The sequence below is a fragment of the Bacillus sp. REN3 genome, from assembly GCF_017912555.1.
In the GTDB taxonomy this organism is placed as follows: domain Bacteria; phylum Bacillota; class Bacilli; order Bacillales; family Cytobacillaceae; genus Mesobacillus.
On the sequence record NZ_JAERSD010000027.1, the window covers coordinates 1 to 56481 of the forward strand.

General features: G+C 47.2%; 67 protein-coding genes, 1 pseudogene and 2 other annotated features. Of the genes and pseudogenes, 1 reads left to right on the forward strand and 67 read right to left on the reverse strand.

The window, feature by feature from the left end; genetic code table 11:
* Window positions 1–56 precede the first annotated feature (56 nt).
* A complete protein-coding gene (locus JJQ88_RS18215; protein WP_210367471.1) occupies window positions 57–1214 on the forward strand; it encodes a site-specific integrase in 1158 nt (385 codons plus the stop codon).
* Window positions 1215–1314: 100 nt separating this feature from the next.
* On the opposite strand, the gene rpsI is transcribed toward JJQ88_RS18215, so the two are convergent.
* From rpsI to JJQ88_RS18550, 67 genes and pseudogenes are all read right to left on the reverse strand, one after another.
* Complete coding sequence (gene rpsI, locus JJQ88_RS18220) at window positions 1315–1707, reverse strand: 30S ribosomal protein S9 (RefSeq protein ID WP_210367472.1); 393 nt, start codon at window positions 1705–1707, stop codon at window positions 1315–1317.
* 20 nt (window positions 1708–1727) lie between these two features.
* On the reverse strand, window positions 1728–2165 hold the full coding sequence (gene rplM / locus JJQ88_RS18225) for a 50S ribosomal protein L13 (RefSeq protein WP_210367473.1): 438 nt from the start codon (window positions 2163–2165) through the stop codon (window positions 1728–1730).
* A gap of 164 nt (window positions 2166–2329) precedes the next feature.
* Entirely contained in the window at window positions 2330–3091 is a 762-nt protein-coding gene (truA, locus tag JJQ88_RS18230) for a tRNA pseudouridine(38-40) synthase TruA (protein ID WP_210367474.1), read from the reverse strand.
* Between the two features lie 5 nt (window positions 3092–3096).
* A complete protein-coding gene (locus tag JJQ88_RS18235; protein ID WP_210367475.1) occupies window positions 3097–3894 on the reverse strand; it encodes an energy-coupling factor transporter transmembrane component T family protein in 798 nt (265 codons plus the stop codon).
* Window positions 3891–4760, reverse strand: a complete 870-nt coding sequence (locus JJQ88_RS18240) for an energy-coupling factor ABC transporter ATP-binding protein (protein ID WP_210367476.1) — start codon at window positions 4758–4760, stop codon at window positions 3891–3893. The genes JJQ88_RS18235 and JJQ88_RS18240 overlap by 4 nt, the downstream gene beginning before the upstream one ends.
* Entirely contained in the window at window positions 4736–5575 is an 840-nt protein-coding gene (locus tag JJQ88_RS18245) for an energy-coupling factor ABC transporter ATP-binding protein (RefSeq protein WP_210367477.1), read from the reverse strand. Before JJQ88_RS18245 ends, JJQ88_RS18240 begins: the two co-directional genes overlap by 25 nt.
* 418 nt (window positions 5576–5993) lie before the next feature.
* Window positions 5994–6356 (reverse strand): 50S ribosomal protein L17, encoded by a 363-nt coding sequence (gene rplQ / locus JJQ88_RS18250; protein WP_210367478.1) that lies wholly within the window; start codon window positions 6354–6356, stop codon window positions 5994–5996.
* A gap of 79 nt (window positions 6357–6435) precedes the next feature.
* Complete coding sequence (locus tag JJQ88_RS18255) at window positions 6436–7380, reverse strand: DNA-directed RNA polymerase subunit alpha (RefSeq protein ID WP_210367529.1); 945 nt, start codon at window positions 7378–7380, stop codon at window positions 6436–6438.
* Window positions 7381–7558: 178 nt separating this feature from the next.
* Window positions 7559–7948, reverse strand: a complete 390-nt coding sequence (gene rpsK, locus JJQ88_RS18260) for a 30S ribosomal protein S11 (protein WP_210367479.1) — start codon at window positions 7946–7948, stop codon at window positions 7559–7561.
* Window positions 7949–7972: 24 nt separating this feature from the next.
* A complete protein-coding gene (rpsM, locus tag JJQ88_RS18265; protein WP_210367480.1) occupies window positions 7973–8338 on the reverse strand; it encodes a 30S ribosomal protein S13 in 366 nt (121 codons plus the stop codon).
* A 24-nt stretch (window positions 8339–8362) separates the two neighbouring features.
* Entirely contained in the window at window positions 8363–8476 is a 114-nt protein-coding gene (rpmJ, locus tag JJQ88_RS18270) for a 50S ribosomal protein L36 (RefSeq protein ID WP_003156543.1), read from the reverse strand.
* A gap of 37 nt (window positions 8477–8513) precedes the next feature.
* The gene (gene infA / locus JJQ88_RS18275; protein WP_050613653.1) at window positions 8514–8732 is read right to left on the reverse strand and encodes a translation initiation factor IF-1; all 219 of its coding nucleotides are present in this window, start codon (window positions 8730–8732) and stop codon (window positions 8514–8516) included.
* A gap of 231 nt (window positions 8733–8963) precedes the next feature.
* The gene (gene map / locus JJQ88_RS18280) at window positions 8964–9710 is read right to left on the reverse strand and encodes a type I methionyl aminopeptidase (RefSeq protein ID WP_210367481.1); all 747 of its coding nucleotides are present in this window, start codon (window positions 9708–9710) and stop codon (window positions 8964–8966) included.
* Entirely contained in the window at window positions 9710–10360 is a 651-nt protein-coding gene (locus JJQ88_RS18285) for an adenylate kinase (RefSeq protein WP_210367482.1), read from the reverse strand. The genes map and JJQ88_RS18285 overlap by 1 nt, the downstream gene beginning before the upstream one ends.
* A gap of 56 nt (window positions 10361–10416) precedes the next feature.
* A complete protein-coding gene (gene secY, locus JJQ88_RS18290; protein WP_210367483.1) occupies window positions 10417–11712 on the reverse strand; it encodes a preprotein translocase subunit SecY in 1296 nt (431 codons plus the stop codon).
* Window positions 11712–12152 carry a 50S ribosomal protein L15 gene (gene rplO, locus JJQ88_RS18295; protein WP_210367484.1) on the reverse strand — a complete coding sequence of 147 codons (441 nt, stop codon included), beginning with the start codon at window positions 12150–12152 and terminating at the stop codon, window positions 11712–11714. The genes secY and rplO overlap by 1 nt, the downstream gene beginning before the upstream one ends.
* Before the next feature lie 33 nt (window positions 12153–12185).
* Window positions 12186–12368, reverse strand: coding sequence for a 50S ribosomal protein L30 (gene rpmD / locus JJQ88_RS18300; protein ID WP_210367485.1), 183 nt, complete (start codon window positions 12366–12368; stop codon window positions 12186–12188).
* A 13-nt stretch (window positions 12369–12381) separates the two neighbouring features.
* The gene (gene rpsE, locus JJQ88_RS18305) at window positions 12382–12882 is read right to left on the reverse strand and encodes a 30S ribosomal protein S5 (protein WP_210367486.1); all 501 of its coding nucleotides are present in this window, start codon (window positions 12880–12882) and stop codon (window positions 12382–12384) included.
* A gap of 24 nt (window positions 12883–12906) precedes the next feature.
* Window positions 12907–13266, reverse strand: a complete 360-nt coding sequence (gene rplR / locus JJQ88_RS18310) for a 50S ribosomal protein L18 (protein ID WP_210367487.1) — start codon at window positions 13264–13266, stop codon at window positions 12907–12909.
* 32 nt (window positions 13267–13298) lie between these two features.
* On the reverse strand, window positions 13299–13835 hold the full coding sequence (gene rplF / locus JJQ88_RS18315) for a 50S ribosomal protein L6 (RefSeq protein ID WP_210367488.1): 537 nt from the start codon (window positions 13833–13835) through the stop codon (window positions 13299–13301).
* A gap of 31 nt (window positions 13836–13866) precedes the next feature.
* A complete protein-coding gene (gene rpsH, locus JJQ88_RS18320; RefSeq protein ID WP_210367489.1) occupies window positions 13867–14265 on the reverse strand; it encodes a 30S ribosomal protein S8 in 399 nt (132 codons plus the stop codon).
* A gap of 30 nt (window positions 14266–14295) precedes the next feature.
* Entirely contained in the window at window positions 14296–14481 is a 186-nt protein-coding gene (locus JJQ88_RS18325) for a type Z 30S ribosomal protein S14 (RefSeq protein ID WP_071355930.1), read from the reverse strand.
* A 25-nt stretch (window positions 14482–14506) separates the two neighbouring features.
* Window positions 14507–15046 carry a 50S ribosomal protein L5 gene (rplE, locus tag JJQ88_RS18330; protein WP_210367490.1) on the reverse strand — a complete coding sequence of 180 codons (540 nt, stop codon included), beginning with the start codon at window positions 15044–15046 and terminating at the stop codon, window positions 14507–14509.
* A 26-nt stretch (window positions 15047–15072) separates the two neighbouring features.
* A complete protein-coding gene (rplX, locus tag JJQ88_RS18335) occupies window positions 15073–15384 on the reverse strand; it encodes a 50S ribosomal protein L24 (RefSeq protein WP_210367491.1) in 312 nt (103 codons plus the stop codon).
* Window positions 15385–15417: 33 nt separating this feature from the next.
* Entirely contained in the window at window positions 15418–15786 is a 369-nt protein-coding gene (gene rplN / locus JJQ88_RS18340; protein ID WP_210367492.1) for a 50S ribosomal protein L14, read from the reverse strand.
* A 40-nt stretch (window positions 15787–15826) separates the two neighbouring features.
* Window positions 15827–16090, reverse strand: a complete 264-nt coding sequence (gene rpsQ / locus JJQ88_RS18345) for a 30S ribosomal protein S17 (protein ID WP_210367493.1) — start codon at window positions 16088–16090, stop codon at window positions 15827–15829.
* Window positions 16091–16109: 19 nt separating this feature from the next.
* Window positions 16110–16310 (reverse strand): 50S ribosomal protein L29, encoded by a 201-nt coding sequence (gene rpmC, locus JJQ88_RS18350; RefSeq protein ID WP_079504261.1) that lies wholly within the window; start codon window positions 16308–16310, stop codon window positions 16110–16112.
* Window positions 16300–16734: a 50S ribosomal protein L16 gene (rplP, locus tag JJQ88_RS18355; protein ID WP_210367494.1), complete on the reverse strand. Its 435-nt coding sequence runs from the start codon at window positions 16732–16734 to the stop codon at window positions 16300–16302. Before rplP ends, rpmC begins: the two co-directional genes overlap by 11 nt.
* 1 nt (window position 16735) lies before the next feature.
* Window positions 16736–17392, reverse strand: a complete 657-nt coding sequence (gene rpsC / locus JJQ88_RS18360; RefSeq protein ID WP_210367495.1) for a 30S ribosomal protein S3 — start codon at window positions 17390–17392, stop codon at window positions 16736–16738.
* 3 nt (window positions 17393–17395) lie between these two features.
* The gene (gene rplV / locus JJQ88_RS18365) at window positions 17396–17737 is read right to left on the reverse strand and encodes a 50S ribosomal protein L22 (RefSeq protein WP_079504264.1); all 342 of its coding nucleotides are present in this window, start codon (window positions 17735–17737) and stop codon (window positions 17396–17398) included.
* An 18-nt stretch (window positions 17738–17755) separates the two neighbouring features.
* A complete protein-coding gene (gene rpsS / locus JJQ88_RS18370; RefSeq protein ID WP_210367496.1) occupies window positions 17756–18034 on the reverse strand; it encodes a 30S ribosomal protein S19 in 279 nt (92 codons plus the stop codon).
* Window positions 18035–18091: 57 nt separating this feature from the next.
* On the reverse strand, window positions 18092–18922 hold the full coding sequence (gene rplB / locus JJQ88_RS18375; protein ID WP_210367497.1) for a 50S ribosomal protein L2: 831 nt from the start codon (window positions 18920–18922) through the stop codon (window positions 18092–18094).
* Between the two features lie 29 nt (window positions 18923–18951).
* Window positions 18952–19239 carry a 50S ribosomal protein L23 gene (rplW, locus tag JJQ88_RS18380; RefSeq protein ID WP_210367530.1) on the reverse strand — a complete coding sequence of 96 codons (288 nt, stop codon included), beginning with the start codon at window positions 19237–19239 and terminating at the stop codon, window positions 18952–18954.
* Entirely contained in the window at window positions 19236–19859 is a 624-nt protein-coding gene (gene rplD / locus JJQ88_RS18385) for a 50S ribosomal protein L4 (RefSeq protein WP_210367498.1), read from the reverse strand. Before rplD ends, rplW begins: the two co-directional genes overlap by 4 nt.
* Window positions 19860–19885: 26 nt before the next feature.
* Complete coding sequence (gene rplC, locus JJQ88_RS18390; protein WP_210367531.1) at window positions 19886–20515, reverse strand: 50S ribosomal protein L3; 630 nt, start codon at window positions 20513–20515, stop codon at window positions 19886–19888.
* A 37-nt stretch (window positions 20516–20552) separates the two neighbouring features.
* Window positions 20553–20861 (reverse strand): 30S ribosomal protein S10, encoded by a 309-nt coding sequence (rpsJ, locus tag JJQ88_RS18395; RefSeq protein ID WP_210367499.1) that lies wholly within the window; start codon window positions 20859–20861, stop codon window positions 20553–20555.
* Window positions 20862–22098: 1237 nt separating this feature from the next.
* The gene (gene tuf / locus JJQ88_RS18400; RefSeq protein ID WP_210367500.1) at window positions 22099–23286 is read right to left on the reverse strand and encodes an elongation factor Tu; all 1188 of its coding nucleotides are present in this window, start codon (window positions 23284–23286) and stop codon (window positions 22099–22101) included.
* A 123-nt stretch (window positions 23287–23409) separates the two neighbouring features.
* Window positions 23410–25488 carry an elongation factor G gene (gene fusA, locus JJQ88_RS18405; protein ID WP_210367501.1) on the reverse strand — a complete coding sequence of 693 codons (2079 nt, stop codon included), beginning with the start codon at window positions 25486–25488 and terminating at the stop codon, window positions 23410–23412.
* A 48-nt stretch (window positions 25489–25536) separates the two neighbouring features.
* Window positions 25537–26007, reverse strand: a complete 471-nt coding sequence (gene rpsG / locus JJQ88_RS18410; RefSeq protein ID WP_210367502.1) for a 30S ribosomal protein S7 — start codon at window positions 26005–26007, stop codon at window positions 25537–25539.
* 38 nt (window positions 26008–26045) lie between these two features.
* Entirely contained in the window at window positions 26046–26468 is a 423-nt protein-coding gene (gene rpsL, locus JJQ88_RS18415; protein WP_210367503.1) for a 30S ribosomal protein S12, read from the reverse strand.
* 99 nt (window positions 26469–26567) lie between these two features.
* Window positions 26568–26816, reverse strand: coding sequence for a 50S ribosomal protein L7ae-like protein (locus tag JJQ88_RS18420; protein ID WP_210367504.1), 249 nt, complete (start codon window positions 26814–26816; stop codon window positions 26568–26570).
* Window positions 26817–27081: 265 nt separating this feature from the next.
* Window positions 27082–30681 carry a DNA-directed RNA polymerase subunit beta' gene (rpoC, locus tag JJQ88_RS18425; protein ID WP_210367505.1) on the reverse strand — a complete coding sequence of 1200 codons (3600 nt, stop codon included), beginning with the start codon at window positions 30679–30681 and terminating at the stop codon, window positions 27082–27084.
* Window positions 30682–30794: 113 nt separating this feature from the next.
* The gene (gene rpoB / locus JJQ88_RS18430) at window positions 30795–34352 is read right to left on the reverse strand and encodes a DNA-directed RNA polymerase subunit beta (RefSeq protein WP_210367506.1); all 3558 of its coding nucleotides are present in this window, start codon (window positions 34350–34352) and stop codon (window positions 30795–30797) included.
* A gap of 244 nt (window positions 34353–34596) precedes the next feature.
* The gene (locus JJQ88_RS18435) at window positions 34597–35199 is read right to left on the reverse strand and encodes a class I SAM-dependent methyltransferase (RefSeq protein ID WP_210367507.1); all 603 of its coding nucleotides are present in this window, start codon (window positions 35197–35199) and stop codon (window positions 34597–34599) included.
* 244 nt (window positions 35200–35443) lie between these two features.
* Window positions 35444–35809: a 50S ribosomal protein L7/L12 gene (gene rplL, locus JJQ88_RS18440; RefSeq protein ID WP_210367508.1), complete on the reverse strand. Its 366-nt coding sequence runs from the start codon at window positions 35807–35809 to the stop codon at window positions 35444–35446.
* Between the two features lie 128 nt (window positions 35810–35937).
* Entirely contained in the window at window positions 35938–36438 is a 501-nt protein-coding gene (gene rplJ / locus JJQ88_RS18445; protein WP_210367509.1) for a 50S ribosomal protein L10, read from the reverse strand.
* Window positions 36439–36470: 32 nt separating this feature from the next.
* Window positions 36471–36607, reverse strand: a sequence feature (ribosomal protein L10 leader region).
* 49 nt (window positions 36608–36656) lie between these two features.
* On the reverse strand, window positions 36657–37349 hold the full coding sequence (gene rplA, locus JJQ88_RS18450; RefSeq protein ID WP_210367510.1) for a 50S ribosomal protein L1: 693 nt from the start codon (window positions 37347–37349) through the stop codon (window positions 36657–36659).
* Between the two features lie 329 nt (window positions 37350–37678).
* Window positions 37679–38104 (reverse strand): 50S ribosomal protein L11, encoded by a 426-nt coding sequence (gene rplK / locus JJQ88_RS18455; protein ID WP_144481271.1) that lies wholly within the window; start codon window positions 38102–38104, stop codon window positions 37679–37681.
* Window positions 38105–38276: 172 nt separating this feature from the next.
* The gene (gene nusG / locus JJQ88_RS18460) at window positions 38277–38810 is read right to left on the reverse strand and encodes a transcription termination/antitermination protein NusG (RefSeq protein WP_210367511.1); all 534 of its coding nucleotides are present in this window, start codon (window positions 38808–38810) and stop codon (window positions 38277–38279) included.
* A 336-nt stretch (window positions 38811–39146) separates the two neighbouring features.
* Window positions 39147–39329 (reverse strand): preprotein translocase subunit SecE, encoded by a 183-nt coding sequence (gene secE / locus JJQ88_RS18465; protein WP_210367512.1) that lies wholly within the window; start codon window positions 39327–39329, stop codon window positions 39147–39149.
* A gap of 44 nt (window positions 39330–39373) precedes the next feature.
* Window positions 39374–39523, reverse strand: a complete 150-nt coding sequence (gene rpmG / locus JJQ88_RS18470; RefSeq protein ID WP_210367513.1) for a 50S ribosomal protein L33 — start codon at window positions 39521–39523, stop codon at window positions 39374–39376.
* 116 nt (window positions 39524–39639) lie between these two features.
* Complete coding sequence (gene sigH / locus JJQ88_RS18475) at window positions 39640–40317, reverse strand: RNA polymerase sporulation sigma factor SigH (RefSeq protein ID WP_481748318.1); 678 nt, start codon at window positions 40315–40317, stop codon at window positions 39640–39642.
* Window positions 40318–40363: 46 nt separating this feature from the next.
* The gene (locus JJQ88_RS18480) at window positions 40364–40873 is read right to left on the reverse strand and encodes an NYN domain-containing protein (RefSeq protein WP_210367515.1); all 510 of its coding nucleotides are present in this window, start codon (window positions 40871–40873) and stop codon (window positions 40364–40366) included.
* Window positions 40874–40876: 3 nt separating this feature from the next.
* Complete coding sequence (rlmB, locus tag JJQ88_RS18485) at window positions 40877–41620, reverse strand: 23S rRNA (guanosine(2251)-2'-O)-methyltransferase RlmB (protein WP_210367516.1); 744 nt, start codon at window positions 41618–41620, stop codon at window positions 40877–40879.
* Window positions 41617–42042, reverse strand: a complete 426-nt coding sequence (locus JJQ88_RS18490; protein WP_210367517.1) for a Mini-ribonuclease 3 — start codon at window positions 42040–42042, stop codon at window positions 41617–41619. The genes rlmB and JJQ88_RS18490 overlap by 4 nt, the downstream gene beginning before the upstream one ends.
* Window positions 42043–42045: 3 nt before the next feature.
* Window positions 42046–43443 carry a cysteine--tRNA ligase gene (gene cysS / locus JJQ88_RS18495; protein ID WP_210367518.1) on the reverse strand — a complete coding sequence of 466 codons (1398 nt, stop codon included), beginning with the start codon at window positions 43441–43443 and terminating at the stop codon, window positions 42046–42048.
* A complete protein-coding gene (gene cysE, locus JJQ88_RS18500; RefSeq protein WP_481748317.1) occupies window positions 43424–44119 on the reverse strand; it encodes a serine O-acetyltransferase in 696 nt (231 codons plus the stop codon). Before cysE ends, cysS begins: the two co-directional genes overlap by 20 nt.
* A gap of 374 nt (window positions 44120–44493) precedes the next feature.
* Window positions 44494–44738, reverse strand: a binding site (T-box leader).
* 65 nt (window positions 44739–44803) lie between these two features.
* Complete coding sequence (gltX, locus tag JJQ88_RS18505; protein WP_210367519.1) at window positions 44804–46264, reverse strand: glutamate--tRNA ligase; 1461 nt, start codon at window positions 46262–46264, stop codon at window positions 44804–44806.
* 92 nt (window positions 46265–46356) lie between these two features.
* The gene (gene ispF, locus JJQ88_RS18510; RefSeq protein WP_210367520.1) at window positions 46357–46836 is read right to left on the reverse strand and encodes a 2-C-methyl-D-erythritol 2,4-cyclodiphosphate synthase; all 480 of its coding nucleotides are present in this window, start codon (window positions 46834–46836) and stop codon (window positions 46357–46359) included.
* A gap of 21 nt (window positions 46837–46857) precedes the next feature.
* Window positions 46858–47553, reverse strand: a complete 696-nt coding sequence (gene ispD / locus JJQ88_RS18515; protein WP_210367521.1) for a 2-C-methyl-D-erythritol 4-phosphate cytidylyltransferase — start codon at window positions 47551–47553, stop codon at window positions 46858–46860.
* Between the two features lie 95 nt (window positions 47554–47648).
* Window positions 47649–48731: a PIN/TRAM domain-containing protein gene (locus JJQ88_RS18520; protein WP_210367522.1), complete on the reverse strand. Its 1083-nt coding sequence runs from the start codon at window positions 48729–48731 to the stop codon at window positions 47649–47651.
* 195 nt (window positions 48732–48926) lie between these two features.
* Complete coding sequence (disA, locus tag JJQ88_RS18525; RefSeq protein ID WP_210367523.1) at window positions 48927–50000, reverse strand: DNA integrity scanning diadenylate cyclase DisA; 1074 nt, start codon at window positions 49998–50000, stop codon at window positions 48927–48929.
* A gap of 4 nt (window positions 50001–50004) precedes the next feature.
* Window positions 50005–51384 (reverse strand): DNA repair protein RadA, encoded by a 1380-nt coding sequence (gene radA / locus JJQ88_RS18530; protein ID WP_210367524.1) that lies wholly within the window; start codon window positions 51382–51384, stop codon window positions 50005–50007.
* A gap of 445 nt (window positions 51385–51829) precedes the next feature.
* Window positions 51830–54268 (reverse strand): ATP-dependent protease ATP-binding subunit ClpC, encoded by a 2439-nt coding sequence (gene clpC, locus JJQ88_RS18535; protein WP_210367525.1) that lies wholly within the window; start codon window positions 54266–54268, stop codon window positions 51830–51832.
* 3 nt (window positions 54269–54271) lie between these two features.
* A pseudogene (gene mcsB / locus JJQ88_RS18540) lies at window positions 54272–55343 on the reverse strand (protein-arginine kinase McsB); the annotation flags it as partial.
* Window positions 55344–55346: 3 nt separating this feature from the next.
* Entirely contained in the window at window positions 55347–55895 is a 549-nt protein-coding gene (gene mcsA / locus JJQ88_RS18545) for a protein-arginine kinase activator protein McsA (RefSeq protein WP_210367527.1), read from the reverse strand.
* 27 nt (window positions 55896–55922) lie between these two features.
* Window positions 55923–56384 carry a CtsR family transcriptional regulator gene (locus JJQ88_RS18550; protein ID WP_210367528.1) on the reverse strand — a complete coding sequence of 154 codons (462 nt, stop codon included), beginning with the start codon at window positions 56382–56384 and terminating at the stop codon, window positions 55923–55925.
* Window positions 56385–56481 lie beyond the last annotated feature (97 nt).

Sequence of the window (56481 nt, forward strand, 5' to 3'; positions counted from 1 at the left end):
AGAAGACTATGTGTACATAGTTTATTTATGAGCCTTGCGGCTCCCCCAGTAAACCGATGGATTTCGTCAATCGCCCCGCTTATATGTTTAATGCGTATCTCGGCAAGGATCCACTCACTGGAAAAAAGAAACGAACCACACGGAGGGGCTTCAAGACAAAAAAGGAAGCAAATATTGCGCTATCTAAAATATTGGTGGAAGTCGATGAACTTGGACTCCGCCAACATGATCAGATGACCTTCCAAGAAGTTTTTGAGGAATGGTTTAAGCAACATCGTAAAGAAGTAAAGCCAACTACAGTGTATGCAATGGAGAGTAAATTCCGCCGGAGAATCCTCCCAGTCTTCGGTCCTTACAAAATGAAAGACATATCCCGATCCCATTGTCAAAAAGCTATTAACGCTTGGGCTCAGGAGCTTAAAACCTTCAATGATTATAAGATACAAGCAAACCTGGTCTTCCGATATGCCATGAAAATGGATATTATTAAGCGCAATCCGATGGATTATGTCACATTGCCGAAACTAAAACATGAAATGGAATATAATGCGGAATGGGAAGAGAAAAAGTATTACTACACGCGAGAAGAGCTCAGAAGCTTCCTGGAGACGATTCAAGACGATGACATGGCATATACCATGTTTCGGTTACTCGCCTTCACAGGGGCACGCAAGGGGGAACTGTATGCCCTGCATTGGTCGGACGTGGACTTCCAACATAAGTCAATCAGCTTAAAAAAGACCTTGATTCACACGAGCGGAAAAAAACAGCTACAGACATCAAAAACAAAGGCCTCTCGGCGTGTGGTTAGCTTGGATGATGAAACACTCGCGATCTTAAAGAAATGGCGTAGCAAGCAAATACAGCGCTATTTGAAGTTAGAACTTGCCGCTCCTTTTCAATCTGATAATAAGCAACCCATCTTTACGGTCTATAATCAGTTAAAACATGAAATGGATTATTGTCGACTGGCTTACTTAAATGAAAAGCTAGAAAGGATATATCTAAAGAACCCGGAGCTGCCACAAATAAATGTTCACGCCTTCCGGCATACACATGCCAGTTTGTTGTTTGCAGCCGGTGCTTCTATCAAAGATGTACAAGCCCGTCTCGGCCATACAGATATTCAAACCACGATGGATATTTACACTCATGTGACCGATGAAGCGAAGGAGAAAACAGCCGAGATGTTCCAGAAGTACATGAAATTTTAGCTCGGGGTATTCAAAGGGTATTCAATTCCAATTTTGGACATGAAAAAGCCCTCCTTGCTCAAAAGAGCATAGAGGGCAAAACCTTGGTATATAAGGTTTATTAACGCTTTGAGAACTGAGGTGCACGACGAGCGCCTTTAAGACCGTATTTCTTACGTTCTTTCATGCGGGCGTCACGAGTCAGAAGTCCTGCGCGCTTAAGTGTTGGACGGTATTCTGGGTCAGCTTGAAGCAATGCACGAGCGATGCCGTGGCGGATTGCGCCAGCTTGGCCAGTGTATCCACCGCCATTTACGTTTACAAGGATATCGTAGCTTCCAACGGTTTCAGTAGCAACAAGCGGCTGCTTAACTACTTCACGCAAAGCTGCGAATGGGATGTAGTCTTCGATTTCACGATTGTTGATGATGATTTTGCCAGTGCCTGGTACTAAACGAACTCGCGCAACGGAGCTCTTACGACGACCGGTACCGATATATTGAACCTGTGCCAAGTTAATTACCTCCTTAATTATTATCCGCGAAGTTCGTAAACTTCTGGTTGTTGTGCCTGATGTGGATGCTCATTGCCTGCATATACATGAAGCTTTTTAAACATTTGACGTCCAAGAGAGTTCTTTGGAAGCATGCCTTTGATAGCAAGCTCAAGCATTTTTTCAGCGTAGTTCGTACGCATTTCAAGAGCCGTTCTTTGCTTCAATCCGCCTGGGTGCATAGTGTGGCGGTAGTAGATTTTGTCATTCAATTTATTGCCTGTCAGTTCGATCTTGGAAGCGTTGATGATGATGACGTGATCACCAGTGTCAACATGTGGTGTGTAAGTTGGTTTATGTTTACCACGTAGAATGGATGCAACTTCAGAAGCAAGGCGTCCAAGAGTCTTGCCTTCAGCATCCACTACGTACCATTTACGCTCGATATTGTTGGCATTTGCCATAAACGTTGTACGCATGAGGTTCCCTCCTAATTATTCACAAAAAATTCCAGTTCATTGGTTGAGTATATTATACACGATTAACTTTCCGGGGCTGATCGTGGGGTTAACACATACCATATGATATAATATCTTGTTGTCAAGCAAATGTCAACACCAGGATTAGTTGTCATAAGCTTTTTTTAAAATTTTTTTTCATCTTCATTTTGATAGAAAACTTCCCACAGGTACAATCCGTGCCCAGGCGCGGTCTTCCCTGCCTGTGTCCGATCTCTTTTTTCAATAAGGCTAGGGATATCCCCGGGTATCCTTTTCCCCGTACCGATCTCCAGGAGTGTCCCGACAAGGATCCTCACCATATTGTAAAGGAAGCCGTCACCGACAAACCGGATCACGAGCAGACCATTCTCCTCCAGAAGGTCGATTTCCCGCAAAGTCCTGACCCTGTCCTCGACTTCGGATTTCGCCGAGCAAAAACTCGTGAAATCATGAGTTCCCAGCAGGTGTCCAATCGCTTCCTCCATCGCTGTGAAATCAAGCTTATAAGGAAACTGGTAGGCATAGTTCCGCTTGAATGGATCGCGGGTTTTCGATTGAAGGATAAAATAGCGGTATTCCTTGCCGACAGCATCGAACCTGGCGTGGAAGCCTGGTGCCGCAGCTTCGGCGGCCATGACCGCTATATCGGGAGGCAGCATGGAATTAAGTGCGGTCTGCCACCTGTCGGGTCCAAGCTCGAGCGGTGTATCAAAATGGATCACCTGTCCTCTCGCATGGACGCCGGCATCTGTGCGGCCTGAGGCACTGACTCTTACACTTGCGCCTTTATGGAGCTTTCCCAGCGCTTTTTCGATTTCACTTTGAACCGTCCTCTTTCCAGGCTGCACCTGATAGCCAGAAAAGCCAGTCCCGTCATATGCGATCGTGCATTTTAAACGCGGCATCAGCATTACCCTCTTAATAAGACTAAAAGTATCGTAACTGCCAGCAGGAGCAAGATCATTCCTGTATCTGCCGCTCCCCATTTGAGCTGGCGGTATTTTGTCCGACCTTCCCCGCCTTTGTAGCCCCGGGCTTCCATTGCGACAGCCAGCTCCTCAGCGCGCTTGAACGAGCTGATGAACAAGGGGATCAGCAACGGGACAATCGCCTTTATCCGCTCCTTGATCGGCCCGCTGGAGTACTCTACGCCCCGGGCCGTCTGCGCTTTCATGATCTTGTCGGTCTCCTGCATCAGCGTCGGGATGAACCTGAGCGATATTGACATCATCAACGCCAGCTCATGGACCGGGAAACGGAGTTTCTTCAATGGATTGAGCAGCGTTTCCATCCCATCGGTGATTTCGATTGGCGTTGTTGTCAGCGTCAAAAGCGAGGTGATAAGAATCAGCAGGAAGAAACGCAAGGAAATAAAGATTCCCTGCCTGATTCCTTCTTCATATATCTTTAGCCAGCCCCATTCGAAAACAAGCTCGCCTTCCCTCGTCATGAAGATATGGAGCAAGAATGTGAACAGAACGAGCAACAAGATCGGTTTCAGGCCGCCGTATAGGAATCGCAGCGGAACCCTCGACAGGCCGACCATCAGCAGCGTATACGCAGCCAGCACGCCGTATGTCAGCGCGTTGTTCGCGATGAAGACGACGCAGACAAACAAGAAAACGATGATCAGTTTCGAGCGGGGATCCATCCGATGTAGGATCGACTCTCCTGGCACATAACGGCCAAAAATCATTTTCTCCATCATTTCGGTCCGCCCCCTTTCAGGAACGCTGCGACCATGCTCGCAAGCACTTCCTCGGAAAGGGTGATTTTATCGAATTTCGTCTGGAATGTTTTTTCCATCTTCAGCTGAAGGCCGACTACTTCCGGCACGTCCAGTCCTAAATCGATCAGTGCCTCTGGGTTCGAAAAAATTTGATCTGGCGTTCCTTTCGTGAACACCTTCCCCTTATGCATGACAACAATTTCATCCGCATAGCGGGCTGCGTCCTCCATGCTGTGCGTCACGAGCACAGTGGAGAGGTTCTTCTTTTTATGAAGGGTATAGAATAAGTCCATGATTTCTTTTCGCCCGCGCGGATCAAGTCCCGCAGTCGGTTCATCAAGTACGATGACTTCCGGTTCCATGGCAAGCACCCCGGCAATCGCCACTCGGCGCATCTGCCCACCGGATAGATCGAACGGCGACTTTTCGAGGATTTCATCTGGCAGGCCGACGAGCTTGATTGCAGCCCTCGTCCGCTTCTTTGCTTCATCTTCAGCAACACCGAAGTTCATCGGGCCGAAGCAAATATCCTTCTCGACGGTTTCTTCGAATAATTGATGCTCGGGAAACTGAAATACAATCCCGACCTTTTCCCTTACGCTCTTCAGGTTCTTCTCTTTGCGGTTTGCCTTGATCTCCCTGCTGCCGATCAAGACCGATCCTTTCGTTGGCTTCAGCAGGGCATTGAGATGCTGCAGGACAGTCGACTTGCCCGATCCGGTATGTCCAATGATCGCCATATAGGTGCCCGAAGGAATGTCGATCGATACATCTGAGATAGCCAGCCTTTCAAATGGAGAGTTTGCCTGGTAACGGTATTCTATATTTTTGAGTGAGATGTCCATAACTCTGCCACCAGCTCTTCTTCGGTTAAATAGGATTTTGATAGCCCGATTCCCTTTGATCGCAGCTTCTTGCTCATTTTGACCGGGAACGGGATATCGAGTCCGAGTTCAATCAATTCTTCATCCATTTGAAAAATTTCCTCAGGTCTGCCTTCCCGGTGAAGCTCTCCCTTATTCATTACGATGATCCGGTCCGCCTTCGCTGCTTCTTCAAGGTCATGGGTAATCGAGATGACCGTCAGGTTTTCCCTGCTTTTCAGCTCCCTGACCGTCTCGATCACCTCTGCCCGGCCGCGGGGATCGAGCATCGAGGTTGCTTCATCGAGAATGATGATGGATGGCTGCAAGGCCAGCACTCCGGCAATCGCCACCCGCTGTTTTTGTCCGCCTGATAGATGGTGCGGCTCTTGATTCAGAAAGGTTCCCATTTTGACTTTTTCAAGTGAGTCGTGCACGCGCTTGACCATGGTTTCCCTTGGTACTCCGTGATTTTCCAGACCAAAAGCCACATCATCCTGGACTGTTGTCCCAACGAATTGGTTATCAGGATTTTGAAAAACCATTCCTACATTTTTTCTTATTTCCCAGACAGTTTCTTCAGAAAGAGGAATCCCGCACACTGTGATGGTTCCTTCCTGTGGGAATTGCAGCCCGTTCAACAGTTTTGCAAGCGTGGATTTGCCCGAACCATTATGTCCGACAATGGCCAGCCATTCCCCTTCATTTATATCAAAACTGATATTTTTCAGGGCAGGGGGGTGCTGAGCATCATAACTGAAAGATACATCTTTTATCCTAACTAGAGGCTTGCCCATCTCTGTCCTCCTCTCGACTCTTCGATTCTCTCTATGCTCTACTATATCTTTTTTAAAAAAGCCCTGCATACAAAAAAAGCCTGCACCTCTTCCCGGGCGGTTCGCATTCCGCAATCGATCGGTCCAACAGGACTGGGAAGAAGTGCATGAGCTAGACGAGACAGGCAGGAATGGCCCGGCAGGGGGGGCCACAGACTTCCACCCGCTACAGGACACCGGTACGCGGCATCCTAATTCCCTGGCTACATGGGGGCCAGGTGGGCCAATCCTTGATTAAGAGCCTGCTCATCATAACGCTCGTATTGGCTTGTGCTGCTTTTTCAGTTTTCAACAGAGCCAGGCTCTGAAAATATGAAAAAAGGGGATGAAACAAGTTTGTCTAAACTGTCCATCGCCCTTGCTTGAGTGTTTAATGGTATTAAACTAACTCGATGATTACCATTGGCGCACCGTCGCCACGGCGTGGTCCAAGTTTCATGATACGAGTGTATCCACCTTGACGCTCTGCATAGCGTGGAGCGATGTCAGCGAATAATTTCTGAACGGCATCCTGGTTTGTTTCAGCGTTTGCTACTTCATTGCGAACGTAAGCAGATGCCTGACGGCGGGCATGAAGGTCTCCGCGCTTTCCAAGAGTAATCATTTTCTCAACAACTGAACGAAGCTCTTTCGCACGTGTTTCAGTAGTTTCAATACGCTCATTGATAATCAAATCTGTTGTTAAGTCACGGAGCATTGCCTTACGCTGGTCACTTGTGCGTCCTAACTTTCTGTATCCCATGAGTGTTTCCCTCCTTTGTTGAAGTCATAAGCCGGCTGGATTCCAGCTGACAGCAAAATGCCTAGTTAACTGCAATTAACTAGTCATCTTTACGTAAGCCTAAGCCTAGCTCATCTAGTTTTGCTTTTACTTCTTCTAATGATTTTCTACCAAGGTTACGCACTTTCATCATATCTTCCTCTGTCTTGTGAGCAAGCTCCTGGACAGTGTTGATGCCCGCGCGCTTCAGGCAGTTATATGAACGAACAGAAAGATCGAGTTCCTCGATAGTCATTTCAAGGACTTTTTCTTTTTGATCTTCTTCTTTTTCTACCATGATTTCGGCATTTTGAGCTTCGTCAGTCAGGCCGACAAAAATGTTCAAATGCTCAGTCAGGATTTTAGCTCCGAGTGCAATAGCTTCCTTTGGACCAGTGCTTCCATCTGTCCATACATCGAAAGTCAGCTTGTCAAAGTTTGTCATTTGCCCTACGCGAGTGTTTTCTACTTGATAAGATACACGGGAAACCGGAGTGTAGATGGAGTCAATCGGGATTACACCAATTGGCTGGTCTTCACGCTTGTTCTGGTCAGCTGGCGTATAGCCTCGGCCTCTGCGTGCAGTCAAGCGCATACGCAATGCACCCTTCTTGGAAAGAGTCGCAATGTGCAGATCTGGATTCAAAATCTCTACGTCACTGTCATGCGTGATGCTCTCAGCTGTAATCGGACCTTCGCCCTGCATATCGATTTCGAGTGTCTTCTCTTCATCAGAGTAGATTTTCAAAGCTAGTTTCTTAACATTTAAAATGATTGATGTAACATCTTCTACGACGCCTTCAATTGTTGAGAACTCATGAAGTACTCCATCGATTTGAATCGATGTCACAGCTGCACCTGGGAGTGAGGATAATAGGATACGACGTAAGGAGTTACCCAAAGTTGTACCATATCCACGCTCAAGCGGTTCTACGACAAACTTGCCGTAATTGGCATCATCGCTGATCTCAACCGTTTCGATTTTTGGTTTTTCTATTTCGATCATCAAATATACCCTCCTTCAAAACGTCGAAACCCCGGCTGGTCCTAAACCATACCGAAATTCCCCCATGTATACGTTCCCGTCTGTGCACAACAACTGGATTAACTATTTTTCTGTATTTTCAGCAAATGTTTGTATCATATCCCATTATAGACAGGAGTACAAAATCTATACAGAAAAATTAAACACGGCGACGTTTTGGCGGGCGGCAGCCGTTATGCGGAACTGGAGTCACGTCTTTGATTGCAGTAACTTCCAGACCTGCTGCTTGAAGAGCACGGATAGCTGCTTCACGTCCGGCACCTGGTCCTTTTACTGTAACCTCCAGAGTTTTCAAACCATGTTCCATTGAAGTTTTAGCTGCTGTTTCAGCTGCCATTTGTGCTGCGAATGGAGTGGATTTACGTGAACCCTTGAATCCTAGCGCACCTGCACTTGACCATGATAATGCGTTACCATGAACATCTGTAATTGTTACAATTGTATTGTTGAAAGTTGAACGAATATGCGCAACTCCTGCTTCAATATTCTTTTTGACGCGGCGTTTGCGTGTATTAGTTTTACGAGCCATTTATTTGTTAACCTCCTTTACCGATTATTTTTTCTTGTTAGCTACAGTCTTACGAGGACCTTTGCGAGTACGTGCATTGTTCTTTGTGTTTTGTCCGCGAACAGGCAATCCACGACGATGGCGAAGGCCACGGTATGAACCGATTTCCATCAGGCGCTTGATGTTAAGGGAAACTTCACGGCGAAGGTCACCTTCAACCTTTAGCTTGTCGATGATATCACGGATTTTGTTCAGTTCATCTTCTGTCAGATCGCGTACACGAGTGTCTTCGGAAACACCAGCTTCAGCAAGTACTTTCTCAGCAGTTGGTCTGCCAATTCCAAAAATGTAAGTTAATGCAATTACTACACGCTTTTCACGTGGAATGTCTACACCAGCAATACGTGCCATTATAGATGCGCACCTCCTTTAATATTATCCTTGTTTTTGTTTATGTTTAGGGTTTTCACAGATCACCATGACTTTGCCTTTTCTGCGGATAACTTTGCATTTTTCGCAAATCGGCTTAACAGATGGTCTCACTTTCATTACTCTAACCTCCTTGGTAGTACGGAGTGCATTCGGTTTATTTAAAGCGGTAGGTAATTCTTCCGCGAGTCAAATCATATGGAGAAAGCTCGACTGTTACTTTATCTCCAGGCAGGATCCGGATGAAGTGCATCCTGATTTTGCCGGAAACATGAGCTAAAATTGTATGACCATTCTCTAATTCTACCTTAAACATTGCGTTAGGCAAAGTTTCAATCACTGTGCCTTCAATTTCGATTACATCATCTTTCGCCATGAACTAGTCTCCCTTCTTTGAGAACATTTACTATCCACCGTATGCTTCGCTGATGCAAAGCACAGCTTCCCTTTGGCCACAGCCTGTTCGGCAATTTTATCAGACAAATTGATGAAGTCAATACTCAACCGTATGATTATAACACAAATTGAGCATCCCGTCCGCAATAAAACATCATTATTGGCCATTTTTTAAGACTTAAAACAGGTTTAAGTAATACGAACAGCTGAATCAGACTTGAGTTAAAATCTCGAAGCCGGTTTCGGTGATCGCGATGGTATGCTCGAAATGTGCACACACTTTACCGTCCACCGTTACAACAGTCCAATTATCGGCTAACGTTTTGACATAGCGGCTTCCTGCGTTGACCATTGGTTCTACACATAGAACCATTCCAGGCCTCAGCCTTGGACCCCGGTTTGGAGGGCCATAATGAGGGACTTGCGGGTCTTCATGCAATTCTTTCCCAATACCGTGGCCGACATACTCGCGAACAATAGAAAAGCCTTGTGTTTCCACAAACGTTTGAATCGCATGGGAGATGTTCGATAGGCGTTCTCCTGGCTTAGCTTCCTTCAAGCCCCTGTAAAGGGACTCTTCTGTCACGTCCAATAGACGCTGGGCTTCATCATCAATCTTTCCAACCGGGTAGGTCCAAGCTGAGTCCCCATGGTACCCCTTGTACTTGGCACCGATATCGATGCTGATGACGTCGCCTTGATTCAAGACCCGTTTGCCAGGAATCCCGTGAACTAGTTCATTGTTGACCGATGCACAGATGCTGCCGCTGAAACCGTTATACCCTTTAAAGGAAGGGGTTGCTCCATGTTTGCGGATCACTTCCTCGCCAATAGCATCCAGTTCTTTCGTCGTGATTCCAGGAGCAATATGCTTTTTCAGCTCCTCGTGGGTCAACGCGACGATGCGGCCGGCTTCCCGCATGATTTCTATTTCACGAGAGGTTTTGCAAATGATCATTATAATAAGCCCCCAAGCAATTCATCGATATCAGCAAACACTTTATCAATGTCCTGCTGACCGTTGATATTGCGCAAGTAACCTTTTTCTTCATAGAAGCTCAATAGAGGCTTTGTCTGCTGGATATTAACGTCCAGACGGTTTTGGACTGTTTCTGCATTGTCATCAGCACGCTGATACAGTTCCCCGCCACATCTGTCACAAACCCCTTCGACTGAAGGTGGATTGAAGACAAGGTGGTAGGTAGCCCCACAGTTCTTACAGATCCTGCGGCCCGTTAAACGTTCCATCAGGATGCTTTGATCGACATCAATGTTGATGACATAGTCGATTTTCTTTCCTAGATCAACAAGCATTGCCTCCAGTGCTTCCGCCTGGGCAACTGTACGAGGGAACCCATCCAATAGGAATCCTTTTTCGCAGTCAGCCTTGCTTAAGCGCTCACGGACAATTCCGATCGTTACTTCGTCAGGAACAAGTTCCCCTTTGTCCATGAATGACTTTGCCTGTAATCCAAGTTCCGTTCCTTCTTTTATCGCTGCACGGAACATATCTCCTGTTGAGATATGAGGGATGTTGTATTTTCCAACAATTTTATCGGCTTGTGTGCCTTTACCGGCACCCGGAAGCCCCATCAGAACTAAATTCACACGATTTCCCCCTCAGTCTCTATTTAAAGATTCAGGGAACCAATGTCCCCTAAATCCTATTTTATAAAACCTTTATAATGGCGTTTTACAAGCTGAGCTTCAAGCTGCTTCATTGTCTCGAGCGCAACCCCGACAACAATCAGCAAGCTTGTTCCGCCAATCTGAACTGTTTGCGGCAGGCCAGCAAATTGAATGAAAAATACTGGCAGCACAGAAATAACGGCAAGGAAGATCGCGCCAACAAACGTCAGGCGATAAAGGACCCTTGTCAAATACTCCTGTGTATTTTTGCCCGGACGGATGCCCGGAACATATCCGCCTTGTTTCTTCAGGTTCTCGGCAACCTGTTCAGGATTGACCTGGATGAACGCGTAGAAGTAAGTGAACGCAATGATCAGGGCCACATAGACAATCATGCCGATTGGCTGTGTGTAATCAAAGGTTTTCTGGATCCACAATGTTACATCATTTGTGCCGAAGAACTGAGCGATTGTCGGAGGAGTGACGATAAACGAAATCGCGAAGATGACCGGGATGACACCAGCAGCGTTCACTTTCAAAGGAAGGTGAGTGTTTTGGCCGCCAACCGGGTTATTCCCCACGCTCATGCGTTTTGCGTACTGTATTGGTATTTTCCGGGTTGCCTGCTGGATGTAAATGACACCAACAATGATCGCGATGATCGCCAGCAGGATCAGAAGGACCGTAATGATCTGGAGGAATAATGCCTCTCCAGCATCCTCGAACTTCTGAGCGTAGATCTGGTTGACCATCGTAGGCAAGCCCGCAACGATACCAGCAAAGATAATGATTGAGATTCCGTTTCCTACCCCTTTAGCGGTGATCTGCTCGCCGAGCCACATCAGGAATGCGGTTCCGGCAGTCAAGACCGTCGCAATCAGCAGGTAAGTCCCGATTCCGGCATTCTGGATCAGCAATCCTCCTGCCATGTTATTAAAGCCATAAGACATACCGAGAGCCTGGATGAATCCAAGGACAATCGTGAAATAGCGGGTAAACTGAGCTAATTTACGGCGTCCGACTTCTCCTTGCTTGGACCATTCAGTAAACTTAGGCACAACATCCATCTGCAAGAGCTGGATGATGATGGAAGCAGTGATATACGGCATGATTCCCATCGCGAAGATCGAGAAGTTCTGCAGTGCACCGCCGCCAAATGTATTCAGCACGCCGAAGACACTCATGTCATCCTGTGCTCTTAAAATGTCAGCATTCACGCTTGGTACAGGTATGAATGTGCCAAGTCGGAATACAATCAACATTAAAAGGGTGAAGAGAATTTTATTTCTAATTTCACCCACACGCATAAAATTGGAGATTGTCTGGAACATTAAATCACCTCAGTTTGACCGCCAGCAGCTTCAATCGCTTCTTTGGCTGCAGAGGAGAACTTATGAGCTTTTACAGTCAGTTTCTTTTCCAAGTTTCCGTTAGCAAGGATTTTCACACCTGCTAATTCTTTCTTGACAAGACCTGTTTCGATCAAAAGTTCTGGAGTCACTTCTGTTCCATCTTCGAATCCGTTCAGTGCATTAAGGTTAACGACTGCGAACTCTTTGCGGTTGATGTTCGTGAAACCGCGTTTTGGCAAGCGTTGGAATAAAGGTGTTTGACCACCTTCAAAACCAGGGCGTACACCGCCGCCGGAACGAGCGTTTTGACCTTTATGACCTTTACCGGCAGTTTTACCTTGACCAGAACCGATACCGCGTCCAAGACGCTTGCGTTCTTTACGGGAACCTTCTGCAGGCTTTAATTCGTGAAGTTTCATGTTGGCACCTCCTTATTTTAAAAGAAGAATCATTTATTTTTCAGTTACTGTCACAAGATGAGAAACTTTGTTGATCATGCCGCGGATTGCTGCATTATCCTGCTTCTCAACTGTTTGGTTAACTTTGCGCAGACCTAGGGCCTTGACTGTTTCACGCTGATCTTGCGGACGGCCGATCAAGCTGCGTTTGAGGGTAATTTCCAATTTGCTAGCCATTTGATTTCCCTCCTTATCCTAACAGTTCTTCCACAGATTTACCGCGAAGCTTTGCTACTTCTTCAGCACGTTTAAGCTGTTTCAATCCATCGAGAGTCGCGCGGATTACGTTGATTGGTGTGTTTGTTCCCAATGATTTGGAAAGGATATCACCAATACCAGCTAACTCCAGGACCGCACGGACTGGGCCACCAGCGATAACTCCTGTACCTTCAAGAGCAGGCTTCAGAAGGATTTCACCAGCACCAAAATGTCCGATTACCTGGTGTGGAATAGTAGTCCCAACCATTGGCACCTCGATTAGGTTTTTCTTCGCATCTTCGATAGCTTTGCGAATCGCTTCTGGTACTTCCTGGGCTTTACCCGTACCAAAACCGACATAACCGTTTTTATCTCCTACTACGACAAGAGCAGAAAAACGGAAACGGCGTCCACCTTTGACAACTTTCGCAACACGGTTAACCGTAACTACGCGTTCTTCAAGTTCAAGTTTGTTTGGATCAATACGACGCATCTTTTTGTGTCCCTCCTTTTACTATTAAAATTCCAAGCCATTTTCACGAGCAGCATCGGCAAGTGCCTGGATGCGGCCATGATAGAGGTATCCGCCGCGGTCGAATACTACAGATTTGTAGCCTTTCTCAACAGCGCGCTTTGCGATAAGTTCACCGATCTTCTTTGCTGCTTCAAGGTTGTTGCCTTCAGCACTGACTTCTTTATCTAAAGTGGAAGCACTTGCTAAAGTTACTCCCTTCACATCGTCGATCAATTGAGCATAAATGTGCTTGTTGGAACGGAACACATTCAGGCGAGGACGAGCTTCAGTCCCGCTAAGTTTCGCACGGACACGAGCGTGTCGCTTACGGCGAGTAGCGTTTTTATCAGCCTTCGTAATCATTTACGTCACTCCTTTCGTTAACCTATGCGGCCTTACTTGCCAGTTTTACCTTCTTTGCGGCGTACATATTCGCCTTCATAACGAATACCTTTGCCCTTGTATGGCTCTGGCGGACGTACGTCACGGATGTTAGCAGCCAGTGCGCCAACACGTTCCTTATCAGTTCCTTTGATGATAACCTTTGTATTTGCAGGAACTTCGATTTCAAGGCCTTCTTCCGCCTCGATTTCAACTGGATGAGAGTATCCAACGTTCAGGACAAGCTTTTTGCCTTGTTTGGATGCACGGTAACCGACACCTACTAACTCAAGGCTCTTTTCAAATCCTTTGGAAACACCTTCAACCATGTTTGAAAGAACAGCGCGAGTCGTACCGTGAAGCGCACGATGCTCCTTCTGGTCAGAAGGACGGGAAATGTTGATCACGTTGTCCTCAATCTTGATTTCGATATCAGAGTGAAAAGTACGGGACAATTCACCTTTAGGTCCCTTTACCGTCGCGTGGTTGTTATCAAGTGTAACAGTCACGCCAGCTGGGATTTCAATTGGTTTTTTACCAATACGAGACATTTGTTGCACCTCCATTCATTCAGAAAGTCTATTACCAGACGTATGCTAAAACTTCTCCGCCCACTTGCTTTGCGCGAGCTTCTTTGTCAGTCAACACGCCGTTAGAAGTTGAAACTAGGGCAATACCTAAACCGTTAAGTACCTTTGGCACTTCATTTGATTTTGCGTAGACGCGAAGTCCTGGCTTGCTGATTCTTTTAAGACCAGTAATAACACGCTCGTTATTTGCACCGTATTTCAAGAAGATACGGATGATACCCTGTTTGTTGTCTTCGATATATTCAACGTCACGTACGAAACCTTCACGCTTAAGGATCTCAGCGATTTCTCTTTTAATGTTAGAAGCAGGTACTTCTAATTTTTCGTGACGTACCATATTCGCATTGCGAATACGAGTAAGCAAATCTGCAATCGGATCTGTCATGACCATTTAATTTACCTCCTTCCAGAGCTTTCAGTTTTACCAGCTAGCTTTTTTCACACCAGGAATTTGTCCTTTGTATGCTAATTCACGGAAACAAATACGGCAAAGCTTAAATTTGCGGTATACAGAGTGCGGACGGCCACAACGCTCACAGCGAGTGTACTCTTGTACTTTGTATTTAGGCGCGCGTTTTTGTTTCGCAATCATTGATTTCTTAGCCACGTTTTCGCCTCCCTCTTATTAGAGATTACTTTTGAAATGGCATTCCGAATTGTGTTAATAGTTCACGAGCTTCTTCATCAGTATTAGCAGTCGTAACGATAACAATGTCCATGCCGCGGACTTTATTGACTTTATCGTAATCAATCTCAGGGAAGATCAGTTGTTCTCTTACACCAAGTGTGTAGTTTCCGCGTCCGTCGAAAGATTTCTTGGAAACTCCGCGGAAGTCACGTACACGTGGCAATGACACTGAAATAAGCTTGTCTATGAATTGGTACATGCGCTCTCCGCGAAGTGTAACCTTTGCACCGATTGGCATGCCTTCACGAAGGCGGAAACCAGCGATTGATTTTTTCGCGCGAGTCACAACTGGCTTTTGGCCTGTGATTGTAGCTAATTCCTCAACAGCAGTATCAAGGGCTTTTGCGTTGGCAACAGCGTCACCCACACCCATGTTCACTACGATTTTTTCAAGCTTAGGTACTTCCATGACTGATTTATAATTGAATTTGCTCATAAGAGCAGGAGTAATTTCTTTGTTGAACTTTTCTTTTAGGCGGTTCATCGATTGTACCTCCCTTCTTCAATAGACTATTTATCTAGAACTTCACCGGATTTTTTAGCAACGCGTACCTTCTTGCCGTTTTCGACAGTGTAACCAACTCGGGTTGGTTCGCCGGATTTAGGATCGATAGGCATGACGTTTGATACATGGATAGGTGCTTCCTGGTTCAGGATTCCACCTTGTGGATTCACTTGTGAAGGCTTAGCGTGTTTTTTCACGATATTGATTCCTTCAACAAGGACACGGCTTTGCTTCGGGTAAGCTTCAAGGATGATCCCTGATTTGCCTTTGTCCTTACCAGAGATGACCATTACTTTGTCACCTTTTTTTACATGCATCTGTGTGCACCTCCTTAAAGGCATTTGAAATGATTATAGTACTTCTGGAGCTAATGAAACGATTTTCATGAAGTTGTTTTCACGAAGCTCACGTGCAACTGGTCCGAAGATACGAGTTCCGCGAGGGCTCTTATCGTCACGGATGATAACACAAGCATTCTCGTCAAAGCGGATATAAGAACCGTCAGTACGGCGCATACCTGTTTTTGAACGAACGATAACCGCTTTAACAACATCACCTTTTTTAACAACGCCACCTGGTGTTGCTTGTTTCACTGTGCAGACGATTACGTCTCCGATATTTGCAGTCTTACGGCCGGAACCGCCAAGGACTTTGATAGCCAGAACTTCACGAGCACCTGAATTGTCAGCAACTTTTAAACGTGATTCCTGTTGGATCATGCGAGTAACCTCCCTTCGGAATAAACCTTAATCCGAACAATTAGATAATAACAGCTTTTTCCACCACTTCTACAAGGCGGAAACGTTTTGTAGCAGATTGCGGACGAGTTTCCATGATACGTACTACGTCGCCAATCTTAGCTTCATTCTGCTCATCATGAGCCTTGAACTTTTTAGAGTACTTAACACGCTTGCCGTATAGCGGATGCTTTTTGTATGTTTCAACAAGAACCGTGACAGTTTTGTCCATCTTGTCGGATACTACGCGTCCAGTATAAACTTTGCGTTGGTTGCGTTCACTCATTGTGAGAACCTCCTCTCAATTATCTGTTAACGCCGATTTCTCTTTCACGAATGACAGTTTTCATGCGAGCAATCGCTTTGCGTACTTCACGAATGCGAGCTGTGTTTTCAAGTTGTCCAGTCGCTAATTGAAAGCGCAGGTTGAAAAGCTCTTCTTTCAAGGATTTAACTTTTTGTTCAATTTCAGCAGTGGTAAGGTCACGAATTTCATTAGCTTTCATTAGATTCACCACCAATTTCTTCTCGTTTAACAAACTTGCACTTTACAGGAAGTTTGTGTGCAGCTAGGCGCAATGCTTCGCGTGCGGTTTCTTCGGAAACGCCAGCGACTTCGAACATGATTTTGCCTGGTTTCACAACTGCAACCCAGCCTTCAGGTGAACCTTTACCGGAACCCATCCGCACTTCTAGAGGCTTAGCAGTGTATGGTTTGTGAGGGAAAATCTTGATCCAGACTTTTCCGCCACGCTTCATGTAACGAGTCATTGCAATACGAGCTGCTTCAATCTGGCGGTTCGTGATCCAAGAAGCTTCAGTAGCTTGAAGGCCATATTCACCAAATGTGACTTCTGCGCCGCCTTTTGCACGTCCGCGCATCTTTCCGCGGTGTTCACGACGATATTTAACGCGTTTAGGCAATAACATATTATTTGCCTCCTTCCTCGGATTTCTTCTTTGCAGGAAGGACCTCTCCACGATAAATCCATACTTTTACGCCAAGTTTTCCGTAAGTTGTATCTGCTTCAGCAGTAGCGTAATCGATATCGGCACGAAGAGTATGAAGTGGAACTGTTCCTTCGCTGTAATGTTCTGAACGGGCGATATCTGCACCGCCAAGACGGCCTGATACCATTGTTTTGATACCTTTAGCGCCTGCACGCATAGCACGTTGGATAACTTGCTTTTGAGCACGACGGAAAGAAACACGGTTTTCCAATTGGCGTGCGATATTTTCAGCGACCAATTTTGCATCGATATCAGCTTTTTTAATTTCAAGAATGTTTATATGAACACGTTTCCCAGTAAGCTGGTTCAGCGCTTTACGAAGAGCTTCGACTTCAGAACCACCTTTGCCGATGACCATTCCTGGCTTGGCAGTATGGATAGTTACGTTTAGGCGGTTAGCAGCACGTTCGATCTCTACTTTAGAAAGAGAAGCATCGCGTAAACGCTTTGAGATGTACTCACGAACCTTCAGGTCTTCGTGTAAAAGATCAGCGTAGTCTTTGCCTGCGTACCATTTGGATTCCCAATCACGGATGATTCCGACACGCAAACCGACTGGATTTACTTTTTGACCCACTGATTATCCCTCCTTCTTTTCTGATAAAACGATTGTAATATGGCTAGTACGTTTGTTAATTGCACTTGCACGGCCCATAGCACGCGGACGGAAACGTTTCAACGTTGGTCCCTCGTTTGCATACGCTTCGGATACGACAAGGTTATTAACATCCATTTCATAGTTGTGTTCTGCGTTAGCCAATGCAGATTTCAACACTTTTTCAACGATTGGGGAAGCTGCCTTAGGAGTAAGGTTAAGGATCGCCACCGCTTCACCAACTTGCTTTCCTCGAATTAAATCTAGAACTAAGCGAGCTTTACGAGGAGCAATTCGAACTGTTCTTGCAACAGCTTTAGCTTGCATTTGGATGCCCTCCTCTCATTAACGTCTTGTTTTCTTATCGTCATTGCCATGTCCTCTGTAAGAACGAGTTGGAGCGAACTCTCCAAGCTTGTGGCCTACCATGTCTTCAGTGACATAAACAGGTACATGTTTGCGACCATCGTAGACAGCAATTGTGTGTCCGATGAATTGTGGGAAGATCGTAGAACGGCGTGACCAAGTTTTAATAACTTTCTTCGCTTCCGTTTCGTTTAACTTTTCGATCTTTGTGATTAAATGCTCATCAACAAAAGGTCCTTTTTTTAAGCTGCGACCCATGATTGAACCTCCCTTCGTGATTGCCCTACGGTTCCCTCGAACCGTAGTCCAATCCCGTTATTTTTTACGACGACGTACAATAAACTTGTCGGATTTGTTTGTCTTCTTGCGAGTCTTCGCTCCAAGAGTTGGTTTACCCCATGGGGACATAGGTGATTTGCGTCCGATTGGCGCGCGCCCTTCACCACCGCCGTGTGGGTGATCGTTAGGGTTCATGACAGATCCGCGAACAGTTGGGCGTTTGCCTAACCAGCGAGAGCGGCCTGCTTTACCGATTGTGATCAATTCGTGTTGTTCGTTGCCAACTTGGCCGACTGTCGCGCGGCACTCAGCAAGGATCATGCGCACTTCGCCTGAGTTCAAGCGAACCAACACGTATTTTCCTTCTTTACCAAGAACCTGTGCGGATGTTCCAGCGGAACGAACCAATTGCCCGCCTTTGCCAGGCTTCAATTCGATGTTGTGTACGACTGTACCAACTGGGATGTTAACTAGCGGAAGAGCGTTTCCTACTTTGATGTCAGCTGTTGGGCCGGACATGACTTCCATACCTACTTTCAGGTTTTTAGGAGCCAGGATATATCTCTTTTCACCATCTACATAGTTAATTAATGCAATATTAGCTGAACGGTTTGGATCATACTCAATTGTGGCAACGCGTCCTGGAATGCCATCTTTCGTGCGTTTGAAGTCGATGACTCTGTACTGACGCTTGTGGCCGCCACCTTGATGACGAACAGTCAACTTACCTTGGTTGTTACGACCGCCTTTTTTATGCAACGGAGCAAGCAAGGATTTCTCCGGCTTGTTCGTTGTGATTTCAGCAAAATCAGATGCTGTCATATTACGACGGCCATTGGAGGTAGGTTTGTACTTTTTAATCGCCATTTCATTTCCCTCCTCTTCTACTTAGGTTATTATACTTCGAAAAATTCGATTTCTTTGCTGTCTTCAGTAAGTTTCACGATTGCTTTGCGACGCTTGTTTGTGTAACCGCCGAACTTGCCCATGCGCTTGAACTTACCTTTGTAGTTCATGATGTTCACTTTTTCGACTTTCACATCGAAAATTGATTCGATCGCGTCTTTCACTTGTGTTTTGTTCGCTCTTGTATCAACTTCGAAAGTGTATTTCTTCTCGCCCATAAGGTCGGAAGAACGTTCTGTAATAACGGGGCGCTTAATGATATCGCGTGCATCCATTATGCAAGCACCTCCTCTACTTTTTCAACAGCTGCTTTTGTCATGATCAGCTTATCATGATTTAAAACATCCAATACGTTGATTCCATCAGCAGTGATAACAGTCACGCCAGGAATGTTACGTGCGGAAAGTGCGACGTTTTCGTCAAGACCTGCTGTTACAACAAGAGCTTTCGTGTTCACTGAAAGGCCTTTAAGTACATTTGTGAATTCCTTTGTCTTTGGCGCTTCGAAAGCAAGGCTTTCAAGAACCAGGATGTTTTCCGCTTGTACTTTTGAAGATAGAGCAGATTTGATCGCTAAACGACGGACTTTTTTAGGCAATTTATAGCTGTAGCTGCGTGGAACTGGTCCGAAAACAGTACCGCCTCCGCGCCATTGTGGGGAACGGATGGATCCCTGGCGAGCACGTCCAGTACCTTTTTGGCGCCATGGCTTACGTCCACCGCCCGCTACTTCAGAACGAATTTTTGTTTTGTGAGTGCCCTGACGTAATGAAGCCCTTTGCATGATCACAGCTTCGAACATTACGTGGTTGTTAGGCTCGATACCAAACACTGACTCGTTAAGTTCGATTTCTCCAACTTCTGAACCAGCTTGGTTGAATAATGCTACTTTCGGCATTCTAATTTCCTCCTTTCCCGTAAAAATTACTTAGCTTTTACAGCACCTTTGATTTTTAAAAGGGCTTTTCTCGCACCAGGAACGTTCCCTTTGATCAAAAGAAGGTTGCGTTCTGTGTCAACTTTAACGATTTGCAGGTTTTGGACAGTAATCTGTTCCCCACCCATACGTCCTGGCAATTCTTTGCCTTTGAATACGCGGTTCGGAGCAACAGGACCCATTGAACCAGGGCGGCGGTGGTAACGAGAACCGTGAGCCATTGGTCCGCGGGATTGTCCGTGGCGCTTGATCGCACCTTGGAAACCTTTACCCTTTGAAATTCCTGTAACATCTACAATATCGCCTTCCGCGAAAATATCAACTTTGACTTCCTGACCAACTTCATAGCCCGCTAAGTCTACTCCGTCGAATTCTTTCACGAAGCGCTTAGGAGCAGTGTTTGCTTTTGCAACGTGGCCTTTTTCTGGTTTGTTGGAAAGCTTTTCGCGCTTGTCTTCAAAGCCAAGCTGTACTGCCTCGTAACCATCTGTCTCAACAGATTTCACTTGAAGCACTACGTTTGGAGCAGCTTCGACAACAGTAACCGGGATAAGGTCGCCGTTTTCAGCAAATACTTGAGTCATACCGATCTTTCTTCCTAAGATTCCTTTGGTCATTTCAGTCACACCTCCTGTATGTTTGAATGATTATTTGTTAAAGTTTGATTTCGATATCTACACCTGATGGCAGGTCTAAACGCATAAGTGAATCGACCGTTTGCGGTGTCGGATTGACGATGTCAATCAGACGCTTATGTGTACGCATCTCGAACTGCTCACGAGAATCTTTGTACTTGTGCACCGCACGAAGAACTGTGTAAACAGATTTTTCTGTTGGCAGCGGAATCGGACCAGACACCGCAGCACCAGAACGCTTAGCTGTTTCAACGATTTTCTCTGCAGATTGATCAAGGATTCTGTGATCATAAGCTTTTAAACGGATACGAATTTTTTGTTTTGCCATTACTTTCCCTCCTTTTCGCCTATTTTCAAATAGACATTCTCCGCGAAAATTTCCCACACACTCGCCATGGCAAAGCGGCCGGGTGTGTCAGCAACCTTCCGCATCATCGCAGTCAAAGACCAACATTGTCTATTATACATAAAACATAATTCAAACGCAATATTATTTCCGTTATTTCATTATGTTCAATACACTTTTTCTATTATAGCGGGGGAAGTGGGAAATGACAAGATGAGAGAATAATTTCTAAAATTTCTCATTCAAAAAAATTCCCTTCATCGATCTCTTCTATATATATAGAAGAAACACGGCAACGATTTTTCATTTCTGTTCCCACAGGCTTGTTTTACCTGTAAGAGCAACCATTCTTTTTCCACGTGTCCCTTATCAGCAGCGGACTTCATCTGGAACAACAGACTGTTTGCCGACAAACTGGATAAGCGAGCAACCTTGCGCTTTACAAACGATAAGGATTCCAGCGGACACCGAGGATTGTTTACCAGAGTTGCGTCCATCATAATGACAGTTGGCTGACAGTTCTATGATTGGGAAACATTCGGCAATGAAATATTGTTCGCCAGAGAAGAAGACACCAGGGTAGCAGAGTTTCAGTGTCTGACGTTGTTTTTGTAGGCACAATGGACAAATAAAAGCTGTTTTTAATCTCCTCGATCTCCCTGCCTGGCCTATGAATCTCCTAAAGTTTTGGCTTTTGTCTCCTTCTTTCGAATCCGTCCCTAAAATAACTGGTTTTCAGGGTTGCTTTTTTAATAACAAAAAAAACAACTCCTCGTTCAACCCGACAAGTGCTGGCCGGCAAAGCATTCTGCGGCAACTGCGCACTCTGCCATCCATTCACTTTGAAAGACCGGCAGTCGAAGTCGTTTCTTTGATTCCTTGGCGGGACCGAAGCGTGTAGTTGGCGCCAGGGGCTGTAGCCTGATATAGTGAATACTCCATTTAGTTATCTATCCACACCTAAAGAATTTTGTCATACCCTAAACAACAAAGAAACCCGCCGAGCAGCGGATTTAAGATGATGGGAGAGAGACATTCCTCCCTGGCCCGATTTGTTGGTTTGTCTATACTGCTTGAAGAAAGCCTTGTTACATTGTTTCATTTCCCAAAATTCCCGGAAGTTCCAATGCCTCTTCCGGACCACATAAAAAAGCAGCTGGATCGTCACCCAGCTGCTTTCTGCCAGATCGTCACCTGGCATTATATTTTTTTATAAATATTACGCTTGGATAGACGCAACTACGCCTGCGCCTACTGTACGTCCGCCTTCACGAATAGAGAACTTAGTTCCTTCTTCGATCGCGATTGGAGCGATTAGCTCAACAGTCATTTCGATGTTGTCGCCAGGCATAACCATTTCTACGCCTTCTGGAAGAGTTACGATACCAGTTACATCAGTTGTACGGAAGTAGAACTGAGGACGGTAGTTAGAGAAGAATGGAGTGTGACGTCCACCTTCTTCTTTTGAAAGAACGTATACTTCAGCTTTGAATTTTGTGTGTGGCTTAACAGAACCTGGCTTAGCAAGTACTTGTCCGCGCTGTACATCTTCACGGGAGATACCACGAAGAAGGGCACCGATGTTGTCTCCAGCTTCTGCATAGTCAAGAAGCTTACGGAACATTTCTACTCCAGTTACTGTAGTAGATTTTGGCTCTTCAACCAAACCGATGATTTCTACAACGTCACCGACTTTAACTTGTCCGCGCTCAACACGGCCAGTAGCAACTGTTCCACGGCCAGTGATTGAGAAAACGTCCTCAACAGGCATCATGAATGGCTTGTCAGTTTCACGCTCAGGATTTGGGATGTACTCATCAACGGCATCCATAAGCTCGATGATTTTTTCTTCCCATTGTGCATCGCCTTCAAGAGCTTTAAGAGCAGAACCTTTGATGACTGGGATGTCATCACCAGGGAAGTCGTATTCAGAAAGAAGGTCACGTACTTCCATTTCTACTAGTTCAAGAAGTTCTTCGTCATCAACCATATCGCACTTGTTCATGAATACAACAAGGTAAGGTACGCCTACCTGACGGGAAAGAAGGATATGCTCACGAGTTTGTGGCATTGGGCCGTCAGCAGCAGATACTACAAGGATACCGCCGTCCATTTGAGCAGCACCTGTGATCATGTTCTTAACATAGTCAGCGTGTCCTGGGCAGTCAACGTGCGCATAGTGACGGTTATCAGTTTCGTACTCAACGTGTGAAGTAGAGATTGTGATTCCGCGCTCACGCTCTTCTGGAGCAGCGTCAATTTGGTCGTAACCACGTGCTTCACCGCCGCCCTTCTTCGAAAGAACAGTTGTGATCGCTGCAGTTAGAGTTGTTTTACCATGGTCAACGTGACCAATTGTACCAATGTTAACGTGTGGCTTGGAACGATCGAATTTAGCTTTTGCCATTAGGAAAATCCTCCTTTGATTTGTAAAAATTAAGTATATTTAAGGTGCTGTGAAATAGGTCTCCCTACTCCACAGCGGCTTGCTTACACTAGTAGTTATACTTGATTGAATTCTGAAAATCAATTATTCACCACTATTTTTTTTGATGATTTCTTCAGAAACGGATTTAGGAACTTCTTCATAGTGGTCGAAGTGCATTGAGAATACACCGCGTCCTTGTGTGCTTGAACGAAGGGAAGTCGCATAACCGAACATTTCTGAAAGTGGAACCATCGCGCGGACTACTTGTGCGTTCCCGCGAGCGTCCATACCTTCAACACGGCCGCGGCGGGCTGTGATCATACCCATGATGTCTCCAAGGTATTCTTCAGGAATGACAACCTCCACCTTCATGACAGGCTCAAGGATGACTGGTTTACACTTGGAAGCAGCGTTCTTAAGCGCAAGGGAAGCGGCAATCTTAAACGCCATTTCTGATGAGTCAACATCGTGGTAAGAACCATCAAATAGTTTTGCCTTGATGTCAACCAATGGGTATCCAGCAAGGACACCACGCTCAAGCGCATCTGAAAGACCAGCTTGTACCGCTGGGATGTATTCACGAGGAACAACACCACCGACGATTGCGTTCTCGAATTCGAATCCTTTTCCTTCTTCGTTTGGAGAGAATTCGATCCAAACGTGTCCGTATTGACCGCGTCCACCGGATTGTCGGGCGAATTTACCCTCAACCTGGGCTGTTTCGCGGAAAGTCTCGCGGTATGCAACCTGAGGCGCACCAACGTTTGCTTCCACTTTAAATTCGCGACGCATACGGTCAACGAGGATATCAAGGTGAAGTTCACCCATTCCCGCGATGATTACCTGTCCAGTTTCCTGGTCAGTGTGCGCGCGGAATGTAGGGTCTTCTTCCTGGAGCTTTTGCAGCGCAGTAGTCATCTTATCCTGGTCAGCTTTTGACTTAGGCTCAACTGAAAGCTGGATGACAGGCTCAGGGAACTGCATGGATTCCAGGATTACAAGGTCTTTCTCATCACATAGCGTGTCACCTGTTGTGGTATCTTTCAAACCAACAGCTGCAGCAATGTCACCGGCGTAAACTGTCTCAATTTCCTGGCGGTGGTTCGCGTGCATCTGAAGAATCCGTCCGATCCGTTCACGCTTTCCTTTTGTCGAGTTCTTTACATAAGAACCAGACTGGAGAGTACCAGAGTAAACGCGGAAGAATGTAAGCTTACCTACATAAGGGTCTGTCATGACTTTGAACGCAAGTGCAGAGAAAGGCTCGCTGTCATCTGAATGACGCTCAACAGCTTCTTCTGTTTCCGGAATGTGTCCTTGGATTGAAGGCACATCCAATGGTGACGGAAGGTAGTCGATGACAGCATCAAGCATCAGCTGGACACCTTTGTTTTTGAACGCTGAGCCACAGATCACTGGGTAGAACTCAACGTTTGTAGTACCTTTACGGATGGCAGCCTTAAGTTCTTCAACTGTCACTTCTTCTCCGCCAAGGTATTTTTCCATAATCTCTTCATCAAGCTCTGCAACTGCTTCAATGAGTTTTTCACGGTACTCATCCGCTTGCGCTTTGTATTCTTCAGGAATTTCGCCAACCTCGATATCAGTACCAAGGTCGTTTCCATAGAATACGGCTTTCATTTCAACCAGATCGATGATGCCTGAGAATTGATCTTCAGCACCGATCGGAAGCTGGATCGGATGAGCATTCGCCTGGAGGCGATCATGCAGTGTGCCTACAGAATATAGGAAATCAGCACCAAGCTTATCCATTTTGTTTACGAATACGACACGAGGAACACCGTAAGTCGTTGCCTGGCGCCATACTGTTTCGGTTTGCGGCTCAACGCCTGATTGGGCGTCAAGTACGGCTACTGCTCCATCCAATACACGAAGGGAACGTTCTACTTCAACAGTGAAGTCTACGTGCCCTGGAGTATCGATGATGTTGACACGGTGGCCTTTCCATTGGGCTGTTGTCGCAGCAGAAGTGATCGTGATCCCACGTTCCTGCTCCTGCTCCATCCAGTCCATCTGGGAAGCACCCTCGTGGGTTTCGCCGAGTTTGTGGATACGGCCTGTATAATATAGAACACGCTCAGTTGTTGTTGTTTTACCAGCATCAATATGAGCCATGATTCCAATGTTACGAGTGTTTTCTAAGGAGAACTCTCTTGCCATTTGGTCTTTCTCCTTCCTAGTATGAGTGTTTTTAGATATAAAGTAAGATTACCAGCGGTAGTGAGCGAATGCTTTGTTCGCTTCCGCCATCTTGTGCGTATCTTCACGCTTCTTGACAGAAGCGCCAGTGTTGTTTGCAGCGTCAAGGATTTCATTGGCAAGACGCTCTTCCATTGTCTTTTCCCCACGAAGCCTTGAGTAGTTAACCAACCAGCGAAGACCAAGAGTTGTACGGCGGTCCGCACGCACCTCAACTGGTACTTGGTAGTTAGCTCCACCTACACGGCGGGCTTTTACTTCTAGAACAGGCATGATGTTCTTAAGAGCTTGATCGAATACTTCCATCGGCTCCTTGCCTGAACGCTCACGAATGATATCAAAAGCAGAATAAAGGATCTTTTGGGCTTTACCTCTCTTGCCGTCGATCATCATTTTGTTGATCAGACGAGTAATCAGCTTTGAGTTGTAAATCGGATCCGGCAATACGTCCCTTTTTGCAACTGGACCTTTACGTGGCATGTTTTTTCCTCCTTTCAGAAAGGGTCATTAAATTGAGATTATTTTTTAGCAGCTTTCGGTTTCTTGGTTCCGTACTTTGAACGGCCCTGCATACGGTTGTTAACACCAGCAGTATCAAGAGCACCACGAACGATATGGTAACGTACACCCGGTAAGTCTTTCACACGTCCTCCACGGATCAGAACAACGCTGTGCTCCTGAAGGTTGTGTCCGATACCAGGGATATAGGCAGTTACCTCGATTCCGTTAGTCAAACGTACACGAGCGTATTTACGCAACGCAGAGTTTGGTTTCTTCGGAGTCATTGTACCGACACGAGTACATACACCACGTTTTTGTGGAGATGTCACGTTTGTTTGAGCTTTTTTGAAGCTGTTGTAACCTTTGTTAAGCGCTGGAGATTTTGAAGTCTCCTCTTTTGAGCTACGCGGCTTGCGCACTAATTGGTTAATTGTAGGCATGATTTTTCCTCCCTTCACTTTTTGTAAGCCCACACATCCAGGTGGTTCATTTTTTTACAAAAAACAAAGTTCTTGCAGGCAACCCTGCAAAAACAGTTTTTACTTGGTAATCGCTACAGCTGCTGCCCCTACCGAAATGCCGCATGCTTTCCCCAATTTCCTCATTGAGTCAACATACGTAATTGGCGTGTTCGTATCCCTGGCTACCCGCAGTAATTCCGCCGTCACTTTCGCTTCGGCATCCTTCGCGATCACCAGCTCAGCTGCTTCGCCAGATTTCAGGGCTTTCACTGCCTGCTTCGATCCTATTATTATCTTTTTAGCCTGCGATACTTTTTCATAAGACATGAAAATCCTCCAAAGCAACAGGTAAATAGGAGCACCTTTGAAATAGTAACATTTCAATCAGTCGATGTCAACAGCAATAAAAAATATTTTCATAAAAAATACAATTGGACAGCTTGTTTTCCGGCTGGGTTTTACTTGATAGGAAACCGCTCTTTTTTCTAGTAAAACGGCTATATGTTAAAACCATTTACTATTTGAGAAGAAGGTTTTTCTTAAAAAACGCAGCGCCTTCTATTGAATCAGAAAGCGCCGCGCGATTTGCTCTTTACTCTACAGTGATGGTATCTTCGGTCTCTTCTTCCATAAGGATCGGCTCAGCTCTTCTGTAACGCTGCATGCCTGTTCCTGCTGGTACAAGCTTACCGATGATGACGTTCTCCTTCAAGCCGAGAAGTTCATCACGCTTGCCTTTGATGGCAGCGTCGGTAAGAACTCTCGTTGTTTCCTGGAAGGAAGCGGCTGACAGGAATGAATCTGTCTCAAGTGACGCTTTCGTGATACCGAGCAGTACCGGACGTCCTGTCGCAGGCATTTTGCCTTCAAGAAGCGCCTTGCGGTTGGCATCCGTGAACTGGTGGATTTCAAGCAGTGTTCCTGGCAAGACATCTGTTTCACCAGCGTCAATGACACGGATTTTGCGCATCATCTGGCGAACCATTACCTCAACGTGCTTATCACCGATTTCAACGCCCTGCATACGGTATACCTTTTGAACTTCCTTCAGCAGGTATTCCTGTACGGATTGGACGTCTTTTACTTTCAACAGCTCTTTAGGATCGATTGAACCTTCTGTGAGCTCTTGTCCGCGTTCAACTTTGTCGTTGACAGCTACCTTTAGGCGGGCTGTGTAAGGAGCGGTGTAGGTACGGCTTTCGATTTCTCCCTGGACGACAATTTCCTGCTGGCGGTCTTTTCCTTCATTGATGCCAACAACGACACCTTCCAATTCGGAGATGACAGCCTGACCTTTAGGGTTACGCGCTTCGAACAACTCCTGGATACGCGGGAGACCCTGTGTGATATCGTCCCCTGCAACACCCCCGGTATGGAAGGTACGCATTGTCAGCTGTGTACCTGGTTCCCCGATCGACTGAGCAGCAATGATTCCGACTGCTTCGCCAACTTCCACTTCCTGCCCGGTTGCAAGGTTGCGTCCATAGCACTTCTTACATACGCCATGGCGGGTATTACATGTGAATGCAGAACGGATCCACACTTCTTCAATGCCTGTGCCGACTACTTCAGCTGCAAGGTCTTCTGTGATCAAGCCGTTTTCCGGGACGATGACTTCCTTCGTGTCAGGATGCTTGATTGCTTTTCTCGCATGGCGGCCGATCAGACGCTCTTCTAGTGGTTCGATGACTTCTGTGCCATCTTTCAAAGAACTGATCAGCAAGCCTCTGTCCGTTCCGCAATCATCTTCGCGTACGATGACATCCTGCGCCACATCAACAAGACGGCGTGTCAGGTAGCCTGAGTCGGCTGTCTTAAGCGCTGTATCGGCAAGACCTTTACGCGCTCCGTGGGTGGAAATAAAGTATTCCAAAACGGTTAAGCCTTCACGGAAACTTGAGATGATCGGCAATTCGATAATCCGTCCTGCCGGGTTGGCCATCAGGCCGCGCATACCAGCAAGCTGGGTGAAGTTGGAAGCATTACCACGGGCTCCGGAATCACTCATCATGAAGATTGGGTTCGTTGCTTCGAGAGATTTCATCAATTTCGCCTGGATGGTATCCTTTGCCGCACTCCAGATGGAAATGACTCGGTCATAACGCTCATCTTCGGTAATCAAGCCTCGCCTGAACTGTTTAAGGACATTATCGACCTTTGTTTGTGCTTCATGGATGATCTCCTGCTTTTCTTTCAGCACGACGATATCGGCCACCCCGACTGTGATCCCAGCCTTGGTGGAGTACTTGAAACCGAGGTCCTTCATCCGGTCAAGCATTTTTGATGTCTCAGTAATCTTGAATCGCTTGAAGACTTCCGCGATGATGTTTCCAAGAATTTTCTTCTTGAACGGGTCTACCAGCGGCATCGATTTGATGACTTCCTTGACATTCTGCCCTTTATCAATAAAGTACTTTTCAGGCGTCTTCTCCTCAAGGTTCCCTCTGGTAGGCTCATTGATATATGGGAATGAAGCCGGAAGGATTTCATTGAAAATCAGCTTCCCGACTGTCGTGATCAATAGCTGGCGATTTTGCTCTTCAGTGAACGTCTGGTTGCCGAGCGATGACGCTGCAATAGCAATCCGTGTATGAAGGTGTACATAACCATTTTGATACGCAATCAATGCTTCGTCTGCATCCTTGAATGCCATCCCTTCGCCGACAGCGCCTTCCCTCTCAAGAGTCAGGTAGTAGTTACCCAAAACCATATCCTGGGATGGTGTAACGACTGGTTTGCCGTCTTTAGGGTTAAGGATGTTCTGTGCCGCTAGCATCAGCAGGCGCGCTTCTGCCTGTGCTTCTGCTGACAACGGTACGTGAACGGCCATCTGGTCGCCGTCAAAGTCGGCATTGTATGCTGTACATACGAGCGGGTGAAGGCGGATGGCACGGCCTTCCACTAGCGTCGGCTCAAACGCCTGGATTCCCAGACGGTGAAGAGTCGGGGCGCGGTTCAACAGCACAGGGTGCTCCTTGATGACCTCTTCAAGCACATCCCAAACTTCCGGCTGTACACGCTCGATCTTGCGCTTTGCAGACTTGATGTTATGCGCCAGTCCTTTTTGGACAAGCTCTTTCATCACGAATGGTTTGAATAGCTCAAGAGCCATTTCTTTCGGCAGTCCGCATTGGTACATTTTCAGGTTAGGTCCGACGACGATAACGGAACGGCCGGAATAGTCAACACGTTTTCCAAGCAAGTTTTGACGGAAACGTCCCTGCTTTCCTTTCAGCATATGTGAGAGGGATTTCAACGGACGGTTTCCTGGCCCTGTAACCGGGCGTCCGCGCCGGCCGTTGTCGATCAAAGCATCGACAGCTTCCTGGAGCATGCGCTTTTCATTCTGGACGATGATGCTTGGCGCACCAAGATCGAGAAGGCGCTTCAAGCGGTTGTTCCGGTTGATGACACGGCGGTACAGATCATTCAGGTCGGAAGTCGCAAAGCGTCCGCCGTCAAGCTGTACCATTGGCCGGAGCTCAGGCGGGATGACAGGAAGCACATCAAGGATCATCCAGGATGGTTCGTTTCCCGATCCACGGAAAGCCTCCACCACTTCAAGGCGCTTGATTGCGCGTGTGCGGCGCTGTCCCTGAGCGGTTCTCAGCTCTTCTTTCAGCATGTCGGCTTCTTTATCAAGGTCAATGTCTGACAGAAGTTTTTTAATCGCTTCCGCTCCCATTGCTGCCTGGAATTTATTGCCGTATTTTTCTCGGTAAGCACGGTATTCCTTCTCGGAAAGAAGCTGTTTCTTTTCCAATGCTGTGTCGCCTGTTTCCGTTACGACGTAGGAAGCAAAGTAAATAACTTCTTCAAGAGCGCGCGGCGACATGTCAAGGACAAGTCCCATGCGGCTTGGAATTCCTTTGAAATACCAGATATGGGATACAGGAGCAGCAAGCTCGATGTGTCCCATTCTTTCACGGCGGACTTTGGCGCGTGTTACTTCAACACCGCATCGGTCACAGACAACGCCTTTATAGCGTACCCTCTTGTACTTTCCGCAATGGCATTCCCAGTCCTTTGTAGGTCCGAAAATACGCTCACAGAACAAACCGTCTTTTTCGGGTTTTAACGTGCGGTAGTTGATCGTTTCAGGCTTCTTTACTTCACCGAAAGACCATGAACGGATCTTGTCCGGTGACGCGAGGCCAATTTTCATGTACTCAAAATTATTAACATCTAGCAAGGGGCCTACCTCCCTTTTAATCTAGGGTTTTACCCTTTTAGCAATCCAAAGAGGAACACACGTGGACAATACTGTTATTCAGCTGTTTTGTACACGTGTGCCTTTGGATGGTCCTATTCTTTCAATACTTTTTCAGCATCACTTTCTTCTGATTCAGGAGCAATTGTCAGGGTTTCTGCATGCTGCAGCTCCTCATCTTCATCAAAGTCGCGCATTTCGATTTCTTTTTCGTCACCTGACAGGATTTTGACATCCATTCCAAGGCTCTGGAGTTCCTTCATCAATACCTTGAATGATTCAGGTACGCCTGGCTCAGGCACGTTTTCGCCTTTTACAATTGCTTCGTATGTTTTAACACGTCCAACAACATCATCGGATTTGACAGTCAGGATTTCCTGCAATGTGTATGCTGCACCGTAAGCTTCGAGGGCCCAAACCTCCATCTCCCCGAAACGCTGTCCGCCAAACTGGGCTTTACCGCCAAGTGGCTGCTGCGTAACAAGTGAGTAAGGTCCTGTTGAACGGGCATGGAGCTTGTCGTCTACCATGTGGGCAAGCTTGATCATGTACATGACACCAACTGATACACGGTTATCGAACGGTTCACCTGTGCGTCCATCGTAAAGGACGGTCTTCGCATCGCGGGCCATGCCTGCTTCCTCGATCGTTTCCCATACATCTTCCTCAGTGGCTCCGTCGAATACCGGCGAAGCAACGTGGATCCCAAGATAGCGGGCAGCCATTCCAAGGTGGAGTTCAAGCACCTGTCCGATATTCATACGTGACGGTACCCCTAGTGGGTTGAGCATGACATCGACTGGTGTACCATCCGGAAGATAAGGCATATCTTCTTCTGGAAGGATCTTGGAGATAACCCCTTTGTTTCCGTGGCGTCCTGCCATCTTGTCCCCTTCGGAAATCTTCCGTTTCTGGACGATGTAAACACGGACAAGCTGGTTCACGCCTGGAGGAAGCTCATCGCCATCTTCGCGGTTGAACACTTTCACATCCAGGATGATTCCGCCGCCACCATGTGGAACACGCAGGGATGTATCACGGACTTCCCTCGCCTTTTCACCGAAGATTGCATGGAGAAGACGTTCTTCAGCTGTAAGCTCCGTAACACCTTTAGGTGTCACCTTGCCGACAAGAAGGTCGCCATCTTTCACTTCGGCTCCGATACGGATGATTCCGCGTTCGTCAAGGTTCCTTAAAGCGTCTTCCCCGACATTAGGAATATCGCGTGTGATTTCTTCAGGTCCCAGCTTCGTATCGCGGGACTCTGATTCATACTCTTCTATATGGATCGATGTATAGACATCGTCTTTGACAAGTCGTTCGCTCATGATGATGGCATCCTCGTAGTTATAGCCATTCCATGTCATGAATCCGACAAGGACGTTCCTTCCAAGTGCCAGTTCACCTTTTTCCATGGACGGGCCGTCAGCAAGGATTTCTCCTTTGACTACACGGTCGCCGACATTCACGATTGGGCGCTGGTTGTAGCAAGTTCCCTGGTTGGAGCGGATGAACTTAAGCAGGCGGTACTTATCGAGATCGCCCTGTACTTCCTGTCCCTCAACTTCCTTGATGCGCCGCACCCATACTTCACGGGCTTCGACATGCTCAACGACCCCTTCATGCTTACAGATAATAGCAGCTCCTGAATCCTTCGCGGATACGTGCTCCATCCCTGTTCCTACTATCGGTGCCTCAGGCTGCATCAACGGAACAGCCTGGCGCTGCATGTTCGCACCCATAAGGGCACGGTTGGAGTCGTCATTTTCCAGGAACGGGATGCATGCAGTCGCAGCGGATACGACCTGCTTAGGGGAAACGTCCATGTAGTCGACGCGTTCACGCATGACGACGGTGTTCTCGCCGCGGAAACGGGCAATAACTTCTTCATCGGCGAAAGAACCATCTTCTGCAAGGCGGGCGTTCGCCTGTGCAACTACATAGTTATCCTCTTCATCAGCAGTCAAGTAATCGAACTGGGCTGTCACTCTGCCAGTTTCAGGATCGACACGGCGATACGGTGTCTCGATGAAACCAAATCTGTTCACCTTCGCAAAACTGGATAGTGAGTTGATCAGACCAATGTTTGGACCTTCCGGCGTCTCGATCGGACACATACGGCCATAGTGGGAGTAGTGTACGTCACGGACTTCAAAGCCGGCGCGTTCACGCGTAAGGCCACCAGGCCCAAGGGCAGATAGACGTCTTTTATGAGTAAGTTCGGCCAGCGGGTTTGTCTGGTCCATGAACTGTGAAAGCTGCGAGCTCCCAAAGAATTCTTTGATGGACGCGATAACCGGGCGGATATTGATCAGTTGCTGCGGTGTGATCGTATTTGTGTCCTGGATGGACATTCTCTCGCGGACAACACGCTCCATCCTCGACAAACCAATCCTGAATTGGTTTTGAAGCAGCTCGCCGACAGAACGAAGGCGTCTGTTTCCTAAATGGTCGATATCATCCGTATTCCCTACACCATGAAGCAAATTGAAGAAATAGCTGATGGAGGCGATGATATCTGAAGGCGTGATGTTCTTGATCCCTTCAGGGACATACGCATTGCCGATCACATTGATTTCTTTTTCCCCTTCATTGTTCGGAGCGTAGATCTTGATTGTCTGCAGAGTGATATCCTCTTCGACAACGCCTCCTAATGGGCTGTGGTTCTTGAAACCTACATTTTTCTCAAGGGCTGGCAGGATCTTATCCAAAGTGCGGCGATCCAATGTAGCACCCTTTTCAGCGATGATTTCACCAGTTTCCGGATCAGCTAATGATTCTGCAAGCTTGTGCCCGAATAAGCGGTTTTTGATATGGAGCTTTTTATTAATCTTATAACGTCCTACATTCGCAAGGTCATAGCGCTTTGGATCAAAGAATCTTGAAACCAGGAGGCTCTTTGCGTTTTCAACTGTTGGCGGTTCGCCAGGACGGAGGCGCTCATAGATTTCAAGCAGCGCTTTTTCTGTGCTTTCGGTGTTGTCTTTTTCAAGGGTGTTGCGGATATATTCGTTATCGCCGATCAGATCGATGATTTCTTGATCAGAACCGAACCCTAGTGCACGCAAAAGAACCGTAACAGGGAGTTTCCTCGTACGATCGATCCTTACATATACAACATCTTTGGCATCTGTTTCATATTCGAGCCATGCACCGCGGTTCGGAATGACGGTAGCTGTGAATCCTTTTTTTCCATTCTTGTCAATCTTTCCACTGTAGTACACACTTGGTGAACGGACAAGCTGGGAAACGATTACCCTTTCGGCACCATTTATGATAAAAGTCCCGGTTTCTGTCATCAACGGGAAATCGCCCATGAAGACATCCTGGTCCTTCACTTCTCCTGTTTCCTTATTCACAAGGCGGACCTTCACTCGCAACGGAGCGGAATAAGTAACATCTCTTTCTTTTGATTCTTCTACTGGATATTTCGGTTCACCAAGGCTGTAATCAATAAACTCGAGCGATAAGTTGCCAGTAAAGTCCTCAATCGGTGAAATGTCCTGGAACATTTCCCTGAGACCCTCATCAAGAAACCATTGATAGGAAGAGGTTTGAATTTCAATCAAATTCGGCAATTCCAAAACTTCACTGATGCGAGCATAACTTCTACGTTGGCGGTGTCGTCCATACTGAACTAGTTGACCTGTCAACTGATTCACCCCTCAAATCAAGCGTTATTATTCATCTATCCTGCCTTGTTCATGAAGTAACCTTCATTTCATAAGACAAAAAGAAAAAGGGTTTTCTCTTAAAAACCACATTTCCTTCAACGAACAATTATTTTGTTAGTTTTCCCCAATGCGACCACCTTTATACAATTTTCACTGAAATTCGCATAGCAAGGGAAACTAATATATTGGCATTTTATAATATTAACATAGCGGTTTTGTCACGTCAACTTTTAACAGATTTAAGAATGAAGTATCCTTTCTTTTTTGCCACGGTCTCAACCTGGCCGAAAAGCTCTTTCATTTTATCCATGGCAGAAGGCGCCCCCTGCTTCTTCTGGATGACGACCCATAGCTCACCGTCGGGAGCCAGATGCTGAAGGCTTTGTTCAAAAATATCATGCACGACCTTTTTCCCGGCACGGATCGGAGGGTTTGTCACGATTGCACGGAATTGTGTTTCTTCCACTCCTGTAAGCCGGTCGCTTTCATAGATTTTCACATTATCGATCTTGTTTTCCGCCGCATTTTCCTTCGCGAGCATGATCGCCCTCTCATTTACATCCACCATGTGGACAACCGAAGACGGATATGCTTTCGCCAGCGATAGCCCGATCGGTCCGTAACCGCAGCCGACATCAAGGAACAATCCCGCAGGGTCATTGGCCTCAAACGTATCAATCAGCAGCCGGGAGCCGAAATCGACTTCCTTTTTTGAAAAGACGCCGCTATCTGTTTTGAAGCGGAAGCTGCTTCCTTTCAATTCACTTTGCCATTTCACTGGATTGCTTTCGGCGCTTGGTTTTCGGGAGTAATAATGTTCAGACAAGATTCTCACCTCCATGGGGAATGTTCGAAGCATACGATTGTGGAATGCATGGCTGCATGCGGTATTATAAATGATTCAACAAGGAAAACGCAAGGCATCCTGAAAAGGGGGACGGAAGGATTGACTGATGGTGCCGTTGGCATCCGGATCCTGCCCATTATCGAAGGGCCGGATCCAGAGCCAGGCTCCATATTTCCGGTTCAGTTAAAAAAAGCCCGCTGTAGCAGCGAGCTTTTCAGGTTCATTACTTAACTTCGACGTTAGCTCCAACTTCTTCAAGCTTAGCTTTGATTTCTTCAGCTTCCTCTTTAGAAGCGCCTTCTTTAACTGGCTTTGGAGTGTTGTCAACAAGTTCTTTCGCTTCTTTAAGGCCCAGGCCAGTGATTTCGCGAACAACCTTGATAACTTTGATTTTCTGGTCTCCTGCGCCAGTAAGAACTACGTCAAATTCAGTCTTCTCTTCAACAGCTCCGCCTGCAGCAGCTCCGCCCATCATTGCTACTGGAGCAGCAGCAGTTACGCCAAACTCTTCTTCGATTGCTTTTACTAGATCGTTCAGTTCTAAAACAGTCATGTTTTTAACTGCTTCAATGATTTGTTCTTTAGTCATTTCTTTTTCCTCCTAATTTGGATATTTTTTTGTCCGGTTCTGTCAAACTTGATGATTTCCGCCTCAGCATTCGCTTCCACCAACAGATCGTAAAAACAGACCCTTTATTTTAAACCATAAAAATCAACTTACGCGCCTTGTTCTTCCTTCTGGTCTGCCACAGCTTTTGCAGCAAGAGCAAGATTGCGCATTGGGGCTTGAAGCACGCTGAGTAGCATAGAAAGAAGTCCTTCGCGAGAAGGCAGGTCAGCAAGAGCCTTGATTTCTTCTACTGAAACAACGTTTCCTTCAACGACACCCACCTTGATTTCAAGAGCATCATGGTTCTTGGCAAATTCACTAAGGATTTTCGCAGGTGCTACTACATCTTCAGTGCTGAACGCGATGGCGTTCGGGCCAGTCAGAGAATCGTTAAGTTCCGCTAGTTCTACAGCCTCAGCAGCACGGCGCGCCATAGAGTTCTTGTAAACTTTGAATTCAACGCCAGCTTCGCGAAGCTGCTTACGAAGTTCAGTGACTTCCCCAACAGAAAGTCCGCGGTAGTCAACAACGATTGTTGATTTGCTTTCCTTCAGTTTGCCAGCAATTTCTTCAACGATTTGCTTTTTCACTTCAATGATTTTGCTCATCTTTACACCTCCTGTAGATTTCTGCATTCATACCGAACAATGAAAAACCTCCGCATCAAGGCAGACACGGAGGGAGTATACAATAGCAATGCTGTTGCTCTATCGTATGACCTCGGCAGGATGATTAAGCCTAAGCCCCTGCTGTCTGCGGTACAAATGTTTATTTATTTTACAACAAGAAACATTATAACCAATGCTTCACATGCTGTCAAATACTATTATTTTACAGTCGCAGGATCAATTTTAACGCCAGGTCCCATTGTAGTAGAGATCGTAACGTTCTTCATGTATGTTCCTTTTGCTGCAGCAGGCTTAACCTTCATCATTGTTTCGAAGACTGTGTTGAAGTTCTCAACTAGCTTCTGGTCTTCGAAAGAAACTTTTCCGATAGGCACGTGGATGTTGCCGGCCTTATCGACGCGGTACTCAACTTTACCTGCTTTGATTTCGTTGACAGCTTTCGTTACGTCGAAAGTAACCGTTCCTGTCTTAGGGTTTGGCATCAAGCCTTTAGGACCCAATACGCGTCCAAGCTTACCAACTTCGCCCATCATGTCAGGAGTAGCAACGATGACATCGAACTCGAACCAGCCTTGCTGGATTTTGTTGATGTATTCTGCATCGCCAACATAGTCTGCGCCTGCAGCTTCTGCTTCTTTCATCTTTTCGCTTTTAGCGAATACAAGGACACGCTGAGTTTTACCAGTTCCGTTTGGAAGCACAACTGCTCCGCGGATTTGCTGGTCAGCTTTCTTAGGGTCGACGCCCAGGCGGAAAGCAGCTTCAACAGTCGCGTCGAATTTTACCGTGCTTGTCTTTTTAGCAAGCTCGACTGCTTCTTCGATTGTGTATGCTTGAGAGCGGTCCACAAGCTTAGCAGCCTCTAGATACTTTTTGCCTTTTTTAGCCATTTTGTTTTCCTCCTAATATTGTGGTTTTAGCGGAATAACCTCCCACGTCGAAAAGCGGAGGCACCTGATCAGCCCTGCCAGGCGCTAAGACGACTAGGGCCGCCACATCGTGCGGCAACGTCGTCACTTGGACATCATGTCCTTCGGTGGTCCAGCCCAAAAGCCGCTTTTTGGCTCTTTGGGCTGGACCGAATCGTCCCGAGGGGTTAGGCGCCGCAGCTAGACAACAAAAAAACAATGGCGCCGCTGCCGGCACCATATCGGACAGATAAAAGGTTGCGAGTGAATCCATTCAGCTTCGCAACCCATCAATCCCCTGCAGGCAGAAATTAGTCTTCGATGTTGATACCCATGCTGCGTGCAGTACCTTCAACCATGCGCATAGCTGCTTCAACGCTAGCCGCGTTCAGGTCAGGCATTTTCTGTTCAGCAATCTCGCGAACTTTATCACGCTTAACTGTTGCTACTTTATTACGGTTTGGTTCACCAGAACCAGACTGGATTCCAGCTGCTACTTTCAAAAGAACTGCAGCAGGAGGAGTTTTCGTAATAAATGTAAATGAACGGTCTTCGAAAACCGTAATTTCAACAGGAATGATTAATCCAGCTTGATCAGCTGTGCGAGCGTTAAACTCCTTACAGAATCCCATGATATTAACACCGGCTTGACCTAGTGCAGGTCCAACTGGTGGTGCCGGGTTGGCTTTGCCAGCAGGGATTTGCAACTTAACCATCTTAATTACTTTTTTAGCCACGAGACACACCTCCTTAAAGTCCGTGATGTGGTAATAGGGGACTTCCCCTCCCACTCATAACAAAAGTCTTTATATGAAAATAAAGAGCTTGACATATAGCTGTCAATCGTCAAAGACATACTGACCTATGAAATATTATCACTTTTCAGCGTTCATTTCAAGTTATTTCAGATTATAATTTTTGAATCTGTGAAAATTCAAGCTCAACCGGAGTGTCGCGGCCGAACATGTTGACAAGCACTTTGAGCTTCGCTTTGTCCTTATCGATTTCTTCAATCGTGCCGGTGAAGTTCGTGAATGGCCCTTCGCTCACCTGGACCTTCTCTCCCAGCTCGAAGTTGACATCGACTTTCTTCTCTTCGACGCCCATACGCTTCAAGATGAATGCCACTTCCTCAGGCAATAAAGGCGTTGGCTTGGATCCGGATCCTGCCGAACCGACAAATCCAGTCACGCCAGGTGTGTTGCGCACAACATACCAGGAATCATCCGTCATGACCAGTTCAACAAGGACATAGCCAGGGAATGTCTTACGCTTGACCACTTTTTTCTTGCCATTCTTGTAATCTGTTTCCTCGTCTTCAGGCACGATCACGCGGAAGATCTTGTCCTGCATGCCCATTGTCTCGACACGCTTTTCAAGGTTCGTCTTGACCTTGTTTTCATAGCCTGAATAAGTATGGACTACATACCAGTTTTTCTCCATAATAAAGGACTATTCGTCCGTCCCTCCCTATTTAAAAATGCATGGACGCATCACCGGCGAAATGCTCTTGCCAGACACCGAATGAACCGTTTTCCAAAAGAAAAAACAAAAAGCGCAATCGCCTTGTTCAGCCCTGACAGGCATAGGATGAACCGCGAGGAGGCAGTTCCCGAGCCACCACAGCGGGGCGGCTTACGGCCAAGGGGCCAGGCGGTGGAGCTGGATTAAGAATTCACACCTGGAATTTTTTAATTCTTAAACAATGAAAAAACCCGTTATCCGGGCTTTCAACTTGTCCTGCGTTATATTTTCCATTATACCATGAGTGTGTACGGGTTATTCAAGAATTAAGCGAATCAATTCAGAAATACCAAGGTCCAACACTGCAAAAAACAGAGCGAAAAAAGCGACAGTAGTCAAAACGGTTATTGTATAACGGGTCAGCTCCTTGCGCTTCGGCCAGCTGACTTTTCTCATTTCACGTACAACTTCACTGAAAAACTTAGTGATGCGCTGCATTCTGTAACCTCCAACTTCTCTTGATTCCAGGGGCTGCTTAAAAATTATTTCGTTTCCTTGTGGACTGTATGAGCGCCGCAGCTGCTGCAGTACTTTTTCAGTTCCAATCGTTCTGTATTTGTATCTTTGTTGCTTGTCGTGGAGTAATTCCGCGATCCGCACTCCGCGCAAGCAAGAATGACTTTTTTATTCATTTCGACACCTGCAGTTTCAATCTAGTAATATCTTTAAGAATGTAACATGACTGTTAGAAAGTGTCAATAAGCGGTTCACACGTGAAAAGTCTCTTTGGGGCTTTTTAGCAAATGCCCTACACTGACAGTTCACGCAGCTCAAGGTACCTTTCCAGTTTCCGTTTCACTCTCTGAAGGGCGTTATCGATCGATTTTACATGGCGGTTCAATTCTTCGGAAATCTCCTGATAAGACTGCCCGTCCAAATAGAGAGCCAGCACCTTCCGTTCAAGGTCGCTCAGCAGCTCCGACATCTTCACTTCAATCTGATCGAATTCTTCCTGGTTTATGAATAATTCCTCGGGGTCCATTACTTTTGCGCCGGTCAGTACATCCATGAGCGTCCTGTCCGACTCTTCGTCATAAATCGGCTTGTCCAGCGAAACGTATGAATTAAGCGGAATATGCTTTTGCCTTGTAGCCGTTTTGATTGCCGTGATGATTTGGCGGGTGATGCAAAGCTCAGCGAACGCTTTGAACGATGTAAGCTTGTCCTCGCGAAAATCACGGATTGCCTTGTACAGACCAATCATGCCTTCCTGCACGATATCCTCTTTATCCGCACCGATCAAGAAGTAGGATCGTGCCTTGGCCCGGACGAAATTCCTGTATTTATGAATCAAAAAATCAAGCGCATCACTTTCTCCACGGTGCACCGCTTCTACGATTTCCTCATCTTCCAACGACAAATACGCTCCATTGACTTGATTTGCGATGTCAGTACTCATCTGGATCCCCCCCGCCCGCAAAACCATACAGATAGAAATATTATACAGCAGGATTTTTTGGGGCGTCAACAGGTCATTGCTCCCCGCGGCGCCATTTTTCAAAAATTTCTGCCACTTCATCTGTAAGCGGTATTTTTGAACTCGGCTTTTTTTCCTGGATCGTTTTCACTTTCTTCTCGATTTTCTTTTCGATGACATTCATTTCATTCAGCAGCTCGCGCGCGGATTTCCTTAAGGCACCCTGGCCAAAAATGGCCCATTGTTCAGTATAATCCGAAGTCGCGACATGAACCTGAGTCCTCCGGTTGCTAAGGCTGATTGCCATTTTTTCTATCCGTTCATCTGCCGTTTCATTTTCTTTTGTAAAAATCACTTCCACGTTGGAATTTTTGTATTTTTTTTGCTTTCCTGAAACAAAATAAGCATCGAAAACAATGATGACTCGAAATCCCGTATAAGCCTGGTACTCAGCCATGATTTCCACAAGCCGGTCCCTGGCAGCAGAAAGGTCATTCTTTTTCAGGCTGTTCAATTCCGGCCAGGCTCCGATTATGTTATAGCCGTCGACAAGCAGGATATCCATCGTTTATTCCCCTAATGGGAAGCGCTTGCGGTAAACTTCATACATCAGGAGTGAGGCAGCCACAGACGCATTCAGGGATGTTACCCGTCCCGCCATTGGAAGGCTCAGGAGAAAATCGCATTTATCGCGGATCAACCTGCCCATCCCTTTCCCCTCACTGCCAATCACTAGTCCAAGCGGAAGGGTTCCGTCGATACTCCGGTAGTCCTCTTTCGCCGAAGCGTCGGTTCCAGCGATCCAGACACCCCGTTCCTTAAGCTCGTCGATCGCCCTTGCCATATTGGTCACTCTGGCTACCGGAATGTACTCGATTGCCCCAGCTGAAGCTTTGGCAACTGTCGCCGTCAATCCAACCGCCCTTCTTTTTGGGATGATGATGCCGTGGGCCCCTGCTGCATCCGCTGTCCTCATGATTGAACCGAGATTGTGCGGATCCTCGATTTCGTCAAGCAAAAGGAAAAACGGTAATGCGCCCTTCTTTTCAGCCAAAGCGAATAAATCGTCGATTTCCGCATATTCATAGGCTGCGACCTGGGCAATCACTCCCTGGTGGCTTCCGTCAGCAAGCTGATCGATTTTCTTCTTGGGTACGAATTGGATCATCACATTGGCTTCCTTCGCCATCCCAATGATTTGCTTCATCTGTCCCTGCTGCGAACCTTCAGCAATCAGGATCTTGTTGATGTCCCTGTTTGATTTAAGCGCTTCAATCACTGGGTTTTTCCCGATAATATAGTCTTGGTTCATTGGAATGTTCCTCCCATTTTTTCTTCCGCTATCGCAAAAACCATGACAATCAATTCCTCTACTCTTTCCACATTGCCCGCAAGGTATAAATAGCCGATCAGCGCCTCAAAAGCCGTACTGTACCGGTATGTCTGGACATCCGTATTTTTCGGGACCGTTCCTGACTTTGCGTTGCGTCCTCTTTTGACGACTGCGATTTCTTCTTCGGTCAGCCTGTCCATTTCAAGCAGTTGGTGGAGGAACCTCGCCTGTGATTTCGCCGATACATATTTGGTTGCCTCTTTATGCAGTTGGTTCGGCCTTACTTTTCCGCTTTGCAGCAGGTGATGCCGTACGTATTGTTCATATACGGCATCGCCCATGTAGGCAAGCGCGAGGCTGTTCAATTGCTTTTCGTCGATTTTTCTCCCGTAATGCAGCATGCTTCAGCCTCTTTTCCACCTGACGCCCTGCGGCGTATCCTCTATGATGATATTCATTTCTTTCAGCTGGTCGCGGATCTCATCGGCTAATTTGAAGTTCCTTTCTTTGCGTGCCTGATTGCGCTTCTCGATCAGCGCCTCGATTTCCTCATCAAGCAATTCCTCCGCTTCAAGATTAAGGCCAAGCACGCCGGACAAAGTTTCGAATTCATCCATGAACGATTTGATGACTTCTTCGGCCGTGTTTTTCTCCATCAAATACAGGTTGGCAAGCTTTGATAACTCAAAAAGGATCGAAATAGCGTTCGCTGTATTGAAATCATCATCCATTTCAGCGATGAACTGTTCATGTAGCGACTGGATTTTCTCCAGCCATTCCTGATTGTCATCCGTCAGGTCCGCACTTGCTCCAAGCCGATGTTTCAGATTCTGATAAGACGTTTTCAGCCTCTCGAACGAAGCCTTCATTTTTTCAAGAAGTTCTTCGCTGTAATTGATCGGATTGCGATAATGCACAGACAGCATGAAGAACCTTAACACCTGGGGGTCATGCTTTTTGATGATGTCATGGACAAGGACAAAGTTGCCAAGGGATTTTGACATCTTTTCATTATCAATGTTGATATAGCCATTGTGCATCCAATAGCGGGCAAACGTCTCGCCGGTCAGCGCTTCGGACTGTGCTATCTCGTTTTCATGGTGAGGGAAAGCAAGGTCTTGGCCGCCGGCATGGATGTCGATCGTATCGCCAAGATATTCGCGTGCCATTGCCGAGCATTCGATATGCCAGCCAGGACGGCCCCTTCCCCATGGACTTTCCCAGGAGATTTCGCCTTCCTTTGCCGCCTTCCAAAGGACGAAATCAAGCGCATCATGCTTCTTTTCGCCAACTTGGATCCTCGCTCCGACTCTAAGCTCATCGATTGATTGGTGCGACAGCTTTCCATATTCGCTGAACTCACGCGTACGGTAGTAGACGTCGCCGCCCGATTCATATGCATAGCCTTTTTCTATCAAGGCACTGATGAATGAAATGATGATATCCATCGTTTCCGTTACCCGCGGATGGACATCGGCTGTTTTGCAGCCCAGGGCATGGACGTCTTCAAAGTAGGCATGGATGAACCGCTCGGCAATCATCGGCACTTCCTGCCCCAATTCATTCGCCGCTTTGATAAGCTTGTCATCGACATCTGTGAAGTTGGAGACATAGCGGACATCATAGCCGCGGAACTCCAAATAACGGCGGACTGTATCAAAAACAATCGCCGGGCGGGCGTTTCCGATGTGGATGTAATTGTAGACGGTCGGGCCGCATACATACATTTTCACTTTTCCCTCTTCCAAAGGAATGAACTCTTCCTTGCTTCTTGTCAGTGTATTATAAATTTGGATTGCCATTCTCAAGGCCCCTTCCCTGCTTCACTTCTTCCAGTTCTTCTTTCAACTTGACCAATTCAAGCTCTTTTTTTAGCTTAACCAATTCCATTTCAATATCTTTGCATCTGTCAGACACAGGATCTGGAAGGTCACGATGGTTCAGATCTTTCTTGATCCGGACGCCATCCTGGATGACGACCTTGCCAGGCACGCCGACAACAGTCGAATTCGGGGGCACATCCTTCAGGACGACCGAACCGGCTCCAACTTTGGAATTTTCCCCAATCGTAATCGAACCCAATACCTTAGCGCCTGTCGCAATCAGGGCATTGTCCTTTACGGTCGGGTGCCTCTTTCCCTTCTCTTTTCCGGTTCCTCCGAGAGTCACGCCCTGGAAGACGGTCACATTGTCACCGATTTCACATGTTTCCCCAATGACAACGCCCATTCCATGGTCGATGAAGAAACGCCGGCCGATCTTTGCACCCGGGTGGATTTCGATTCCGGTGAAAAAACGGCTGGCCTGGGAAATGACTCTCGCGATAAAATAAAACTTCCGTTTATAAAAGGCATGGGCCAGGCGGTGGGCCCAGATCGCATGCAGCCCGGAATAGGTAAGGATAACTTCCATATAGCTTCTCGCTGCGGGATCCTGGTCAAAGACAACTTCAATGTCTTCTTTCAATATTTTAAACACGGATGTATCCCCCTTTTTTCCACTTTGCTGTTTTTTATGAATGTAGTTGTTGACTTCCATTTCCGGTGCCGAGTGGACGGTGAGCATCCTCACCGCTATAGCCCTACGGGGCGTCACCTTTACCGCTGATCACGCCGGAGTCTCGCACCGTCCATTCCAATCAACGGTTTGTTTAGAATCCATCTCCAATAAAAGTCTTCTTAAAAACAGCCTATCAGTTAAAATGGTCCTTCATGCTTGTTAGCTTCTGCTCCATTGGCCGCTTCCGCGGCGGGCAGCAGCTATTGCAACTATACTCTCCATTGGCAGTCCATCTGCCAAGCGATAAAAGCCTCGAAGAACGGCAGAATATAAAAAAGCGTCCCTGCCAGATCGACAGAGACGCTTGAATGCGCGGTTCCACTCTGTTTAGGCCGCTTCATGCAAAATAAAAACAAGCGTCCTCAACTTTGACCTGTTAACGGGGGATCCCGCCCTAAACTACTCGGACTTTGCAAGTCCTTTCATCAAGGGGCTCCGAGGCGCACTTCAAAAGACGAGGGGCCTGAACCACTTTCAGCCGGTGATGGTTCTCTCTAATAGGCATCATTTTTCTACTTTTCCTCTTCAACACTTTCGTTTTTTCGAATTACTCTTACTATATTATATTTTTTTCACTATGTTAACTAAAACAGCCTAAAAATTTCATTTGCCAAGCAGGTTTGTGACTCTTTCCTTCACTTTTTCCTTGCCGATCAGTTCCATGGCAAGCATCAGGTCTGGTCCATGCGTCTGTCCAGTAGCAGCAGCCCTGATTGGCATGAACAGCTTTTGTCCTTTTTGCCCTGTAGCCTTTTGGACAGCTTTTACAGCTGCTTTGATCCCATCTGCCTTGAATGCCTCAAGCTGATCGATTTCAGCCGCGAAAGCAGCAAGAACTTCTGGCACCTGTTCCCCGGAAAGGACTTCCTTCGCCTCGTCATCATACTGGATTTCATCGCGGAAGAATACATCCGACATCTCGACAATTTCCGCTCCGTAGCTCATTTTATCATGATAGAGAGAAATCAGGCTCCGTACCCATCCATCCTGTTCCGGGGTGCGGTTTTCGCTTACCTTCCCAGCCTTCACCAAGTGTGGGAGCGCAAGTTCGACCACCCGGTCCAGATCCGCTTTTTTCATGTATTGATTGTTCATCCACGCCAGCTTCTGCTGGTCAAATAAAGCTGGCGATTTTGAAAGCCTTGCCGGATCGAAAATCTCGATGAATTCCTCTTTAGAGAAAATCTCATCTTCGCCCGCAGGAGACCACCCAAGCAAAGCAATGAAATTGAACAGCGCTTCAGGCAAATAACCAAGCTCTTCGTACTGCTCAATGAACTGGATGATTGACTCATCCCGCTTGCTCAACTTCTTGCGGCTTTCGTTGACGATCAGCGTCATATGCCCGAAAACCGGCGGCTCCCAGCCAAGCGCTTCATAAATCACGAGCTGTTTCGGTGTATTCGAAATATGGTCATCCCCGCGCAGTACGTGGGAAATCTTCATCAAATGGTCATCAATGACGACGGCATAGTTGTATGTAGGCGTGCCATCCTTCTTCACGATGACGAAATCACCCATTCCATCTGACTCAAAGCTTACCTGCCCTTTGACCATGTCATCGAAGCTCAGGATCTTGCCGGCGGGAACCTTGAAACGGAGGCTAGGCTGGCGCCCCTCTTTTTCGAATTGTTCCCTCTGTTCCTGAGTCAAATTGCGGCATCTTCCGGAGTACTGCGGCGTCTCATTGCGGGCTGCCTGCTCCTCGCGCTCGGACTCCAGCTCTTCCTCTGTGCAATAGCATTTATACGCAAGCCCTTTATCCAAGAGCTCTTGATTGTACTTCTCATAAATATGATTGCGCTCCGACTGGCGATAAGGGCCATACTCGCCGCCAGCATCAACGCTTTCGTCCCAGTCCATGCCGAGCCACTTGAGGTATTTCAGCTGGCTTTGCTCGCCGCCCTCGATATTGCGCTTCTTGTCTGTATCCTCAATGCGGATGATGAACTTGCCGCCCTTGTTCCGCGCGAATAAATAATTGAAAAGTGCTGTACGGGCGTTCCCGATATGTAAATGCCCTGTCGGACTCGGTGCATAGCGCACGCGAATATCTGATGACATAGTGAATCCTCCTCTTCATTGGCTGTCCATTATTGTACCATCTTATGCGTAAAAATACCTTCTGAATTGAGTGCCCTGGGTACGGAAAAAATCTATTCCGACTTTTTCAGCAATACGACCGCCTGGGCGGCAATGCCTTCTCCCCTGCCTGGGAAACCAAGCTTTTCAGTCGTTGTCGCCTTGACATTCACCTGGTCGGGACTTCCTCCAAGAAGAGCGGCAATCCTTTCCCGCATCGGCTCAATATATGGAGCCATTTTCGGTTTTTGAGCAATGATCGTGCAATCCGTGTTCACGAGCTCGTATCCTCTTCCTTTAACGATTTCCCAGACTCTCTCAAGCAATTTGGCTGAGTCCGCATCCTTGAATTCCGGGTCTGTATCAGGAAAATGCCTGCCGATATCGCCTTCTCCGATTGCCCCAAGGCAGGCATCCGCAACAGTATGCAGCAAAACATCCGCATCCGAATGCCCGATCAGGCCCTTTTCATATGGGATCGTGATCCCGCCGATAATCAGCGGACGTCCTTCCGTCAGCTGGTGCACATCAAAACCTTGTCCAATACGAAACATGATGAATAGCTCCTTTTATCATTAATGGTCCATTTTTTTCCGCTTGCGTAAAATCGCTTCGGCAAAATACAAATCTTCCGGTGTGGTCAGTTTTATATTATCATAATCACCCTCAATGATGGCGACAGGGTGCGGCAGGCGTTCAACGAGGCTTGACTCATCCGTTCCTGTGAACCGCTCTTGTGCCGCTTTTTCATGCGCTTCAAGCAGGATTGAAACACGAAAAGCCTGTGGGGTCTGGACTGCCCACAAGCTTGACCGCTCAACCGTTTCAGCAACCTGGCTGTTCACTGCTTTCTTGATTGTGTCCTTGACTGGGACAGCCACGATGGCACCGCCTTTCGCAGCCGCAGCTTCCACGAGCTTGTGGATCGTTCCAGTCGTGATGAACGGCCTTGCCGCATCATGGACAAGGATGACGCCATCATAGGATGACGCAAATCTCAGGCCATTGTACACGCTGTCCTGCCGTTCCTTCCCGCCCGTGACAAGAGCGGTTACCTTCCGGATACCATACTCCTGCAGAAGCCTTTTGTACTCGGCTTCGTCATTCGGATTGATTGCAATGATCATTCCTTCACACTGTGCATCCGCTTCGAATACCTTTAATGTGTGAATGAGGATCGGAACGCCCTCAAGCTCCAGCAAAAGCTTGTTTTTTCCTGCGCCCATCCTTTTCCCCTGTCCCGCCGCCGGGATAATGACCTGGTAAGGCATAAGAAAACTCCTATCTCTCAAATGCAAGTTAGCGGGCAGGAGAATCCTCGGCTGCCCGCTTGCCCTGTCCATCTGCAGGGTTTAGTATGGTTGCTTTACAATGCTTTTTCAAGCAGTTTTGGCTTAGCGAAAATCATCCTTCCAGCAGACGTCTGCAACACGCTCGTCACGAGGACATCGATCCGCTTGCCGATGTAATCGCGGCCTTCCTCCACGACAATCATCGTGCCGTCATCAAGATAGGCAATGCCCTGGTTATGTTCCTTGCCATCCTTGATTACCTGGATATTCAGTTCTTCGCCAGGAAGGACGACAGGCTTCACGGCATTGGCCAGGTCATTGATATTAAGCACGGCTACTTTTTGCAATTCGCAGACCTTATTCAGGTTGAAATCATTCGTCACGACCACGCCATTCGTCAGTTTCGCCAGCTTTACAAGTTTGCTGTCGACCTCCTGGATATCCTCAAAGTCTCCCTCGTAAATTTCAACCTTGATTGGGAGTTCCTTTTGGATCCGGTTGAGGATGTCCAATCCGCGGCGTCCGCGGTTGCGCTTCAGTACATCCGATGAGTCAGCTATATGTTGAAGTTCCTCAAGCACGAATTGCGGGATGACAAGCACACCTTCAAGGAAGCCAGTCTGGCAAATATCCGCGATTCTCCCGTCGATGATCACGCTTGTATCGAGAATCTTCCATTCCCTTGATTGAGATTCCTTTTCATCTTCTTCACTGCTTTTTTTCTTTTGCCTGGTGAACAATCCCAGCAGTTCATCGCGCTTCTTGAAGCCGACCTGGAAACCAAGGTATCCGAATAAAAGCGTCAAAAGTGTCGGCGCGACAGTATTCACGATTGGAACCTGGATGGCATTCAGGGCAAACCCGATCAGGAAAGCCACCAGCAAACCGAAGAACAGGCCTACACTCCCGAAAATGACATCCGTGATTGGCGCTTTGATCAACGATTCTTCAGCCCACTTCACAAAATTGGTCACATGGTCAACTGCCCAAAAAGTAAGAAGATAAAATATAAGTGCGCCCAATACGGCTGTTACATACGGATTATTGACAAGAGCCATATCGTCCATTTTGATTAATGATAATAAGTCAGGAATTAAGAAGATACCAAGCGTTCCCCCAATGATAAGGAAGCAGGCTTGAATGATACGTCTTAACATCCTATCACCTCCTTTTACTCATTATAAACAACTTCCAAAATTTGAAACCCATCCTTATACAAGATTCAAAATTATTTTCATCATGTAAAAAAAGGATTTCCACCTTATCATCCTGTTAAAAATAGGTTTTAATTTAAAAGTAGCATCGGGACATACCAGTGTCAACCAATAGCCTTTTTTCCCAATTAACAGATTTTACATTTGGCGGTCGGCCATCAGCTGTTCCCTGATCAGTTTTAGACCCTCTTTGATTTTCCGGGCCCTCACTTCCCCAATGCCTTCCACATCGTCAAGATCCTCGACAGAAGCTGAAATCATGTTGGCAAAGTTCCCGAACTTCTTTACCATGTTTTCTACGATAATCGTTGGCAGCCGGGGGATCTTATTCAGCATCCGGTAGCCTCTCGGGCGGATGGATTCCTCCATATGTACGTAACCATGGTAACCAAGAAGCTTTAGGATCATCGAATCCTCAATGACTACTTCCTTTGAATGCTCCTGGAGCCGGGCAAGTACATCCTCCGCATTGACTTCCGGATCTGAAGCGTAATCCTTGATGATCAGGAGTGCTTCTTTATCCATTTCAGTAAGTAGTTCATGCATTTGCAAGCGGATCAGCCGCCCTTCCATCCCAAGCTCGCTCAAGTAAGTCAGGAGCTCGGTCTTGATCCGTAAAACCATCTCGAAACGATGGATGACCTGCAGCAATTCATTGTAGGTAACGATATCCTCGAATTCGAGGATCCCAAGGTTGGTGATGCCTTTTTCAAGGACGACCTTGTATTTTTCAAGCGTTTGGATTGCCTGGTTCGCCTTGGTTAAAATAACGCCAATCTCCTTCAGTGCATAACGCAGGTTTCCTTGATACAGAGTAATCACATTGCGGCGTTGTGAAATGGCAATGGCAAGCGCTTTAGTCTGCTTTGCTACCCTTTCGGCCGTCCGGTGCCTCATCCCTGTTTCCGTTGAAGCCACGCCTGGATCCGGCGCCAGCTGAGCGTTGGCGAACAATATTTTGCTGCCCGTGTCATTCAGGATGATCGCACCGTCCATCTTCGCCAGTTCATACAAAAAGCTCGGGCTGAACCTGCAATTTATCTCGAATCCCCCATCTACCAGGCTTTTGACTTTCTCATTATAACCAATCACAATCAATCCGCCTGTATTGGCACGCAGGACATTATCGATCCCTTCCCTGATCGGGGTGCCTGGTGAGATGAATTGGAGGATTTCAGCCAACTCCTTTTCTTCGATGCCTTTGTTATCCAATCGTTCAACCTCCCAACGCTACTTTTAACGCCTGGCTTACAGAAGAAACACCAATCAATTCAACTCCCCGCGGAGGGGTCCATCCGCCAAGATTGTTTTCTGGCAAGATGATTCTTTCAAAGCCGAGCTTTGCCGCCTCCTGGACACGCTGTTCGATCCTTGATACTCTCCTGACCTCGCCCGTAAGGCCGACCTCGCCGATGATACAGTCCGATGCACGGGTCGGTTTATCCCTGAAGCTTGAAGCGATGCTGACCGCCACCGCCAGGTCGATCGCCGGTTCATCCAGCTTCACACCGCCAGCAACCTTCAAATAAGCGTCCTGGTTGGCCAGCAGCAAGCCGACGCGTTTCTCAAGCACGGCCATCAGCAAAGAAACCCTGTTATGGTCGATGCCTGTAGCCATCCGTCGCGGAATGCCGAAGCTTGTAGGCGAGATCAGCGCCTGGATTTCGACAAGTACCGGCCGGGTGCCTTCCATCGAGGCAACTACCGTAGAACCGGAAGCCCCCTGGGACCTTTCTTCCAGGAAGATTTCGGACGGGTTCGCGACCTCCTCAAGCCCAGCTTCCTTCATCTCGAAAATCCCCATTTCATTCGTTGAGCCGAAACGGTTTTTTACAGCACGGAGAATCCGGTACGTATGGTGCCTTTCGCCCTCGAAGTACAATACCGTATCGACCATATGCTCAAGCAGCCTGGGACCGGCTATAGAACCTTCCTTCGTCACATGCCCGACAATGAAAATCGCAATTCCCTTCGTCTTGGCAATCCGCATCAATTCGGCTGTACATTCCCTCACCTGTGATACGCTTCCCGGCGCGGAGGTGACTTCGGGGTGGAAAATGGTCTGGATGGAGTCGATGATGACAAACTCAGGCTTTGTGTTTTCAATCGTCAAACTGATTTCATGCAGGTTGGTTTCGGAATAGACGAGCAAACCCGCTGTTGTGACCCCGAGCCGATCCGCGCGGAGCTTTGTTTGCCTCATCGATTCCTCGCCTGATATATATAAAACGGAATAGTCTTTTTTCGCGAGCTGGTGGGAGACCTGGAGCAGCAGCGTCGATTTCCCGATTCCCGGATCCCCGCCAATCAATATGAGCGATCCCCTGACGACCCCGCCGCCAAGTACACGGTTCAATTCGTTCAGGTCGGTTGTGACACGCGGTTCGCTGACCGTTTCAATCGATGTTATCGGAGTCGCTTTGGCAGCGGTCGACGAGCTGTTCGAGTGTGTAAAGGCTCCCCTGCGGTTCGAACCACTGCTTTCCACTTCCTCGACCATCGTGTTCCACTGGCCGCAACCCGGACATTTCCCCATCCATTTAGGAGATTCATAGCCACATTCATGGCACATGAACTTCGTTTTTCTTTTCGCCATGTTTTATCCCCACTATTCTATCTGTAAAAAGGTTTTACATTCGTTACTTTCTATTGTATAACTTCTCATCCTTTAAAAGAAATGATTGCCATTCATCATCAGCATGTAAATTTTGCATATCGTCCACGAGGAACAAAAAGCGCAAACGCCTTATTCTCCCGGCAGCCGCCGGATGCAACCGCTTGCCGGCTAAAAGCGCCCAATCCTGTTGCAACATCGGTACTAGAGCGGCATGTTCGTCGGACGAATAAGGTTGCCGCGTCCTCCAGAAACATCGGCGCACGAGCGTCCTGTACGGCGAATGTCCGCACCGTGCAGTCATTCTTTGACTTCTTTGGGCGTCCGCTAGACACTTTAATTGGCACAGATTTTCAATGCGAAACTCATAAAGAAGGGGTACACGTATTCCCTACGTATACCCCTGTGTTGCGCTGTTGGGCAGCCCTTATGACTTTGCTGTGCCTTCCGGCGTTTTGACGACGAAGTCGCCATTTTCCACGTCTATCACGACATTCTGGCCGGTAAGCACCTTTCCTTTCAGCAATTCTTCAGAAAGCTGATCCTCGATATGCTTCTGGATTGCCCTGCGCAATGGACGGGCGCCATACTCTGGGTCATAGCCTTCCTCCGCAATTTTCTCTTTCGCGGCCTCTGTCAATTCAAGATGGATTTCCTGCTCTTCCAGACGCTTGACCAGCTGATCGGACATCAGGGTTACGATTTCCTTCAGATGCGGCTTCTCGAGTGCGTGGAAGACGATGATTTCATCAATACGGTTCAAGAATTCAGGACGGAATGCCTTTTTGAGTTCTTCCATCACTTTGCCTTTCATATCCTTGTAGTCCTGTTCCCCATCCTGGATGTTGAAGCCGACATACTTATTGCGCTTCAATGCCTCGGCGCCAACGTTTGAAGTCAGGATCAAGATTGTGTTGCGGAAATCGACTGTACGCCCTTTAGAGTCAGTCAGGCGGCCATCCTCAAGCACCTGCAGCAGGATATTGAACACATCTGGATGCGCTTTTTCGATTTCATCAAGCAGGATGACTGAATAAGGCTTTCTTCTGACTTTTTCGGTCAGCTGGCCGCCTTCATCATATCCTACATACCCTGGAGGTGAACCGACAAGGCGGGAAGTCGAATGCTTTTCCATGTATTCGGACATATCGACGCGGATCATCGCATCTTCATCTCCGAACATCGATTCTGCCAGTGCCCTCGCCAATTCGGTTTTTCCTACACCTGTCGGCCCAAGGAAAACGAATGAACCAATCGGGCGTTTCGGATCCTTCAGCCCTGCGCGCGCGCGACGCACAGCTTTGGCAACTGCCTTGACGGCTTCCTCCTGGCCGATTACACGTGAGTGAAGGATTTCTTCCAGGTTCAAAAGCTTATTCGTTTCCGTTTGGGCAAGCTTCGAAACAGGGATATTCGTCCAGCTGGAGACAACATTCGCGATATCCTCGACTGTTACTTCGCTGTTTTCCTTGCCTTGCTTTTCTTTCCATGATTTTTTCGTGTTTTCAAGCTGTTCACGAAGGCGCTGCTCTGTGTCCCTTAAGGATGCTGCTTTTTCAAACTCCTGACTTTGGACGGATGCATCCTTCTCCTTGCGAACCTCCTCAAGCTTCATTTCCAGCTCCTTAAGGTTTGGTGGAGTCGTGTAGGAGCGCAAACGAACCTTTGACCCCGCTTCATCAATCAAGTCGATCGCCTTATCCGGAAGGAAACGGTCGGAGATATAGCGGTCAGACAGTTTGACCGCGGCTTCGATTGCTTCGTCTGTGATCGAGACTCTGTGGTGTGCTTCGTAACGGTCCCTCAATCCCTTCAAAATCTGGACGGACTCCTCAGCGGTTGGCTCATCAACTGTGATTGGCTGGAAACGTCTCTCTAGCGCTGCATCTTTTTCAATATATTTGCGGTATTCATCAAGTGTCGTCGCTCCGATACACTGAAGTTCACCGCGGGCCAATGATGGCTTCAGGATATTGGAGGCATCAATGGCGCCCTCTGCTCCTCCGGCACCGATCAATGTATGCAATTCATCGATGAACAGAATGATGTTGCCGGCCTGGCGAATCTCGTCCATCACCTTTTTCAGACGGTCCTCGAATTCACCACGATATTTCGTACCGGCGACGACCGTTCCCATATCAAGCGTCATTACACGCTTATCGCGAAGGATTTCCGGTACCTCATTGTTGACAATCTGTTGGGCCAATCCTTCGGCAATCGCTGTCTTACCAACTCCAGGCTCCCCGATCAGTACCGGGTTGTTCTTGGTGCGGCGGCTCAATACTTCGATGACCCTTTGGATCTCTTTTGCACGGCCGATGACAGGATCAAGGCTTCCTTCCCTGGCAATCACTGTCAAATCCCTTGCAAGGCTGTCAAGGGTCGGTGTGTTCGCGTTAGCCGCCCCACCGCCCTGGTGGCCTGACGATTCATTGCTTCCTAGAAGCTGGAGTACCTGCTGGCGCGCTTTGTTCAAGCTCACACCAAGATTGTTCAGCACTCTTGCCGCTACGCCTTCCCCTTCACGGATCAAGCCAAGCAGGATATGTTCGGTTCCTACATATGAATGGCCTAACTTTCTCGCTTCATCCATCGAAAGCTCGATGACCTTCTTGGCCCGAGGTGTATAGTGAATCGTCTGGGATGTTTCCTGGCCCCTGCCAATGAGGTTTTCCACTTCCTTCTGGATTTTCTCTGCGCCAAGCCCTAAACCATAAAGGGCTTTCGCCGCAATGCCTTCGCCTTCACGGACGAGGCCAAGCAGAATGTGCTCTGTCCCGATATTGTTATGACCAAGCCGGATTGCCTCTTCCTGGGCGAGCGCCAATACCTTTTGTGCTCTTTCGGTAAATCGTCCAAACATCATAAGTTCATCCTCCTGACTCTTCTTTAGTTTCCATTTCCAATCTTTCTCTGATCAAGGCAGCTCTGCGGATGTCCCTCTCGTTGGGCCTGAGCGGGCCACCGGCGTACTGCTGCAAAAATCCTGGCTGTGTCAATATCATCAATTCATTCAAGATGGATTTTGATACATTTTTTATATAACCCATATCTATTCCAAGCCGAACATCCGAAAGGCATCTTGCTGCCTCCTTTGTCTCGATGATCCGGCTGTTGGCAAGGACTCCATACGAACGGAAAACTCTATCTTCTAATTGTATGTTCGAGGTTTTCGCTAATGCTTCGCGCGCAGACCTTTCCTGGGAGATGATCTGGCTGACGACACTTTTCAAATCATCAACGATGTCTTCCTCGGATTTTCCAAGGGTGATCTGGTTCGAAATTTGAAAAATATTTCCTAATGCTTCGCTTCCTTCTCCGTAAATACCTCTTACCACTAATCCAAGCTGGTTAATCGCCGGTACGATCCTGTTCATTTGCTGTGTCAGCACCAGGCCAGGCAAATGCATCATGACAGACGCCCTGAGCCCGGTACCAGTGTTTGTCGGACAGCTTGTCAAATATCCAAACTTTTCATCAAAAGCATAAGTCACATGCTCTTCCAGCCAGTCATCGATCTCATTCGCTGCCTTCAAGGCTTCCGATAGCTGAAAACCAGGGAAAAGGCATTGAATCCGTATATGGTCTTCTTCATTGATCATGATGCTGATCTCTTCGTTTCCTGATAAAAGACAGGCCCCCTGAATCGAATTCTCTGCTAGGTTCGGACTGATCAGATGCTTTTCAACAAGCACTCTCTTTTGCAACGGCGGCAGTTCATCCATTCTGATCAATTCCAGCTCCATGCCGCTGTCATTCACTCTCTCCTCGATTATCTCGATGACAGCCTGTGCATCCTCTTTTGAAAATAACGTAGGGAAGTTGTATTCACTCAGGTTGCGGGCAAATCGGATCCGGGAACTTAGGACAATATCTGAATCAGGTCCTTCCACACTCATCCATGAACTGACAGCCTGATTGATAAATTTCTCCAGTGACAAATCCTACTCCCCTCCCTCTTGCTTTGCTGACAGCTTCTTTTCGAGTTCGCGAATTTCGTCCCTCGTTTCAGCCGCTTTCTCGAACTCTTCATGCGCGATAAGATTCTGCAAGGTGAGCTTCAGGTTTTCGAGCGTCTTCCTCAAATGAAGGTCCCCGCCAATCCTTTTCGGTATTTTTCCGCTGTGCGAAAAGTTCCCGCTGTGAAGTCTCCTGAGGATTGGCGTTAACTGCTCCCTGAAGGTGTCATAGCAGCTTGCGCACCCGAAGCGTCCAACCTTAACAAATTGCGGGAACGTCATCGAGCATTGCGGACACTGAAGGACTTCCTCTGTTTTGAAGGCTGCTTTCTTTTGTTCCGGAAATGCAGGCTCCATATTAAGAAGCCCGGCAAGCAGACTGTTGATTGAAAAACCAGGGCCGTTATTCAGCATAAACATTTCGCCTTTTTCCTGTGCACATTTTTCGCACAGATGCATCTCTGATTTTTCTCCGTTTGAAAAATTTGTGAAGTGCAAAGTTGCCGGCCTCTCATTGCATTCTTGGCAGATCATGCCCTCACCTCTTTATCTGGATCTATATTATTTATATTTCAATGCCATTAACATTGCTTTCAACATCCTCGAACGCAGTTCATCACGTTGAGGAAGGTCAATATAAAGGACAGAACGGTCAAGCACGCTCAGCATGATTTTCGCCTCCCGCGCCGTCACGACATCCTCTTCAACGAGTCTGTATATGATATCTTCGGCACTGCTCTGTGAAATCCTTGTTTGGATTAAAGACAGCAAATCATCAATCAAGTGTGCGTGATCATAAGCCTGGACCTTGATGATACGGATATACCCACCGCCGCCGCGCTTGCTTTCAACAAGATAGCCGCGTTCAATCGTAAACCTTGTGTTGATGACATAGTTGATCTGGGACGGCACGCATTGAAATTTATCGGCGATTTCACTTCGCTTGATTTCAACGATGTCCCTATCGCTCATTTCCAAAACCCTCTTGAGGTAATTTTCAATGATGTCCGATATATTCCTCACTAAACCTCCCCCTATCTGACTTTGACTATATTTGACATTAATTATACAATAAAAACGAACCACCTTGCAATTAATGCATCTAGATATATTTTCTCCA

Excerpts from the sequence above, each read along its gene's own strand:
- JJQ88_RS18420 (WP_210367504.1), bottom strand. The coding sequence starts at position 26,816 with ATGTCTTATGAAAAAGTATCGCAGGCTAAAAAGATAATAATAGGATCG.
- rplB (WP_210367497.1), bottom strand. The coding sequence starts at position 18,922 with ATGGCGATTAAAAAGTACAAACCTACCTCCAATGGCCGTCGTAATATG.
- rplE (WP_210367490.1), bottom strand. The coding sequence starts at position 15,046 with ATGAACCGCCTAAAAGAAAAGTTCAACAAAGAAATTACTCCTGCTCTT.
- cysS (WP_210367518.1), bottom strand. The coding sequence starts at position 43,443 with ATGGCAATCCAAATTTATAATACACTGACAAGAAGCAAGGAAGAGTTC.
- fusA (WP_210367501.1), bottom strand. The coding sequence starts at position 25,488 with ATGGCAAGAGAGTTCTCCTTAGAAAACACTCGTAACATTGGAATCATG.
- rplX (WP_210367491.1), bottom strand. The coding sequence starts at position 15,384 with ATGCATGTAAAAAAAGGTGACAAAGTAATGGTCATCTCTGGTAAGGAC.
- JJQ88_RS18520 (WP_210367522.1), bottom strand. The coding sequence starts at position 48,731 with ATGTTAAGACGTATCATTCAAGCCTGCTTCCTTATCATTGGGGGAACG.
- rpsM (WP_210367480.1), bottom strand. The coding sequence starts at position 8,338 with ATGGCACGTATTGCTGGTGTAGACATTCCACGTGAAAAGCGTGTAGTA.
- nusG (WP_210367511.1), bottom strand. The coding sequence starts at position 38,810 with ATGGAGAAAAACTGGTATGTAGTCCATACTTATTCAGGCTATGAAAAC.
- rplV (WP_079504264.1), bottom strand. The coding sequence starts at position 17,737 with ATGCAAGCTAAAGCTGTTGCAAGAACAGTTCGAATTGCTCCTCGTAAA.
- truA (WP_210367474.1), bottom strand. The coding sequence starts at position 3,091 with ATGCCGCGTTTAAAATGCACGATCGCATATGACGGGACTGGCTTTTCT.
- rplL (WP_210367508.1), bottom strand. The coding sequence starts at position 35,809 with ATGACTAAAGAACAAATCATTGAAGCAGTTAAAAACATGACTGTTTTA.
- JJQ88_RS18255 (WP_210367529.1), bottom strand. The coding sequence starts at position 7,380 with ATGATCGAAATAGAAAAACCAAAAATCGAAACGGTTGAGATCAGCGAT.
- rpsG (WP_210367502.1), bottom strand. The coding sequence starts at position 26,007 with ATGCCACGTAAAGGTCCAGTTGCAAAAAGGGACGTATTGCCGGATCCG.
- rplN (WP_210367492.1), bottom strand. The coding sequence starts at position 15,786 with ATGATCCAACAGGAATCACGTTTAAAAGTTGCTGACAATTCAGGTGCT.
- rpmG (WP_210367513.1), bottom strand. The coding sequence starts at position 39,523 with ATGAATAAAAAAGTCATTCTTGCTTGCGCGGAGTGCGGATCGCGGAAT.
- JJQ88_RS18240 (WP_210367476.1), bottom strand. The coding sequence starts at position 4,760 with ATGGACATCTCACTCAAAAATATAGAATACCGTTACCAGGCAAACTCT.
- ispD (WP_210367521.1), bottom strand. The coding sequence starts at position 47,553 with ATGCCTTACCAGGTCATTATCCCGGCGGCGGGACAGGGGAAAAGGATG.
- rpsJ (WP_210367499.1), bottom strand. The coding sequence starts at position 20,861 with ATGGCAAAACAAAAAATTCGTATCCGTTTAAAAGCTTATGATCACAGA.
- rplO (WP_210367484.1), bottom strand. The coding sequence starts at position 12,152 with ATGAAACTTCACGAATTAAAGCCTGCAGAAGGTTCCCGTAAAGAACGC.
- rpmD (WP_210367485.1), bottom strand. The coding sequence starts at position 12,368 with ATGGCTAGCAAATTGGAAATTACCCTCAAACGCAGCTTGATCGGCCGT.
- rplM (WP_210367473.1), bottom strand. The coding sequence starts at position 2,165 with ATGCGTACAACGTTTATGGCAAATGCCAACAATATCGAGCGTAAATGG.
- infA (WP_050613653.1), bottom strand. The coding sequence starts at position 8,732 with ATGGCGAAAGATGATGTAATCGAAATTGAAGGCACAGTGATTGAAACT.
- JJQ88_RS18245 (WP_210367477.1), bottom strand. The coding sequence starts at position 5,575 with ATGGGCAAGCCTCTAGTTAGGATAAAAGATGTATCTTTCAGTTATGAT.
- gltX (WP_210367519.1), bottom strand. The coding sequence starts at position 46,264 with ATGTCATCAGATATTCGCGTGCGCTATGCACCGAGTCCGACAGGGCAT.
- rpsL (WP_210367503.1), bottom strand. The coding sequence starts at position 26,468 with ATGCCTACAATTAACCAATTAGTGCGCAAGCCGCGTAGCTCAAAAGAG.
- rpsE (WP_210367486.1), bottom strand. The coding sequence starts at position 12,882 with ATGCGTCGTATTGATCCAAACAAACTTGAACTTGAAGAACGCGTAGTT.
- rplD (WP_210367498.1), bottom strand. The coding sequence starts at position 19,859 with ATGCCGAAAGTAGCATTATTCAACCAAGCTGGTTCAGAAGTTGGAGAA.
- mcsA (WP_210367527.1), bottom strand. The coding sequence starts at position 55,895 with ATGATCTGCCAAGAATGCAATGAGAGGCCGGCAACTTTGCACTTCACA.
- rplF (WP_210367488.1), bottom strand. The coding sequence starts at position 13,835 with ATGTCTCGTATTGGTAAAAAACCAATTGAAATCCCAGCTGGCGTGACT.
- rplC (WP_210367531.1), bottom strand. The coding sequence starts at position 20,515 with ATGACCAAAGGAATCTTAGGAAGAAAGATCGGTATGACTCAAGTATTT.
- JJQ88_RS18215 (WP_210367471.1), top strand. The coding sequence starts at position 57 with ATGGATTTCGTCAATCGCCCCGCTTATATGTTTAATGCGTATCTCGGC.
- rplP (WP_210367494.1), bottom strand. The coding sequence starts at position 16,734 with ATGTTATTGCCTAAACGCGTTAAATATCGTCGTGAACACCGCGGAAAG.
- JJQ88_RS18480 (WP_210367515.1), bottom strand. The coding sequence starts at position 40,873 with ATGGATATCCTGCTTGTCGACGGCTATAACATAATCGGAGCCTGGCCG.
- secY (WP_210367483.1), bottom strand. The coding sequence starts at position 11,712 with ATGTTCCAGACAATCTCCAATTTTATGCGTGTGGGTGAAATTAGAAAT.
- ispF (WP_210367520.1), bottom strand. The coding sequence starts at position 46,836 with ATGTTTCGTATTGGACAAGGTTTTGATGTGCACCAGCTGACGGAAGGA.
- rplJ (WP_210367509.1), bottom strand. The coding sequence starts at position 36,438 with ATGAGCAAAATCATTGAAGTGAAAAAGCAAATCGTTGAAGAAATTGCT.
- sigH (WP_481748318.1), bottom strand. The coding sequence starts at position 40,317 with ATGGTTTTGCGGGCGGGGGGGATCCAGATGAGTACTGACATCGCAAAT.
- clpC (WP_210367525.1), bottom strand. The coding sequence starts at position 54,268 with ATGATGTTTGGACGATTTACCGAAAGAGCACAAAAGGTATTGGCGCTC.
- rpmC (WP_079504261.1), bottom strand. The coding sequence starts at position 16,310 with ATGAAAGCTAATGAAATTCGTGACCTTACCACTGCTGAAATTGAACAA.
- radA (WP_210367524.1), bottom strand. The coding sequence starts at position 51,384 with ATGGCGAAAAGAAAAACGAAGTTCATGTGCCATGAATGTGGCTATGAA.
- secE (WP_210367512.1), bottom strand. The coding sequence starts at position 39,329 with ATGCAGCGCATCACTAAGTTTTTCAGTGAAGTTGTACGTGAAATGAGA.
- rplA (WP_210367510.1), bottom strand. The coding sequence starts at position 37,349 with ATGGCTAAAAAAGGCAAAAAGTATCTAGAGGCTGCTAAGCTTGTGGAC.
- rpmJ (WP_003156543.1), bottom strand. The coding sequence starts at position 8,476 with ATGAAAGTGAGACCATCTGTTAAGCCGATTTGCGAAAAATGCAAAGTT.
- rpsS (WP_210367496.1), bottom strand. The coding sequence starts at position 18,034 with ATGGGTCGCAGCTTAAAAAAAGGACCTTTTGTTGATGAGCATTTAATC.
- rlmB (WP_210367516.1), bottom strand. The coding sequence starts at position 41,620 with ATGAACCAAGACTATATTATCGGGAAAAACCCAGTGATTGAAGCGCTT.
- JJQ88_RS18490 (WP_210367517.1), bottom strand. The coding sequence starts at position 42,042 with ATGCTGCATTACGGGAGAAAAATCGACGAAAAGCAATTGAACAGCCTC.
- rpsQ (WP_210367493.1), bottom strand. The coding sequence starts at position 16,090 with ATGAGTGAACGCAACCAACGCAAAGTTTATACTGGACGCGTAGTATCC.
- tuf (WP_210367500.1), bottom strand. The coding sequence starts at position 23,286 with ATGGCAAAAGCTAAATTCGATCGTTCCAAGCCACACGTTAACATTGGT.
- rplQ (WP_210367478.1), bottom strand. The coding sequence starts at position 6,356 with ATGGGATACAGAAAGTTAGGACGCACAAGTGACCAGCGTAAGGCAATG.
- rpsK (WP_210367479.1), bottom strand. The coding sequence starts at position 7,948 with ATGGCTCGTAAAACTAATACACGCAAACGCCGCGTCAAAAAGAATATT.
- rpsH (WP_210367489.1), bottom strand. The coding sequence starts at position 14,265 with ATGGTCATGACAGATCCGATTGCAGATTTGCTTACTCGTATTCGCAAT.
- JJQ88_RS18235 (WP_210367475.1), bottom strand. The coding sequence starts at position 3,894 with ATGATGGAGAAAATGATTTTTGGCCGTTATGTGCCAGGAGAGTCGATC.
- map (WP_210367481.1), bottom strand. The coding sequence starts at position 9,710 with ATGATCATTTGCAAAACCTCTCGTGAAATAGAAATCATGCGGGAAGCC.
- rplR (WP_210367487.1), bottom strand. The coding sequence starts at position 13,266 with ATGATTACGAAGGCTGATAAAAACGCTACTCGCCGTAAGCGACACGCT.